A 45766-nucleotide genomic window follows, 5' to 3' on the forward strand; every position below is an offset into this window, starting at 1 on the left:
CGACTCCCAGCTTGCTTTGCTTGTAGAATTTCCTGATGAAATTCTCTTTGCTGGGGCCCCGACCCCAGCTTGCTTAGCTTGTAAAATCACTTTCGTGATTTTTTGTGTTGGGGCCCCGACTCCCAGCTTGCCTTGCTTGTAGAATTTCTTTATGAATTTCTCTTTGCTGGGGCCCCGCCCGCAAGGGTTACTAGAACTGAGAAAAGCTTGATTAAAGCGCCTTTTCAGTTCAGTTAGCTACTGCGAATTTGCTAAATAGTATTATTATATTATTTATGTCCCAGACTCTTAATATAAGAAAAATAACAACTCAACGAGCTGAAAATAATCAGAAAAATTATAAAAAAGACAATTTCTATATTATTTCAATAGAAATTGTCTCTTTTCACTTATCCAGGAACTTTATGTCCCGGACCCTCTATCTTTCCTAATTAGAATTTCCATATTGTTGTAATTCGTTAATATCAACGACAACATTATCCATACGTTTAGCTGTTTCTTTAAGTGCATTTCTTGCAACATGATTACTTGGATCTAATTTCAAAATTTGTTTAGCTACTTTGAAAGCTTCAGAATCTGTAATAACAGGCTCTGGAATTGCGTGTAATAATAACATTTGCAATAGACTCTTAATTTCTTTACCATTTGTTAATTGGATGGATGCTTGCGCATGGTAGTACGCAGAATCTAATGCGCCCTCAATTTCACTTAACGGATACACAAGTAATAGAAATGCTAAATCATGCAACTCAGACGTTTCTTCAAATTTAATCATATATAAAATACAAGTATAAAACATCATGCTTTCATGTTCATGTGCACATGAAATGTAGGCTTCTTCAAAATCTAGAAAGTCTGCTTTGGCCATTATCTGTCTAACTTGTTCAAATTCTCCACTTAAAACGTTTTCCTTGATGCTGTTTTGCATGACCTTGCCCACCTACTCTTTCGCTTTACTATAATAACCTATTTTATCACAATCATTTGTCATTTTCATTTTATAAATTACTTAATTATAAAATTTATTTTGCGCATTTCAATGATTATTATATTACCGCTGATTAACCTACATTTTAGTCAAATGCATTTGCTTTAAATGACGTTTGTGTAACTTCTTGTATCGCTTCATCAGTAGTTCCACCAACTGACAATTTGACTGCTGCAGTGAAACTACCTTCTACAATTGGTGCATCCATTTTCTTAATATGATGTGGTCCATCGTACATTTCAATTGCTAAATCGATATTCATTTCAGATGATCCTAAATCATAGAAACATAGTGCATCATCTTCTAGGTTATTGATAATATTTTGAATGTCATCAAATGAGGTACCTATACCGCCATCGACACCACCGTATGCGATAATGTTTACATCCTTGGCCATCTGATTAAGTAAAGATTTAGTGCCTTTCGCAATATCTGCACTATGGCTAATAATTATGATTGATGTCATTTGATATCATCTCCAATCAAAGCGCTTAAGATATACACCATACTTTGAGCACCGGGGTCAACATAACCTATTGAATCTTTTTTAAAGTATGCTGCACGTCCTTTTGTAGCTTCAATAGCTTTCGTATCAGTCGCAAATTGTTGCAATACTTCAAATGTTAATGTTTCTTCATTCTCTAAAGCTTCACGTGCACGATCTACAACATCAAACATAGTTTTCTCATTACGTTGCACTTTACCTCTTTGCGCAATCGCATTTGCAAATTCAGTAACGACAACTTTTAAATTATCATTGTCAATATCATCTTTAACGACATTAGACACTTTAACAAAGCTAAATCCGTATAATGGACCAGATGCACCGCCAATATTTGACATTAATGCCATACCTGTTGTTTTAAACAGCGATGCCATACTACTATCATCTAGTTTATCTTTCAAACTTTTGAAGCCGCGTAACATATTAACACCATGATCACCGTCACCAATTGCTCTATCCAAATCTGTTAATACTGTTTCTTTTTCTGAAAAAGTTGTCTCCAAATCTAACAAACGTTGTTTCATTTCTTTAACATCCATTTTTATCACCTCAGTTGAAAGTAGTGTTTCTTTTAAAAGTAACGTGACGCTGTAGGCGCTTGTAAGGCTTTTAATAGCGTTTCATCGCTAGGTAATATAGTAATTGAGAAACCTTGCATATCTAGTGAAGTCATGTAGTCACCAACAAACCATTGTGCGACTTCTCGGTTCTGTTCCTCTAAATAACGTGCGCTAAATTTAGTCACGATATTCAATTCAGATAATGGTGTACCTCCCATGCCATTAATCATAACGATTAATGATTGCGCTTGGCTTTCTTTGAGTAATCGACCCAATAATCGTTCAACGATACCATCTATTTCTTCATATTGAATGCGTTCAATACCTTTTTCGCCATGAATACCTATGCCAATTTCAATATCATTGTCATCAATATCGAAGCCATATTGTCCTGTCGTCGGAACCATTGGTGGTGTAAGCGCCATACCAATACTTTTAATTTGAGAAGCAACTGCTTCACCTTTCTCTTTAATATCCTTTAATGTCATACCTTGTTCAGCTAAATAGCCTACATATTTATGCACAAATACTGTACCGGCAACACCACGTCTTTGTGTTGCTTCAGATACTGAAATGTCATCTTTAACAATAATCATTTCTACTTGAATGCCTTCCATTTCAGCCATCTCTTGCGCCATTTCAAAGTTCATTACATCCCCGGCATAATTTTTCACAACCAATAGCACACCATCACCTGTATCGACAGCCTTGATTGCTTCTAATACTTTATCTGGTGTCGGTGAGGTGAAGACTTCCCCGCACACTGCTGCATCAAGCATTCCTTGTGCGACATACCCTGCATGAGCGGGTTCATGACCACTACCGCCACCTGAAACAATCGCCACACCTTGAGATTTCTTATGACGTCGTACGACAATCGTTTCTGCGATGCTGTCGATATCATCATTTGCTATTACTAAACCATCCAACATGTCTTTTAAAAAGTGCTCTTTTTGTTTAATTAGCTTTTTCATATACAATTTCCTCCCTTGGCTATCATCTCAATTATAAATCAAGCACAATGTATGCGCTAACATTTACATGCATGTCGTTATATTTTTCATTTTTTTACAAAAAAATGGGAATGGACTAGATTTCGTCGTTATGCTAGAAAATCTATCCACTCCCGTGAGCATCACTCGTATCGATGAAAAATTTAGTATTGAACTACTTAGATACGAGATATTATATAGTGTCACTTTCGCTTTATTAAATACGTTTTGATTTATACATTAAGTAAATGAAATATGGTGCGCCGATAATAGCAACTACAATACCAGCAGGTACGCCTGTTGGTTCGAGAATAATTTTACCAATCGTATCTGATAGAACAAGTAAGAAAGCACCTACAACAATTGAAATTGGTAAAAAGAGTTGATGGCGTGGTCCAATAATTGATTTTGCAATATGTGGCCCCATTAAACCAATAAATGCAATCGCACCTGCAACTGCAACAGCAATTGATGATAATACAACTGCAATAAAGAATAGAACGATACGCTCGCGTTCAATCTTCACGCCAAGCCCTTTGGCAATATGCTCATGTGTATGAATTAAATTAAGCACATTAGATTTGTATAACAGAAATGGAATGATGATGATAAGCCATGGAATCGTTGCAATCACAAATGTCCAATCATCGCCCCAAATATTACCAGCAAACCAAGTCGCTATAAATTCTGACTGATCTTCGTTAAATTTTGACATAAGTGTAATAGAACCACCATATAAAGCTGTCTGCATCCCTACACCAATTAACACCATACTTGAAGGTGTAATGCCATCTCTTTGATTCACACTAAATAAAAAGATAATAATAGCAGTTGCTACGCCACCAGCAATACTTATTAGCGGTAATACATATACAAAATTATCTGGATTAATATGACCAATTGAAATAAATAAAGCAATTGCAAAACCACCGCCAGCATTAATACCTAAAATACCTGGTTCGGCAATTGGATTCTTAGTGACACTTTGAATAATAGCACCACTTAAGCTAAGCGCTGCGCCTGCTAAAATCGTAATTAACATTCTAGGAAATCTAAATTCCATTAAAATTAATTGATCATAATATTCACCTTGACCAATAAGCGTCTTTAAAAATCGATCTACGGGTATCTTATACTCTCCAGAAGACACACTCCATGTACATGCTGCTAATAATAGTATTGAAAAGATCATTAACGTAATGATTTGTTTACGTCTTAATTTTGGATGAATCATATTGTGCGTCCCCCTCTTTTAACTAAATATAAGAAGTAAGGTACGCCAATAAACGAAATAATAGCGCCCACTGGTGCTTCACCTAACATACGTGCAATGGTATCGGCTAATATCATGAGCAAACCGCCTGACAACGCAGTTAATGGTAATACCTTGGCGTAATCAGTACCCACTAAAAATCTAACAATATGAGGTACCATTAATCCGACAAAGGCAATTTGTCCTACCATCGACACGGCAACACCAGCTAAAATCATCGTTAAGAATAGACTCACACCACGAATCATCGTGATATTCTGTCCTAATCCTTTCGCAAGGGTTTCACCTAAATTTAAAATCGTTAGTTGCTTACTCATGGCTATAATGATTATGATAGCAATAATAATTACTGGGCCACTCCACATAAGTTGCTTCCAAGTCGTACCTGAAACACCACCGGCAGTCCAGAATGTTAGTGTTTGGTTTAGTTTAAATGTTAACGCAATACCCTGACTTAAAGCCGTCAATAATGCACTTACAGCAGCACCGGCTAAAATAATTCTCATAGGGTTAAACCCATCTCGTCTAGATCGCCCTATCGTTAAGACGATAAAGCCACCTAGCATTGCGCCTAAAAACCCTGCAAACATAAGCATTAAAAATGGCGCCGCGGGATAAATGGCAAACGTTAATGCCAACGCAAATGAAGCACCTGAATTCAAACCAATTAGACTCGGATCAGCGAGCCCATTTTTTGTTACACCTTGAATCACAGCGCCTGCAACTGACAGTGCCATACCTACTAATACCGCACCTAAATCACGCGGTATACGTATCTCACTAATAATGTTATGTTGTTGGTTTTTAGGATTATAGTGAAAAATAGCATCCATAATAGTTGAAAAACTAATTTTTGCTTCGCCTATCAAGATAGATACGAGCAATGCGCCTATTAACAACACAAAGACTAAAATCATATAGCCAATAAAACCGATGTTTACTTTCTTATCTTTCTCCATCATGATAAATTCCCTTTTCTTAGTTTATCTATATATTATGAATAATTACGTTGGAATAAGTCATATGTGACTAATAATGGTTTCCCTGTACGTGGGTCTGTACTAAGCACGACATCAATATTGAATACTTGTTCTAGAATATCTTTTGTTAGCACGTCTTCCGTAGGGCCACAAGCAATGATATCACCTTTCTTCATTGCAATAAGATGATCAGAAAAACGAATAGCTTGATTAATGTCATGTAAGACCATGACGATTGTGCAACCTTGTTCTTTATTTAATTGTTGTACTAATTCTAATATTTCTAATTGATGTGAGATATCTAAATATGTCGTAGGCTCATCTAAGAAAATGATGTCTGTTTTTTGAGCAAGTGCCATCGCAATCCAAACACGTTGGCGTTGACCACCACTTAAATCATTAATAGAGCGATGTCTAAATTCAGAAGTTCCAGTAACAGTCAAAGCCCAATCAATTTCTTTCTTATCTTCAGCAGATAGTCGTCCAAATCCTTTTTGATGTGGGAAACGACCATAAGATACAAGTTCTCCAACTGTAAGACCATCTGCTACTTCAGGTGTTTGTGGTAATATCGCAATTTTTTTAGCAATCTCTTTTGTAGACTGTGTATGAATATTTTCACCATCTAATTGAATGTCACCATTTTTTATTGTTAGTAAGCGCGATAACGCTTTTAATAATGTAGATTTACCGCAACCATTAGGGCCAATAATTGACGTAACTTTGCCATCTGGTATTTCTACATCTAAATTGTTAATAATCGTATGATCCCCATAACCTATTTCCACTTGTTGTGCTTTTAAACGATTCATGCTTTCCCTACTTTCATAATAAATAGCTTTGGATATGATTGAAATAGTCAATTGATAATAATTATCATAGTCAATAGATGTATTATAACATCTTTGCAAACAACTGACTATTTGTAATTAATGCATAAAAGGTTAGGCATTTTATTGATTGGCAGAGTCATTTAACCTTTACCAATCAATGAAAACACCTAACCTCATTTATTTATTATTATCAATTATTCATCAATTAAAAATCCATTGCCATATACATCTCTCACGTCATGGACAACTAAAAAGGCATGATTATCAATCTTACGTATCATTTTCTTTGCTTTAGATACTTGTGTTTTCGCAACAACAACATAAAGGACGTCTTTTTCTTCACGACTATAATAGCCTCGCCCATCTAAGATGGTAAGGCCACGCCCTACTTGTTCATCTATTGCCTTCGCTACTTGGTCTGGCTTACTTGAAATAATTGTCATTGCTTTTTTAGTATTTAAACCTTCAATCACATATTCCATCACTTTTGTACCTATATACAGTGAAATAACTGTGACTAATGCCATTTGTAAAGGTAGTACCGTTAACGATATAAGTACAACAATTAAATCGAAAAATAACAAGGCATATGCCGTACTGACATCTAAATATTTATTAGCAATTTGAGCTAGTATCGTTGTTCCTGCAGTGGTACCACCGGCAAGAACTATAATACCAATACCTAATCCAACACAAGAACCACCAAAAACGGCATTAATGATGACATTCCCTGTTTCAACATGCCACTGCTCAGTTAAACTCAAGAAAACGGAGATCAATACAGTTGCTATTATAGTCAATACCATACTTTTCTTACTTAAAAATTTATATCCAACTATGATGAGTAGTGCATTAGCTACAAAGTTTGTAATGGCTGGAGAAATGTGAAACGCATAATATAGAACAATGGCTATACCTGTTACCCCACCTTCTCCTAAATTACCTGAGATAATGAACGCATTTACCCCAGCTGAAAATATGAAAGAGCCTAGTATGACCAAAAGTAAATCTTTAATATTTTTATTCACATATACCAACCCCTTTAATTGTAATATCACTAAAAATGTTAGCACATTCACTAGCAAAGCTACAATATTCATTTTGAAAAGGGATTAAAAGCATGAATGTTTAACCATATCATTGTCTTGTCTCTCGCTTGAATTCTCATTATAAATAAAGAGAATCATAAATAAATATAAATTTTCTGAATTTTTTGTTTACTTTAACGTTTCCTTTTGCTATAATGTGTATAACTTCTTAATAAGAGAAGTTATCTCCTTTGTGTTGTTTATAGTAACAAAACAAATTTTGCTCGAAGTACTGTGACAGTACCTAGTCCTTACCGTTACAAGTACATTAATATTCATTTCCCATAAAAACCAAGTATATAGAGTGTCTCCTCACTCTACATACTTGGTTTTTATCATTTATATTCACTTAATCTTAAAATTATCAATCATTATACTGTCGATAGCTTGTCTGTCTCACCCAAAAACTAAAAAAACTGAGAAAAGCTTAATATAAGCGCATTCTCAGTTCATTTAGCTACTGTGCATAAATAACATCACGTATATGAATCATACGTATCTTAAATTTCATTAATTGGATAAGTATAAATGATATCTTCTTACCAAGCGAATAATCCAACAAACGCTGCAGTAAGTAATGACACTAAAATACCTGCTAATAACATCATTGGTACATATTTAGATACAAAATCTGATGTTTTTTTATCAACAATCCCTTTTAACGTTCCTACAATCATGCCAATCGTTGAGAAGTTGGCAAATGAAACTAAGAATGTTGAAATGACTGCTCTTCTATGTGGACTATATGAATCTACTACTTTACTAATTTCACCCATAACTACAAATTCATTCGTAACAATTTTCTTAGCCATTTGTTGCGCGACGATCCATGCTTCTCCCCATGGCAAACCAAGTAAAAGTGCAAATGGATACATAAATAAACCTAAAATTTGATTCAAGCCGAAACTGCCTTTTACACCAATCCATCCACCAACAAGACCTGTAATCAGATTTATAAAGCGATCAATTAAGTCTGCTAAAGCAACAAAGCTAATGACGAAAGCAATAATGATTAATACCAGTTTACCCGCATTCAATACAGAATCACCTAGGAATGAGAAGAATGGTTGACGTTCAACTGCTTCATCATTCTTAATGCTATAAATGATATCTTCTTGCTCTTCAACACTGACTGGATTCAAGATTGAAGAAACAATAATCGCATTGATAATATTTAAAGGTATTGCAGTTAATACAAGTTCACCAGGTATCATTTGTACATATGCCCCAACAATGGCACCAGAGATGGAACTCATTGACATCATAGCTACAGTTAATACACGCATTTCATTCATGCGTTTAAGTTGTTCATTAGATACAGCTAACGCTTCAGTATTACCTAAGAACATCATTTCAATACCGAAGAATGATTCAAATTTAGGTTGACGTGTAACCTTAGCAAGTACCCAACCAATACCACCTATAACTTTAGGTAGAATGTTGAAATACATTAAAACGTCAAACAATGGTACAACAAGTAGAATTGGGAATAGCGCACTAATCGCCATATCCATTTGTTTACCGCTAGTAAAGCTGCTAAATGCAAACCCTGTTCCAGTGTGTGCGGATTGAATTACCCATGCAATTGCTGAAGCTAATCCTTCTACAATCGTTCTCCCAATTTGGAAATAAACAAAGAACCATGCTAAAAACAAGTTTAAAACAACAAGAATTAAAATAGATTTCCATTGGATATTTTTGCGATCTCTTGAAAATAATACTGCAATTCCCAAAAATGCAAGTAACCCAATGATGTTAATCACTAAAAACATAAGGCACCTACCTGACTAAATTTTTATGACGTGATGTCATGGCATGTTTATATAACAGAACCGTACTTTAAACTCTAATTAACCCCAAAAGTTCCGTTAATAATATATTTCTCATTATACCATGAGGTAATGTTCGAGAAAATATAGATTCGTCAAATTAACATAAATGAAAAAGAGCGAGACAGACTTCGTTTTGAAATCATCACGCTCTCTACTTGCTTTACTTATCGTTGTTCATGTTGACCATCTACTTGCTATAACCCTAGATTTGATTTTAGAAAAGCTTAGTATACATGTCTGTTAAATTCAGGTAGTGATTTTGCAATACAGCATCACACTATGGTTGGTTACAGGTGTGTTTTACATGCGTTTAATCATGGTTCTTTTCAATATCATGATAAATATAATCACCAATGTATTGAGACGCTTTTCCGTTCTCTATTGAGCAGAAATCATTATAAAATGCTTCGATTTTATCTTTATATTTTACTTTATGTTGTTCAATTTGTTTTAATTCTTTAGCCAATTTAAATTCATCTGTAATGATTTCACCAGGTAGATCATTCATATAATCCATGTAGAAACCACGTAGTCCTTTATCATATTTTTCTATATCATAGGCAAAGAAAAATTGTGGACGTTTTAAGATACCAAAATCAAACATAACAGATGAATAATCAGTTATTAACGCATCAGAAATGAGGTATAATTCCGAAATATCGCTATAATTTGATACATCGATTGCAAAGTCGTCAAATCCATGTAAATCCAACGCATTAGCAATAAGATAATGCATTCTTAGTAAGATGACATAGTCATCGCCAATTTCTTTTTGGAGATTTGCCAAATTAATTTTCAAATCGAATAAGTATTGGCCTTTCTTCACAAACTCATCATCTCTCCAAGTTGGTGCATACATAATGACTTTTTTATCTGCAGGTAAATTTAAATTACGCTTAATTTGTTCAATATATTCAGTATCATTTTGACGATTAACTAAAACATCATTTCTTGGGTATCCAATTTCCCAGATACGGTCTTCGTCCATCCAAAATGCAGATTTGAAAATATTTGAAGAATATCTATTAGGTGATACCAAACGATCCCAACGTGATGCTTCAGCATAGAAATTCTTCTTATAGTTTGCAGTAGTTGTGCCAGGCATTCTAACCACTTTCATATCGTTAGCTAAACGTTTTAATGGTGTTCCATGCCAAGTCTGAATATACATTTGATTCTCTTTTTTATTTAAATATAGTGGCAATCTAGCATTTGTCACCCAATATTTTGCTTTAGCATAGGCATCATAATACGCTTTTGAGCCTTTTTTAACTTTAGTTGCATTGCCTGGAACAATGTTATTTTCAGGCTTAGAAAAGACCCATATATAATTTAAATGTGGATAATGTGTCTGCATGTATTCATAGATATACTTAGGACTATCGCTGTAGTTTTTACCGCCGAATGCTTCAAATACAATGGTATTTGGATCAACCATAGCCTCATTATCACTGAGTTGATATTTTGAACGTTCTTTCATTTTGCTATTTAACAAAATATTTTTAACTAAGCGCGTTTTATTACGCAAATCATTAACATATTTAGCATTTTCAATATTATCCATAGATAAGAATAATATTTCTAAATTGTATAATATCTTTCCATCTTTAAAGATGTCCCATTTGATTGCTTTAACAATCTTAATCAATACATCTTCAAGTGTTACATATCGAGATTTTATATCTCTAAGGGCTGGATCGAAGCCACTTTTAATTTCATTTTTCATTCTGTTGATCAAGAAATGTTTGACGCGTTTATCATTAGTTCGTCGCATTGCATCAAAGAAACTATTAACGTGATCTTCAAATTTATTTGTAAAGTCCTGATCACTTAAGGTATTACCATAAAATGGATCATAGACTTCGCCACGATAATAGAATGGGAAATTGGTAATTCTAACGAAACGCTCTGCATATTTTAAATATTCCAACACAAATGATGTATCTGCATATATACTTAATGACTCATTAAATTGAATTTGGTGTGCTTTAATGATGGCATTTTTAAACAGAATATTACATGCTGATTCTTTTCTCAAAATTGAGTTCGGACTTTTTTGATGCGTATCATATTGCATACGCACTCTGTCTTTATCTACATATTGTGGACGTTGACTTCTAAATTTATGAATAGGTGCAATCAATGTATCTAAACCATTTACGTGTTGTAGGTAGAAATCAACAGCATAGGATGCTAATTGATCATCCGCATCTAGGAATAGTACATATTGCCCATACGCTTGTTCTAAAGCTACATTACGTGCATGTGCGTGACCAGTATTTTCTTGTAACTGAATGAAGTGAACGTCTTTGTCATATGTCTTTAACGTTTCTTGTAGTCGTTCTGTTGAACGATCAGTTGAACCATCATCGACAATAATAACGTCGAAGTCTTGGTTTCTTTGACTTTTCAAGCTGTGAATACACTCACTAATATAATCTTCATTATTAAAATACGTAATAATAATCGATAATTTATTCAATATATTTCTCTCCAATTTTCTAATTATTCATCGTATGCGTCACGTCATTGATGAGGGATTGGTAGTTAATAAATGCTTGTTCTACACTGAATTTTTCACTTAATTTTACATCTTTGAAGGGAATATTTCTAGCCATTTCCATTGCATTCGCAAACCCTTCAATGTCATCTTTTTCCACAAGTATACCATTTTCGTGATTACGAATTAACTCACTTGGTCCATAGCGTACATTATACGAAATAACAGGACAACCACAATTAATGCTTTCCATAATGGATAACCCAAAGCCCTCATACCGACTTGTTAGAAGGGAGGCAATTGCCTTTGGAAACACTTCTTTAGGCGTATTCGTGTGCCCTTTAAAAATAACTTTATCTTCAAGTTGAAGCGTTCTAACTAGTTGTTTGAGCTTGTTTAAATTACCTTCTTTATCATCGCCATACACTAGAAGTTTAGATGAATACCCTTTTTTCAAATACATATCGAATGCTTTGATAATATGATCAATCTGCTTTTCTGAAGCTAATCTACCAATAAAACAAAATTGATCTTCAACAGCATTTCGATGATTTGATTGCGCTATGTCTAGAAAATGAGGTATCACCTCTATTTTATTATCATCTATATCAAATTGCGATTGAATATCACGTTTTTGGTAATCGGTTAAAACAACATATTTGTCAATCTTTTCATGATTATCAAGCGCAAGCTTATACGAATGACGAACGTTATGATCTTGTAAATGGTTACTATGAAACATTAATATACGCTTAATATTATTTTCACACTCAATCAATGGTCTGTCGAGTAAGCGTGCATCATTAAATACGATACTTCCATCTGCTAAAACATGATTGTAATAATACGTAAATAAAGCTTTTTCTTTTTTGAAGATGCGCGTTTCACCTTGCTTAGTGAAATGTTGTATATCAATCAATTGATTCTTTTGATCGTTCATAAAATGTTTCTTTAAATACATGTTACCCTTTTTATCGTAATATTCTTCCGATGTTTTGATAGCTGTTACGTCGTCAAAATAATCAATTTTATGCAGTCTACCGTTCAAAGTAAATGATTTGCGTTTAGCTATCTTTTGCGTATTAGGATTTATTGTATCTTCAAACTTGACCACCTGTCTTTCCGTATAATATCTACGAAACAATACGTATGTCTGATCTTTATAATACTTTACGCTATCTCCTTCTTGAACAGCTTCCAATCCGCGTATCTTAACCTTCGTTTGGATAGGTAACTTTCGAAATAATTTAGGTTCAACGGGCTCCTCTAATAATTTATAATTCGCCAACCAGTCATATATGTTTTCAATGACTGTGTTGTCAGTAATTAACTTTTTATTTCTAAAAATGCGATATACATTTTTATAATTAGCGTTATAATTCGTCGTTAAAATCGTAGACGTTTGTCCCAATTGTGTTTCTAAAAATTGTATTCTATGCAATAAAGATTTTGTTCTTCCACCATGTGTAGGCGGCAAAGTAGATGTTATTGTATATAGCATAGTCATTCTCCAATCTCATATCTTAATGGTGTAAATGTTTATATGTCGCTTAATTAGTGTCGATTATTCCACAATCGCCTTCATAACTCAAAGCATATCTATTATTTCATGTTTACTTATTTAAAAAAGTAGCTGGAACTATTATCAGTCCCAACTACACACACCGCGCATTATTCAGTTAGGTTTTGCGTTGTAACAAATTGATGATATTTGTCATGGTTACGCATTAATTCAATATGCGTACCTTCTCCTGTCACTTTACCTTGATCTAAGAAAATGATTTTTCCCGCTTTTTTAATAGTTGAAAGACGGTGGGCAATAACTATCGTTGTTCTGCCTTCCATGAGAACTTCTAATGCCTCTTGGATTTTTTGTTCACTCTCACTATCTAAATTTGCAGTCGCTTCGTCTAATAATAAAATATCAGGATTCTTCACGAAACTACGTGCAATATCAATACGTTGTCTTTGGCCACCCGATAATTTCAGTCCTCGTTCTCCTACTAACGTGTCATAGCCATCATCAAACTGCATGATGAAGTCATGACAATTCGCTAATTTAGCATATTTAATCAATTCTTCATCTGATACTTCTCGATTAATACCATATAGAATATTGTCACGTATTGTACCGCTCATCATAGAATTCGATTGCATGACATAACCAATCTTATTACGCCAATTTGTGATAGGTACATCATAAATACTTTGGGTGCCATACTTAATATCTCCAGATTCAATGTCATACATACGTTCAATCAGGTTGAATATTGTACTTTTACCTGAACCTGATGGCCCAACAAATGCACTGACCTCGCCTTGAGGAATACGGAAAGATACATTGCTAAGAATAGTTTTGATATCATATTTGAAATCAACATTTTCAAATGACAATTCGCCATCGTTGATTGAAATATGATCTATAGGTTGTAAATCTTCCATTGGTTCAATAGGTTCTTGCATAATTTCAAAGATCCTACTACTTGCACCCACTGCCTTTTTATAGTCTGTAACTAATGTTGAAAGATTCATTAATGGCATTGATAATTGCATCACATAAAAAATCATTGCAATGAGTGCACCCGCTGTAATAGCACCAGTTGCTATTCTTATCGCACCGAAACCTAAGATAACTGCAATCATTAGTAACATAATTACACTTGAAATAGGTTGAATCACTGCAGTAATTTTAGCTTGACGCAGACCCAAATTATAAATTTCACGTAAGTTACTATGCGCATTGTTTAACTCTTGTTTCTCTGTATTCGATACTTTAACTAATCGCATTTCAGTTAACACACGTCCTAATAACCCACTAAAGTTCGCAATTTCAGTTTGTGTATTCATTGATATCTTTTGCATTTTACGTCCTAGTGGAATCATGATCGCCATAAATATCGGAATAGCAATAAATGTTAATAATGTCATTTGCCAATCCATAATAAATAGCATGACGATTGACCCAATGAGCGTTATAACTGCTGGTAGTAATTGTGGCAATTTCTGTGAAATAAATTCATTAATAACCTTTGTATCGTCTGTCAAACGACTCATTAGCTGTCCGCTTTCATTCTTATCAAAAAATGGCATCTTTAATTTAATGATATGTCCCCATAATATGGATCGAATATCATAAATCATTTTTTCACCAATTTTACTTAGTAAATAAATACCTATACCACTTAATAGTGCATTGGCAATAAATATACCTGCAAATAATAGAACGATATTCCAATTAATACTACTTGTAGAGAATTTATCAACCAGCCGTCCGGTAAATAGCGGAATTAACAGACCACTAATACTCCCTAGCGAAGAAATTATGATAGCCGCGATAATTAGTCCATATGGCCACGACAAACGTTTAAATAAGAAAAATAATGGATTTTGTCCTTTCATAAATTAGCCCTCTTTTAATATTCATTTTAAAAATTTAATTATCTCATTTTCCAAGTATAAAGCTTTAGCAAAAAAATTCATATAAACATACTTATATGATAAAATATTTTAGTTGAAATTTTGAAAAAGGAAAGATAAGAATGAAACGACGCTTTACAATGATATTGGTTGCATTGTTAACCATTGCTATTATAGCACCTAAAACATATGCTTCCGAATATGAGCCAACACCTACCGAAATTGCTAGACAATATGGTTACCCAAATGTAACAGATGCCTATCAACCTGAGGGTAGTATTAATGTTAGTCAAACCGGGCAAATTTTATATGACTATCAATCTAACCAAAAATGGTACCCTGCTTCAATGACGAAGTTAATGACCATGTATTTAACACTCGAAGCCATCAATAAAGGGGAACTTTCTTTAAATGACAAAGTACATATTACGGATCAGCATTATCGTATGTCAACATTACCGGAATTAAGTAATACGAAATTATATCCTGGTGAAACTTATACCATTAGTGAGTTACTTCAAATTACAGTCTCTAACTCTAGTAATGCTGCTGCTTTAATTTTAGCTGATGAAGTTTCTGGAAATGTCAATGATTTTACAGATTTAATGAATAAGAAAGCCAAAGCGCTAGGTATGTCAAATACGCATTTCGTTAACCCAACAGGTGCCGAAAATTCACAATTAAAAGATTTTGCACCATCAAAATATAAAGATCAAGACAATTCCACTTCTACTGCAAAGGACTTCGCAATCCTAGATCATCATGTCATTAAAGAAACACCGAAAATACTACACTTCACTAAGCAACTTGCTCCAACACAACACGGTGTTACATACTATACATTTAACCATTCATTAGAAGGTGCCGATATGAGTTTGCCCGGTACTGACGGATTAAAAACAGGTTCAAGTGATGTTGCAGATTATAACCATACGATAACAACTAAACGTAAGCAATTCCGTATCAACCAAGTTATTATGGGCGCTGGAGATTACGTTAATTTAGGCGGTGAAAAACAGCGTAACATGATGGGTAATGCAATGATGAACCGTTCTTTTGATCAATATCGTTATAAAAACGTGCTTTCTAAAGGTACGCATAAAATAAACGGTAAAACATACTATGTCAAAGAAAATTTATACGATGTAGTGCCTAAAGACATGAATCAAAAAGATTACAAATTCATTATTAAAGATGGTAAGGTTCATCTTGATTATGATCGTCAATTTCTTACAAAGGACGATGGACCACCTAAAGTTGACGTAACGAAACCTTTATTACACAAAGCAAATACTATTGCTCAAACGACTTGGAAAGAACATCCAATTGTCACTTTTATAGCATTAGCGTTATTAGCAATTGCATGTATACTTATTGTACGTTCAATTATTCATTTATTATTTAAACGCAAATAGCATCAATTAAACGCATTTAGTTTGAGACAATGTCTCAGACTCAAGTGATACTCAAATCGATAACATAGCGCTGTTATACGACGCCTAGTGGAAATAAACTATATCTACTTTAAAATGACGCACAGAACAGAAATTAAAATACATTCATTGTCCGCTTCTAGCATGTTTTAAGCGCGATTTCAAATCAGATAGCTACTTCCAAATGATAAAGGAGGTTGAGACATTTTATCTTGTCTCAACCTCCTTTTAATAGGATTAAATCTCATATTCTTAATTATTTAGCATCTTTGCCATATAATTCTTGTTTAATTTTAGTTGTTGAAATACCTTCCGTACGTTTTAAGTATACAACTTCACATTTGTCTTTTAAGAAGTCAAATTCGCCTTCCCAGTCATGTCCCATTACAAAGACATCTACTTCAAAACGATCTACGTCAGTTTCTTTTTGTCCCCAATCATTCTCAGGAATGACTAAGTCAACATAACGAATTGATTCCAACATCATTTTGCGTTGCTCATAATCATAATATGATTTTTTATTCTTAATTTGATTGAATTCATCTGAAGATAAAGCGACAATTAAATAATCGCCCATTTCACGCGCTCTTCTTAATAATTCAATATGACCATAATGTAATAAGTCATAAGTGCCGTAAGTAATAACTCTTCTCATATAACGCTATCTCCTTAACATAATTTTTAACATTTTTTCATAACTTTAATTTAGCATAAATAAAATTTACATACCATTAATTATATAAGACATATTACACTATAGCTTTAAAAGGCGTTTGAGAGACTGTTTACTATTAAATGCAAATTTCTTAGGCATGACCTGTGCTTTGAATCGGAAATATCCAGGTCGTCCAATACCGACATCAATAAGTGTTTGACGCCACTTCTCATAAGTATCGCGCGTCCAATGCGTTGCAGCTTGCTCAACAGCTTGGATAATTCTAAACAACGCATCTCCAGAGTAATTGGTATGTTGCATATCCTTAATATAATGCGTAACTTTATCAATAAAGTTAGGTGTTACTCTACTATATTTTAATAAATAAGCTTGAATAAGATAACTCACGATTACATCATCCATTCGATAACTATAGTAGGCTTTCTCATTTGTTAAAAGGAGTATCTCCATAACCCTTTGACGTACGCGTCTGGCATCTTCAATATAGGAGATAAACGTATCACCACGCTTATCAGTGACTGAACCTTCTTGCTCATTATATCCATATATTATCAGCGGTAATAATTGTATATCACGTGCAGTTAAATAAGCACGTGTAATAAAGGTATGTTCTTCACAGAACACAACATCTTCATCAAAGCGCAACGCACTAAATTTAGAATTGAATAGTTTTCCACCTGGCCCAATAGATTGCAAGATTTCAGGTGCTTGTGCTAATGATACTAATGCTTCACGATTCATTTCTTCATGTGTAGGTACAATTTTCCAGTCTCCATGAACGCCTCTTCCAATTTGCCCTATAACGATATCGACTTCTTGATTACGCTCATAATAATCAATCATTTTATCAAGTCTTCCCGGTAGAAACTGATCGTCTGCGTCTAAAAACATAAATGCTTCCACGTCATCAGACATTGCAGCTAATCCAAAGTTTCTACTTGCAGCTGCACCTTGATTATCTTGATTGTAAATCATGATATTTTTAACTTCTTTTTGCAATTGCGTAAGTTCATGCCTTGAATGATCTGTAGAGCCGTCATTCACACAAATAATCTCAACTTCATGCGTTGTATCAATCGATTTGATTGCCCTACGTATTGTATTTTCTGCATTATATACAGGAATTATGATAGCTATTTTCATTTTTCCACCATCTTTTCAATAAATTCTGTAACACGTTGAACGCTTGCTTCACTATTATATTTATGCCAATGTTTAAATAATGGTTCAAACAGCGCGACATCATTTTTAATTTTTACAATCAATTCTTCCTCAGTCGTTGCTTTATATCGTTGAGGAATGGCTTTATAAAATTGGTTTAAGCCACGAATTTTATCATATTTTTCTTCGTCATACACATAAAACAATGTCGGTTTATCTAGCAAACTTGCCTCAATAGGTAATGAACTATAATCGCTAATAATGATATCCGCCATAATCATCAATTCCTGAGTTGTCGCTACAGATTGACGTTGCGAAATTGATGGATGTAGTTGATTAATCAATGTGTACTCAGGCAAAGCTTGCTCAAATCGTTCAACATCTATGTGTCTATTATTTTCTGAACCTTCACGATACGTTGGAACATAGACAACTAACGTTTTATGAATATTATAAAGTTTTTTCAAACGTTCTTGCTCGGCCTTAAGATTGAATTTTAAATAGTGGGTTAAACGAGGTAAACCAAGTGGCAACATTTGTGATTCAGTAGCACCAAATGAGGCCTTAAAACATTCCCCCATCTCTTTTCCACCAACAAGATAATAATCTGTTGCATGATATACACGCTGGTATTGCTTAACCATTGTGTTGTTAGTTAAATCAACTTGATGATCGGTTAAACCGAAATTTTTTAGGGCACCTGATGCATGCCACGTTTGAATAATCGTTTGTGAGTGTTTCTTAGAATAACCACCTAGCATTAAATAATACGTATCAATGACAATGACTTTTGAACGACTCAACGCTCTGATATGTTTGACGATATGTTTATTTCCTGCAGGTATAAAAGTAATATGGTTAAGATGTTCTAGCCTATATTGTTCTTCAACCTTCGCAATCACAGTGATATTGTAACCCTTACTATCTAAGTCATTAATAATTGGCATGACATCTTCAGGGAACGTCATTAGAACAGTGATACGTTGTTTGTCTACGGATTTTCCTTTAAAAATGAAGTTCAATAATGCAATCATCAACATATATACTTTTTTTATAATTAGTCGCATACGTTTACCTCTCATATTTTCAATATAAAAATTATAAATCAAAACTACCCGATGTACTGAATATACAAAATCCTTGATAAACGCTTCTACATTTATCAAGGACTTTAAAATTATAAGAAATCTGCGAAATGATCACGATATCTACGATGTAAAATTGAACCTAATACGAAGAATATTAAAATAACGATAACGTTATATAGTAATAATTTCCAATGTTCAATAAAGTACCATTCGTGGAATAATATTGCAGCACGATATGATTCTGCCAAGAAATAGACTGGATTAAATTTAATGATTTCACCAATTGTTCCACCAATACCTGAATCTTTAGGCACCCATAGTATTGGAGACATATAGAATAGAATTCTTAGCAAGGCCTGCATAATCATTTGCGTATCACGTACAATAATGCCAAGCGTCGATGTGAATAATGCAACTGACGCCGTAAAGAAGAATGTAAGTGGTACGTAAATCAATAATTGTACAATATGAATCGAAGGGTAAATACCATTAACGATACAAATGCCAATGATAATTAACAATAATCCTATATGACCATAAAATCGGCTGGTTACCGTATACGTCGGTATAATAGAGAGCGGGAAGTTCATCTTTGCTACTTGATTAAATTTCATCGCTACCGATTTCGTTCCTTCTAAAATACCTTGATTGACGAAGAACCACATACTAATCCCTACTAGCAACCAATAAATAAAAGGTATACCGTGAACAGGCTGGTTACTTCTGATTCCCATACCAAATACGAACCAATAAACCATGATTTGTAATGCTGGATTCAGTAATTCCCATGCTACGCCAAGATAGTTATTCGTATTCGTTATTTTAATTTGAAATTGTGCAAGTCTTTGCACTAAGTAAAAATTCTTGATGTGTTCTTTAAAAACAGATCCTACTGCCGACATTGAAATTAACCACGCTTTCAATTAAATATATACAATGTATTAACGTATTTATTAATGATTCGGATAACTACATTATATATAACATTTTCTCAAAAGTTTAATATAATTATTACGTACGCATCATATTATTATATATTGTAAAGTAGATTACTATAAAATAAGATCATAACTATGGACTTCATTTTATAAAAAAAGTAAAATCTACTTATTGTTTACAAAAAGTTATACAAAATCTCTTATACACTTTACACTAGGTTAATAAATTTAACAACTATTGTATGATGTATTATAATCTATATAAGTATTGATAAGGAAGGAATTATCATGAGCGTATCTGTAAATATCAAAAATGTGACAAAAGAATATCGCATTTATCGCAATAATAAAGAACGCATTAAAGATGCCTTAATCCCTAAAAATAAAAATAATACATTTTTCGCTTTAGATGATGTCTCTATCACAGCACACGAAGGTGATGTCATCGGTTTAGTCGGCATCAACGGCTCAGGTAAATCTACATTAAGTAATATGATTGGTGGCTCAATCTCACCTACTTCAGGCAATATTGAACGCAACGGTGAAGTGAGTGTCATCGCAATCAATGCAGGCCTTAACGGTCGTTTGACTGGTGTGGAAAATATCGAATTTAAAATGTTATGTATGGGGTTCAAAAGAAAAGAAATTAAACAACTTATGCCTCAAGTAATAGAATTTAGTGAATTAGGCGAATTTATTCATCAACCTGTTAAAAATTATTCAAGTGGTATGCGTGCTAAATTAGGATTCTCAATTAACGTTACAATCAACCCTGATATTTTAGTTATTGATGAAGCATTATCCGTTGGGGACCAAACTTTCACACAAAAATGCTTAGACAAAATTTATGAATTCAAAGAAGCCAACAAAACGATATTCTTCGTTAGTCATAACATCCGTCAAGTTCGAGAGTTCTGTACTAAAATTGCTTGGATTGAAGGCGGAAAGCTCAAAGAGTACGGAGAATTAGAAGAGGTACTTCCTAAATATGAGCAATTCTTAAAAGACTTCAAGAAAAAATCAAAAGCCGATCAAAAAGCATTCAGAAAAGGTTTAGATGAAAAACGATTTATTGTTAAATAGCGATCATCAAGATAAAAATATGAAGAGGCTGGGACAAAATAAAATGTCTCAGCCTCTTCGTATTTTTGGCAGTAGCTGGTTGAACTGAGAAGGCGCTTGAATCAAACTTTTCTCAGTTCTAGTCATCCTTGCCAACAGGGGTCCGGCAAATAAAATGTTATTAAGAAATTCTCTTTGCTAAGCAAGCTAGAAGCGGGACAATGACTTCAAAAGTATTCTGCCCCACTCCTTATTTATTCTTCTTCATTCGTCGCTGTACTTTAAAAACTTTATACATAAATTTAGGAATACTACGCATACGCCCAATACGCTTCCAATCGATTAATAAGCGATATACCCATTCTATATTCAATTGAATAAATAGTTTAGGCGCTCTCTTCTTCGTGCCACTGTAAATTTCAAGTGAGCCACCTACACCCATCATTACAGTACTTTTAAAGGTATGTCGATGCTTTTGAATCCACTCTTCTTGTTTTGGAAAGCCCATCCCAACGAAAATATAATCCGGATTAAAACGTTGTATTCGTTTGATGACTGTCTCATCATTTAAGTCTATATAGCCATGATGATAATCAAATTGGACTTGCGGATATTTCTGCTGTAAATTATTGTGTGCCAGTGTGACTACTTCATGTTTAGCACCAAGTAAATATACCTTTTGATAATTCGTATGCGCAATCTTTAAACAATGTTCCATCAATTCGATACCTGGCACACGTCTTTTTAACGGCGTCCCTAATCGATTCGATGCCTTAATAACACCCGTACCATCTGGAACAACGTAATCCGCACTATTAATTAGCTGTCTATATGTACTATGCTCTGACGCATAATCAACGATTTCTGGATTAGCTGTCACGATAAACAAATTATCCTCAGTGTCTTGCGTGAAAAATGTTTTGACATGTTCAATCATATCTAGCATCGTTACATTGTCGAATTGAACACCTAAAATATCCACTTTAGTCGCTGTTATCTCTTTTTGATCATGCATTTAAGTAATCTCCTTACTGTCTAAACCATTTCATATGCATATAGTATATGAAAATAGAAACATAATAAATAATTATTTTTTCTTCTCAACACGTTTTCAACTGATATTCATGTTCTCTCTAAAAGATACATCTAAAGTCTAAACGCTAAATCATTAAATTTACTTTATAATCAATACTATAATCTTATACTTCACGAGGTCAATTATGGTCTATTTAGAACAATTTTTTACTACAACTATCAATTTAAATATATATTTAATCCTTATTATAGCAATGATCTATATAATGATTCATCAAAATAGACATCGCTCATTTAATCAGTATTTAGACGTTTATTTAAACTATATTCCTGTACTTACACATGAATTTGGTCATGTATTATTTAATAAAATCAGTGGCGGACGCGCAAAAGATTTGGTTATCGTTACCCGTCCATCTGAACGATTGCAAACGATGCAACAAGGTTATGCTATTACGCAATCCAAAGGGCGTATTGGACAATTCATTACAACACTAGGCGGCTATATCATGCCTCCATTGATGCTCTTAATCGGTCTAAGTGCTGCTTATTATGGTCATCCAAGTCTATTCTTAAGCGCTTATATCATTATTTTTATTTATTTTTTCATTCTAACATCACGCAAACTATCACCAATGATTGTATTAATCATATTCATCGCACTTTTATACTTTTTAGTGCAACACGACAATCAATTGCTATTTTATTATTTAGTCATTTTTATGTATCATCTGATTCTTGGCGTGTTATTAGGCGAAGTTTTACAATCAAGTTGGACAATATTTAAACTAACATTTCAACGCCCCATCCCGAGTTGGGATGGGCGTACCTTAACAGAAATCACACGTATACCCACGTTCATTTTCAGTACCTTATGGATAGCGTTTAACACGTTAGCAATATACGTTATGCTCATCTTCACACTTTAATTCAATTTAAACAAATCTCCACTAAAGCGGTATAACTGACCAATTTAGTGGAGATTCTATTATCTAATTAAACATGTTCTGCAAATATATTCATTGCGTTGTCATAGCTTAGTATCGTTACAATATCATTTCGTTTCACTATCATGACTTTATTCGTTTCATCTTTAGTTACTATTTCAACATCATTTCCTATTGAAATATCTTTGCTTGAAAGATAGACCAGGAGTTCAGTCTTATCACGTACACGTTTAATCGTCACTTTATCACCAGGCGCGAATGCTAATAAAGATATTGTAAATTTCTCTTCGAAATGTTGATTTCTTGGGATAATGCCACCATGTGGACATGTTTCAGGATAATCAAGTATCTTATCCAAACGTTCTACAAACAAATCTGAAATGCGATGTTCTAATATTTCCGCTTCTTGATGTACCTCTTCCCAAGTATATTGTAAAACCTCTATTAAAAATAACTCCAACAGACGGTGACGCTTAATGATATCTAACGTATGTTTCACCCCCTCATCTGAGAGCTTTACACCTTTATAGTGTTTCGTTTCAACATAACCAGCTTTTTCCAAACGTCCAACCATTTCACTAACTGAAGGAGGCTTTATATTTAAATACTGAGATAACTTTTTATTTGAGACAAAGGATGTATCTCCATCATTAGCTAATATTGCTTTCAGATAATCCTCTTTTTCTTCAGTTAACATCATTTCACCTCACCCATGCATTCACTTTATTGTATCATGAATTGCTAATGAATGTTATTCACGCTTATTTAAACAATCTGAAATTTTTAAATGCGATCCTGGACATACATTATATAATGATGCTACTTTGCACATTCCTAGTAGCTGACTGAACTGGGAAAAGACTTAAATCAAGCTTGTATCCCTTCTAGCCATCCTTGTGAGTGAGCCTTAGCAAAGAGAATTTCATCAAGACATTCCATAAGCTAAGCAATGTGGGAGTGACCACGAATTTATAAAGCATTCCGTCCCACTCCCACATCGCTATATCTTCAACAACCATGATTAAATTAGTCGGTTAAACTATCAACGATAACCATTTCATCATAGTTAATTGCTTCCCTTAACTTTAATGCTGTACTTTCAGTAATGTCGCCATCATCAGTTAAACTAGATAAAACACGACGTTGTTCTCTCAAAGCATTTAATTTAATCTTCGTAATTGAATCTTCTGCTCGTGTATTAAAGAAATTAGATGGCGATAAGTTATCGATTCTCATAAGATATCCGTCACAAATCATACCAACTTCTAATTTATTATCTTCATTCGCTTCATCTACTAAACGACTGACTACATTATAGTGAACAATCTTATTTATTTTAGATAGTTCCAATAAGTTATCCGTCACACTTAACGATGATGCGGCATTCGTACGCGTTCTTATACGACGTTTTAAAAGTAAAGCTCTTGCGCCAACAATCATTCGACGTATAAGTGAAGCTTGACGATATACTTGAGTTCGTTCAGCGTAACGCATATAGTTTTCTAATACGCTCGCTGTAATTTCACCATCATCGGCAAGTTGTTCTAACGTTTTCGTTTCAACTTTAAATGCTAAACTTTGTAATCGTTCAAGTTCTTTAGAGTTCTCGTCATCCTTTTCAACAGATTTCAAGAACGTTAATTTATCGTGATATTCTTTAATCACATTGCCATAGCGGTAACTTGTTTCAAACGATGAATGATGATTCAAGTAATCAATGACATGCTCAAGAATATAAATTCTTGCTTCTTTAAAATTCATACTTCCAATCTTCGCTTTAGGTGCACTCGCTGTTACAAACGGCAATACTACTTGTGCAACCACTAGACTGATAATAACCATACCTGAGGAAATAAATAGTAAATCATTACGATATGAGAATGCATGATGATCTGCTAAAAAATAAGGCAGTGTTAATGCGATTGCCAATGAAATGGTTCCATGAACACCACATAGCGTCATGATAAGGGCATACATACTTCGTTTAGGTGGTTTTTCTTTTTTCTTGTCTTCCCCTTCTTCATTCATTAATTTTTGGAAAGGACTGACAGATAAATAGAATAATGGATATAGCACATACACCCAAATAAATCTAAATAGATAGACTGCTAACGCAACCAAGGCCGTGATCACAACTAAGAACAATAAATTGTGTGGTTCTGTTTTTACAATATTCCCAATAACTTCTGGAACTAAAAATCCTAATATTGAAAAAACAAAACCATTCAATGCGTACCCTAGAATATTCCAAGTGTGGTTATAACTCATTTGAAGTCGTGTGCGTGTCTGAGCGATACGATCACGTTCAAAACCATGTACTAAACCCGCAACAACAGCGGCAATAATTCCTGACGCATGAAACATTTCAGCTACAAGATATGTAACAAATGGTGTCAATAATTGTAAGAATGTAAACATATTAATGTTCTCTATGCCACGTCTGGTAAGCGTTAAACGGAATCTAACGAGTGCAATACCAATAAGTAAACCAATAATTGCACCACCGATTGACGCAATCAGAAATTGTTGCACCGCTTCAAATAATGAAAATGTACCAGTAATTAGAACACCTACTGCAATTTTAAATGAAATGATACCTGCTGCATCATTAAGTAATGATTCACCTTCAAGTATAGTCATAGCACCTTTAGGTAGAACCTTACCTTTTGTAATTGCTTGCACAGCCACAGCATCCGTTGGACATAATATTGCAGCTACAGCAAATGCGGCACCTATAGGAAGTGTCGGCCAAATCCAATGAATAAACAGGCCTACACCAATTACAGTGGTAATAACGAGTCCTAATGCCATTAACATAACCGGTTTAATATAGCGACGTAAATGAGCTCTGGAAACGTTAACACCTTCCACAAACAGTAACGGTGCAATCGTTGCTACCATAAAGAGTTCAGAATCAAAGTTGAATTCTACAGGTACAGGTGTTAAAAAGAGGAGCATTCCTAAAGCAATTTGAATGAATGCCAGAGGCACTTTGGGTATAAAAGTATGAACAAAGGAGCTTATAATCACTACGGCTAGAAATATGAGAATCGTTTCAAATATTTCCAAACTTCCACCCCATTTTATACTTCATATTTAATTGGAGAAATAAGACTTGCCTAATATAAAAAATACGCTTTATGTCTATTTATATCTTTATAAGATACATCTTAAACTCACAATCGGTTAGTTATAATTTTACCATTAAAGTTACACTGAATTAACTAACTTGCATTCATTTTTAATCCATTTTTATTAAATTGATAACATTACAATCTACTTCTAACCATTCATTTGTTTGATCACTTATAACAATCACCTTTATAACAACTAAGACTTTCATTGAGATTTTAATAAAATTTTTACTATCCCCTAACATTGAATTAAACATTCATTACTATGCTTTAGTTAGAAATGTTCAAACTGAAATCATTTCGTTTTAAACAATCGGGTGCTTCAATTGAAAACCATTTAGGAGGATTATACATGACTATTTCAAAAAGACTTACTGCGACAGTATTAGGCATTTTACTCTTACTTATGTTGATTGCAACAGTCGCAGATCAACCGATATCAAATGCATTGATGAATCAAAATGATCTATTTGGCACACTCTTTCAAAATTATGGGTTATTCCCGCCTACGTTAGTACTCATTATTTCTGTGATTATATTAAATTATTATGTATTCACAACATTTAATCATCGATTTGCTAAGTTAATCATCTTCGTTATGACTTCTATATTCACACTAATTAAAACGAACGCACTAGTATCAGAAACTGTTCAATACATATTATCAACATCAAATAATATAAAGCACCATAAGCCTATGGGTATGGCAAATAATGAAGGAAATGCAGGTACCGCTTTACCCTTAGGTTTGAGTATGTTTATATCACTAATCATTTTATTAATCATCGCATTTGTTTGTTATTATTTTTGGTTAAAAAACACAAATACTGCTGAATTAACTAGATTATTTAAAGTGTCACTTATCAGCTTTATCGTACTATTTATCGGCTTAGAACTTGTTGGCAATATGAAAGAATTATGGGGACGTGTCAGACCATATGAACTTAGCGACAAAGGGGCACATTTTACCAATTGGCTTACCATAAATGGCAATACAGGGCATAGTTCATTCCCATCAGGGCATACGGGTAATGGTGCCTTTCTCATGTTTCTAGCTTTCTATTTCCATAAGCTTCGCTCACGAAAAATCATGTTCGCAATTGGTCTATTTTATAGTGTATTAATGGCATTAAGCCGAATTCGAATCGGTGCGCATTTTACTAGCGATGTAACCATGAGTTTAATCATTATGTTTGGTCTTATGGTGATGGCAGACGTTCTTCTTCATAAGATAACTTCAAATACTAATCAGCAATAATGTGGCATGTATGACGGATGTATCATCATCGATTCAATTGCTACGTTCTAAATTAGAAATAACTACAGTTGACGTATATTTTATCTTTACTACAATTTTAACCGTACGATATTTCTATTTTAAGGAGTTAAAATCATGAATACATTTTCAGAGAAAGAGAAACTGACATTATTATCAGATATTGTAGAGATTAATACGGTGAATGATAATGAAATGGAAGTTGCTACTTATTTAAAAGACTTATTTGAAGCACATCATATTAAGGCAGAAATTGATACGGTAGAAGGTCAACGTGCAAACTTAATTGCTACAATCGGTAGTGGAAGCCCTGTGGTAGCAATTTCAGGCCACATGGATATTGTATCAGAAGGCGATCACAATGATTGGGACTATCCCCCATTTCAATTGACCGAAAAAGAAAACCGACTATATGGCCGTGGTACTTCAGATATGAAATCTGGGTTAATGGCTTTAGCGATTGCAATGATTGAATTGAAAGAAAACCATCAACTACCTCATGGTACGATAAAATTCATGGCAACTGCGGGTGAAGAAAGAGAACAATTTGGTTCAGCACAACTATATCAAAAAGGTTATATGAATGACGTTGATGCTTTGATTATTGCTGAACCATCTGAAACAAACATCGTTTATGCTCATAAAGGATCAATGGATTATAAAATCACTTCTAAAGGTAAAGCTGCTCACAGTTCTGTACCTGTTATCGGATATAATGCGATTAAACCATTAATTGACTTTATTCAAGATATCGATACTGAATATGAACGTATTTCTAAAACTTTAAAAAGCGAAAAACTAGATTTTTCACATCTTATTGAGCGCATTCAAACACAATTAACACAAGACAACCACATAGATGCGGATGAGGTTGAACGTGTGATTTCTGGACTTGTTATTAGCAATACCATTTTACATGGTGGGAACCAAGTGAATTCAGTTCCTGACATTGCCACTGCTGAATTTAATATTAGAACGATTCCAGAATATGATAATAAAAAAGTTAAAGCCCTATTTAAAACTTACTTAGAAGAAGTCAATAAACAAGGGGGTCAACTTGAAGAAGATTTATATTTAGACTTAGATCCAGTATTAACAACAGGAGATAATCCATTAATTAAGATTGGACAACGTGTGGCTAAGCAGATATTTGGCGAAGACATTGTTGCTTCACCAACAGTCGGTGTCACAGACGCTTCTAATTTGTTACGAGATAAAGATGAACACTTTTCTTTCCTAATGTTTGGACCCGGAACAGTGCCACATCAAATTAACGAGTATGTAGAAAAAGAAAAATACCTTCGTTTTATCGACTACTACAAGGAATTACTCATAACTTATTTAAAAGAAGAGTCCGGGACATAAATAATATGATGATGCTATTTTGCAAATTCGCAGTAGCTGACTGAACTGAAAAGGCGCTTTAATCAAGCTTTTCTCAGTTTTAGTCATCCTTGCGGGGGTGGGCGGGGCCCCAACACAAAAAATCACGAAAGTGATTTTACAAGCTAAGCAAGCTGGGAGTAGACGACGAATTTAAAAGAATTCTGTCCCACTCCCAACTCATATTTACAACGAGAAAATCTATAATCAAAAGCATAAGTTAGCATCGTACGACGTCACACATTCAAAAAAAGGGGGGGATTTTATGAAAATTTCATGGATCTTTTGGTGGATAGTAAGCGGCATTGAAGTACTAAGTTTTTTAGGATTTGCGCTTTTACTTTGGTTTAGAACAGTAGATGCTACAGGGGTCATACAAACGACTGAAATAAAATGGATTAATATTGCAGTACTAGGATTTGCGTACTTATTCCCTTTCCTAGTACAAATCATATGGCTAGTGATTAATCTTATTTACTCAAAAAAACAACAAACAACCATATAAATGATTTATTCAGCAGGTATTACTTTGCACTTCACCTATATCATTGTTATTTCTTTATGTTTATTTAAATCTATTAATGACATTAATTTATATATCAACCTAAAAAATGAGATTGAACATTCAAACCAGTCGTCTTTACGATGACGTGTTTATGTTCAATCTCATTCATTTAATCAATCTCTAGTTTCTTTTCTAGCTTCTGATAAGCTTTCAATATTCTCTTCTTGTTGCTTTTCTTTTTCTTTCTGTCGTTGCTTTTGAACGTCATAATAAATTTTCTCTCGACGTTCCTCTCGAATTCGAGCACGATTTTTAAGTTCCTCTGTTGAATTGTATTCTTTAGAGCTCAATAAAATTGAAGAGCGTTTTGGTGCATCATCTTTACGGTACATGTATGCGCCTGTACGGTATGCTGCTCTCGCAACTAAATGCATACCAACTGGTGATGTTAAGTTGATAAAAACAATCGATAATAACAATCTTACACTAAAGAAACTCTGTTGATTCGTAAAGTAAATTAACACGCCTACTAATGTTAATAAGACAGATAACGTCGAACTTTTAGTAGATGCATGACTTCGTAGAAAGACATCTTGAAATTTAACAATTCCAATCGCACTAATCACAGCAATAATACTACCAAGAAATATAAGGAGCGCGGCAATCAACTCAATGATTTCGTTTATTTGTACCATTGAATACACGACCTCCCCCTATAAATCTAGAAATAGATACAGAACTTACAAATGAAATAATGGCAACAAGCATAATAGAATCAAGGAATGACACAGTGTTATAAATCACACTAACCACACCTATAATACACATAATAACAGCACTGGAAGCATCAAATGCTACAACCCTATCTGCTGTTGTAGGTCCTTTGATTAAACGGAATAAGCCAATTATGAACGCTATGCCAAACAATACTAATGCACTTGTAATGAAGAAATTCGTGAGCGTTTCAATCATTGTGTCACCTCCGTAATCAAGTTTTCATATTGTTTTATACTTTTAAGTAGGCTTTCTTTTTCTTTTTCAGAAACATCAATACTGTGTATAAAGAATTTATTCGTTGTCTTTGAAATTCGAATCACTGTCGATCCAGGCGTAATAATAATTAAAATTGTCAAAAAGGTTATGGCCCAATCATTTTTTAATTTCGTTTCATACGTTAATAAGCCCGGATTCATATGATTCGTTTTGAATAAAATGTACTTAATAATACTAATACTAGAAGTAATTAATTGATATAAATAGACGCCGAGAAACTTGATAGCTACCCATATCTTTTTAGGATAAAAAGCTTGTCCAAAGAAACGATGCAGTATATAAATTACTATTAAACCAATGATGAAGCCAGATACGAAGGTAGAGAATTGAAATGAGTCTTCATCTTGAAACAGTACCCATAAAAATGCGATTAATATGTTCAATACAATTTGTCTCATTTATTCCCCTCCTTCAAATGTGTGTTAACAATGCTATGGAAGTAATTATCATCCAAATTCAATTTTGTAGCATTTTCAGTAGCATGCATCACGACTGGTGCTGCAATACCCATTGCAAGTACTACTGCGACTAAGACGCCCAGAATTGTTTTACGATGTTTAGGTAGCGGGTTGAAATCAACCTGTTCACCATCATTATCTCCAAAATACATAATAAATAGAATTCTAAATAAGCTATACATAGCTAATAAACTTGTGATAATCATTAATGCTAAGCCAATGTAATTACCATTTTCAATTGCACCTTGGAAGATTAACACTTTTCCTGGGAAACCACTAAATGGTGGAACGCCTCCAATCGCAAATATCATAACAACAAATGCAACACCAAAGAACGGTTCCTTCTTAGCTAGCCCACATAAGTATTTATATTCACGGTAACCAGACATATACACTAAGCTACCTATAATAAAGAACAACATCGTTTTAACGATAATGTCATTGGCTAGATAGAAGATGGCACCATGGACACCTGCAAACGTATTTGAACCTAGACCTAAAATGACAAAACCTATTGATAATATAACCTGATATGAAGCGACTTTCTTAATATCACGATATGCGATAACGCCGAATGCGCCTATAAGCATTGTGATACAAGACATAAATACTAGCAATGGATGTGTCACGCCTGTATGTTGGTCAAATAGAAGTGTAAAGAAACGAATCAGTGCGTAAGCACCTACTTTCGTCATTAATGCTGCAAATAAAGCTGCAAGTTCAGTGTTAAGTACTGCATAGGCTTTAGGTAACCACATGAAGAGTACCAGTGCGGCTTTCGAACCAAATGCCACAATAAAGACAATTGAAATAATAATAATCGCTTTATTGTCATGAATTTGATCTAAGCGTAATGCGACTTGTGAGAAGTTTAATGTTCCAACTGTCTTATATAACAAGCCAATACCTAGTAAGAAAAACCATGAACCTATGATATTTAAGACAACATAAATAATGGCCGCTCTTAATTGTTCGACAGATTGACCTAATGTTACGAGCACGAATGAAGCGAGTAACATAATTTCAAACATAACATATAAGTTGAATAAATCAGATGTTAAGAATGAGCCAATAACACCCGTTGTTAAGAACAAAATAAATGTAGGCAAGTAGTATCGATTAACACGATCCTCGCCACGTCCAAATCCATAAGACATGATCAGTGTCACAACAAATGATGCAACAGTGACCATAACTAAACTTAAAGCATCACCTAAAAATTGAATACCAAAAGGTGCTGCCCAACCACCAAAATCAAGGGTGATAGGTTTATGCTGTAGCACATAGATTAATAAATAAAGTGAAATAATTGTATTAATAGACATTGTTCCAATGTACAAAATTTTAGATAACATGTTTTTTTCTTTCGTAAAAACAAGCACCAATGCACATAACAATGGTAATAGGATAGGAAGAACTAATAAATTACTGTTCATTGTCATCCTCCTCTCCTCTTAATACATCAATATTAGATTCCTTAGTAACACGGTATGTTCGATAAACAAGCACTAATAGAAATGCAGTCATCGCAAAGCCAATAACAATTGCAGTAAGTACAATCGCTTGTAATAACGGGTCCACATAATTGGTATTAGGACCATGAATTAACGGTTCTGTCATCTTATTACTATAATGACCCATACTCATAATGATTAGGTTCCCGGCATGTGTATAAATCGAAATACCTATAACAATTCGAATTAAGTTGAGTGATAGTATCATGTACGTTCCTATAAACACTAAAAATCCTATCACAAGTAATAATATTAAATTCATGATTTACCACCACTCAAAGCCAACATAATTGTCTCAATGACACCAACAACCGTTAACAATATGCCTAATTCAAATAATGTAATTGTTGTTACATGCAATTCACCTAATAAAGGTAAATGGATGTATGCTTCACTTTGATATAGGAACGCTTTACCAAAGAACACTGGCACAATTGCAGTAAGTGCCGAAATGATAGCACCAACAATCATCAATTTTTTAAAATCGATTGGAAGACTTTCTAAAACTTCATCTACATCAAAAGCTAAGAACATTAGGATAAAGGCCGAGCTAAAGATTAGACCACCTATAAAACCGCCACCCGGATTATTATGTCCCGCAAAGAAAACATAAAACCCAAAGGTTAATAATATAAAGACAACGATTTTAGTAACGGTTCTTAACACAACATCATTTTCTTTCATCTTGGCCCCTCCTATCTTTGTAATGTAATAATGTATAAATACCTAAACCAGCTATGATTAAAACAATACCTTCAAACATTGTATCCAATGTTCTGAAATCACCTAAGATTGCATTTACGATATTTTTACCGCCAGTTAATTCATAGGCATTCATATAATATTTAGAAATTGACTCAAAACCATCACCTTGTTGGGCAATAAATATCAGTGTCACGACGGCTCCAGCCATAATAAATGACACGATAATTTTGACAGTTTCCTTTTTCATATTCGCAGTTGTTCGTGCGATGTTTGGCAATCTTGAGAAACTGACAATAAAGAGAATTGTCGTAATTGTTTCTACTACTAATTGCGTTAATGCTAAATCTGGTGCTCTCATTAATAAGAAGAACAATGCCACACTATAACCGATGATGCCATTTAAAATAACCATCGTTAAACGTTGACGAATAAACACTAACGCGATACCAACAATACTGATCATAATGCCTAAAATAACTTCCAATGGGCCAAATTCTGAAACTTCTATTTGATGTAGCTTTGGCAAGCCGACTTGGAATATACCGTAAGCAATTAATATAGAGAAAATGAGTACTGTAATAATGTTATAGTGGTTTAATCTGTTGTTCATTAAACCTCGGATCATTTGACCAGAATAACGCTCGAAACCTCGATACACATTACGATAAGAAGTTGTTATCGATGCATACTTAATCACTTGATGCGTTATCGCTTTCCAGTTCACTTTTAACGCTAAAATGAGACCAACTATAATAACAATCACACTAAAAATGAGTGGTAAGTTAATGCCATGCCATTGAGATACGTGCGGTGCTATTGCATCAACGTTGCTACCTAAATTGGTAACATTACGAAGTGCTGGCAATACTAAACGCTCAGTGAAAACGTTAGGGATAAAGAAAATAACAGGTATCATAACCATTAAAATGATTGCTGGCAAACTAAACAACCATGGTTCGTGAATGTGTTTCTTAGGCACTTTCTTTTCATCAAATTCTCCCCAAAAAGTTTCTTTAAGCATGTAAACTGCATAGACAAAAGTAAAGATACTCGCGATACCACCAATTGCTACCACAATAATCGTTAACGTTAAACCAAATTGTTGTAATTCGATTGCGCTAACTAGAGAATCAAAGAACATCTCTTTACTCAAGAAACCATTTAATAACGGTACACCTGCCATTGATAACGCAGCGAGTGTCATGACTAAGTTCATTTTCGGGAAGTATTTTCGCATACCACTTAAGCGACGAATATCTCGTGTACCAGCTTCATGGTCAATAATTCCGACACCCATAAATAAAGCACACTTAAATATAGCGTGATTCATTAAATGGAATAAACCTGCGAATAATATGAGTGTGTAGGTTTCTGCCATTACACCTGATGGATGTTGTGCAATGCCTCCACCTAGACCAACCATCGACATAATCATCCCTAATTGACTAATAGTTGAATACGCTAAGATACCTTTTAAATCATATTGTCTCAAGGCTGTTACAGAGCCGAATATCATCGTAATCAATCCAACAAACGTAACAATATAAATATAACTATCACTTAAGCCTAAAATAGGCGTGAATCTAAATAGTAAAAAGATACCAGCTTTAACCATTGTAGCCGAGTGCAAATAAGCACTTACAGGCGTTGGAGCAGCCATGGCTTTAGGTAGCCAAATATGAAATGGAAATTGTGCTGATTTAGTAAAAGCCCCAATTAACAACATTATCATCATTGGTATAAATAGAGCATGTTCGCTAATGCTATGACTTTGTGTAAGTAATTCTGAAATCGTATTTGTACCAGTAATGATATATAGCATAATAAAACCTGTTAATAAGGCTAAACCACCTAATACGGTAATGATAAATGACTGAATTGCGCCTAATTGACTTTCAGCATTGCTATACCAGTAGGAAATTAATAGAAATGACGATACACTCGTTAATTCCCAAAATACATACATTAAAATAGTGTTGTTTGAAACGACAATACCTAACATACTAAACATGAATAATAATAAATATAAGAAGAAACGTGGCAAGTTATCTCTATTAGCAGATAAATATTGAGTAGCATAGAAAAATACTGCCACCCCTATAATGGAGATAATTAATCCGAACATTAATCCCAGGCCGTCTAATCTGAGGTCAAGATTAACATCAATAGCGGGCATCCATGGAATCTTAAATTCTACAAATTTTCCATTTAAAACACTGGGAATTTGGGTCAAGAAATACCCTGAAGCTAAAATAGGTGCTAACAATGCAATATATCCCGCAAACCGTCTCAATGGTTTAATAAACAACGTCATTAGGACGATTAGCATAATAACGATTAGTCCACCTAGTAAGTATACTAAGCTCATCAAAAGCCTCCTTTTCAATAAAAATTAAATTATAAATTTAAAGCGATAATTGTATGAAGTTCATCATCGGCAGACAACCCGATAAATTTAACCGTTTCTTGTGTTGTCTGATGACCTAAATATTTTTGTATGATTGCAATAGAAATACCCGATTGGTAAGCATGATAAGCAAACGTTTTACGCAAAGTTGTCAAACCAATATGACACAACCCTAATTCTTCAGCCGCATGATGAATGATTCGGTAAGCTTGTTGTCTAGAAAGTTCCTTATGTGTTCTTATTGATTGGAATAATAATTGATTGTCCATAAGGTTATTATATTCAATAAACCGCTTAATCTCTCCACGCAAGTCATTCGGCAACAAGATTTTAATTGCAGGTGCACATGATTGAATCCAAGAAGATTTAATGTCATCTTGATCATCCATTTTGACGTCGTTTACTTTTAAATTTAATAAATCTGTTAAACGTATACCCGTATGTATTGCTAATTTAAATAAAAGATAATCTCTATCTGATTTACGTTTTAATACATCATACATCTTTTTTATATCATCTTTATTTCTGATTGGTTCAACTTGATTCATCTATCCACCTCATAAAAGTTTCTTATTTAATGATAAACCATATTTTAGTAACATGAAACGTTTTTGCTCAAATTTCTTTAAAATAATGTGTCTCTTTTTTGAATTGATTTCGATATATAGAGTGAAAGGAGGTGACAAACACATGAATGAAATTTCACAATTATCTATTGTTTGTACGCATATCACTCACGATGCAAGTGGCAAAGCAAAAGAAACGAAACGTCGTTTTACAAACTTAAATACAAGAGCCACAGATTCAGAAATCAGATCTTTTGTTAATATCATCGCACATCTGATTAATGAACCATTCGACAAAATTGAAGTCGTTAAAACTCAAGATTTAGCTTAATTCAAATCTAAAAATAATTAAGGAGGTATATAATATGACAAAAACTTTAGAACTTGCTTTTAAAACAAATTTAAATAAAACTGCTAAATTGCAATTCCCGAAAGTTAACGTTGTTGTATCAGAGGCTGATGCTAAAGATGCCATGGATAATATTATTAAGCTTAATATTTTACAACCTACAGCCGGTACACCGATTAAAGCGACATCTGCTAAATTAATAGATGTTACGAGTACTGTCATTTTCGAAACAAAATAACCTATCACGATCGTGTTATGTCATTGATTTCGAAACAAAGCGATTATTACGCGTCCACATCGAAAATTGGCAGTAATGAATTGAATTGAGAAGGTACTTCAATGGTACTGTTCTCAGTTCTAGTCATCCTTGCGAGCGGACCGTAACATCAAACATGCGCCTATAAGCAAGACAAATTGGAGAGTAACAATGAATTCGACTTGAATTCTGTTACTCTCCTTTTTTAAACTTCAATTCAAAGTCCTACATATATAATGATGTGCATCGCGACAATTCCGCTACTGTATTTTGAAAATAATATTTTAAATGCGTATAATAATGATGTGTTAATTATAAAAAATGTAGGAGGTCAATTGTGGCATTTTTATTTATACTTGGTATCGTGGCTGGTATGATGGTTCCAATACAAACCTCAATTAATGCTCGTCTAGGACGTTTCACTGAATCAACTTTCTATGCGTCTACCATTTCATTTTTTATAGGTAGTTTATTTTTATTTATATTAAATGTAATTTTTAACCCTAAATTATTTGATGCTTCATTTTATAGTGGCCACACAATAGACTATCATTGGTGGGTTGGTGGTCTGTTAGGCGTTTGTTTCTTAACAGGAAACTTATTATTACTTCCCCGTATAGGTGCAGCATTAACAGTAGTTATGACCGTAGCTGGTCAAATCATCATGGGGGTCTTCATTGATACTTTCGGTTTACTTGGCGCGAGTAATCATCCCTTCACACTTTTAAAAGCAGTAGGCATTTTAATCTTACTCTTCGGTATTTTATTGATGAATGAGATACCTAAAAATAAACTTGAAGAAAAAACAAATCTTATGTTTTATGTATGGCTAATTATCGGATTTATATTTGGCTTTGCACCGCCATTACAAACAACCATTAATAGTGGTTTAGCTCAACAAATGCATAATTCATTGTTTGCGTCACTTGTATCATTTAGCGTTGGCACATTCGCGTTATTCATTCTAACGTTAATATTTAACCGAAGCCTTAAAATTAAAGTCTCACAACCAGATATAGGTAAAATCAAGCCTATTCATTTCATTGGTGGTGTATTAGGCGTTATTTTTGTCACTTCAAACATTATTCTAATGCCATTTTTAGGCGCAGCGTTAACTACAATTGTTGCCATGTTGGGACAAATGCTCATGGGCGTATTGATCGATCACTTCGGCTTAGGTGTTCCCAAAAATTCAATAACATTGCGCAAATTCAGTGGATTAATCGCTATTGCCATTGGGATTGTTTTATTACGTCTCTTTTAATTTGTATAACAGAATATTGATATATTTATTCAAAATGTCTTCTTTTCTTAATTGTTGAGAAGACATTTTTTTAATTTAATAATATTGGGAGTGGGACAGAATTCTTTTTAAATTCGTTGTCCCACCCCCGCAAGGGTGACTAGAACTGAGAAAAGCTTGATTTAAGCGCCTTTTCAGTTCAGTCAGCTACTGCGAATTTGCAAAATAGCTTCATTAGATTATTTTTGTCACAACCTCATCACCATAGTATAATCATTGTATAACAACTTTATAGAGGTGATTTTACTGAAGACATTTTTTACCCCATTAAAACTTTTAGTGACTGCACTTATCCTCCTGATTATCTCCTTCGGCTATTATATTTATTCAAAAATACCTAACGAACCAGACACTTCAAAAATAGAAACGCTCACTGCCAAACCTCAATATTCCCTTTCTTTTATTGGTGAACAGCAATCTCAAGAAAGCTTTACTTTATATTTCAATCCTTCTCTAGGCAATGTTGCCTCTTTATTTGTTAAAAATGGTGAAACCATTCATTCTGATGCTCCTTTGATAGACTATTATAACCCTATTCTCGAGAAAATGATTGTCTCTAAAAAGAAAGCTCTAGCTTCTCTTCTCAACCAATCCCCGAAACCACCAGGCGGACAACACATAGCGCTAAACACACAAATACTTGAACTTCAAAATCGGCTACAAACACGTATTCATTCCCCTATTCATGGCAAAGTAACCGTCTTAGATCCACATCCTTCTAAATTAAATACAAAAATAATGCAAATTAATAGCGAAAAACATATTATTCGTGCTAATATAACTGAATCCCAATTAGATCAAATTAAAATAAACCAAGAGGTAAATGTTACAACAAAGCACGCTAAATTATTCACTGGTAAAATTTTATCTATTTCTCAAATTCCTCACAAAGTGGAAAAAGGAGAATCCATTTATCAAGTAAATATTTCCACCCAAGATCATTACCCACTTGGTCGTCATTTCGATATTGATGTTGGAAGTTCTAAAATAGAACTACCTACAAATTCAATATTTGAAAATGATTATGTTTTAATTACACAAAATAACAAAATTATTAAAAGAAGAATAGAATATACTAAGAGCCCCAAAAATGGGTATATTATGGTATCCAAAGGATTAAACTTTGGGGATAAAGTTATCGTACACCCTTCATCCTCACTTCTATCCTATTAACCATAAGTTTTTCACAATAAGCTATTCGGAATAAATTTTATTATATAGAGCGAAATAATAATTGTTCTTAATTAATTGATTTTTATCAATTGCTTTGAAATTCAAACAAAGAATATAATAATCAAAATATTGTTTTATTAAGTACTTTTTTGTTTACTTCTTAATTCCATTTAGTTATAATTAACTAAATAATATAGCATTAAATTAATTTAATAAAATTTTTTTAATTTAAATTATTTAAGTATTTTTAACTATTATAGGACGTTATATATAATTTAACGGGCAAAATAGAAAAGCACACATAAATTGGGGAGGTTTCAAAATGGCAATTTCAAAAATCAATGATTGCTTCGAGTTATTAGCAATGATCACATACGCAGATAAATTAAAAAATATCATCAAAAAAGAATTTTCAATTAGTTTTGAAGAGTTCGCCGTTTTAACATACATTAGTCAAAGTAAAGAAGATGAATATTATTTAAAAGATATTATTAATCACTTAAATTACAAACAACCACAAGTAGTTAAAGCAGTGAAAAATTTATCTCAAGAAGATTACTTTGATAAAAAACGTAATGAACATGATGAAAGAACTGTATTAATCCTTGTTAATAGTACACAACGTAAAAAAATTGATTCATTATTAAATAAAGTAAATACACGTATTGAAGAAGCTAACAAAGAAACTGATTTATAATTTCTTTGTGGCTTTTCTAATTCTATTTGTTTTCGATATACATTTAAAAATCTGGAATTGTATTTCCAGAGAAATACAGTCTGGGACATAAATTATATAGTAATGCTAATTATCAAATTCGCAGTAGCTGACTGAACTGAGAAGGCGCTTAAATCGAGCTTTTCTCAGTTCTAGTCATCCTTGCGGGGGTGGGCGGGGCCCCAACACAAAAAATCACGAAAGTGATTTTACAAGCTAAGCAAGGTTGGGGTTGGGCCCCCAGCAAAGAGAATTTCATCAAGAAATTCTACAAGCTAAGCAAGCTGGGAGTGGACGACGAATTCAAAAGAATTCTATCCCGCTCCCTTATTTATATACTTTTATATTGTTAGCTCGATGCCGATTTTAAGCTAATACATTTAATATAAAACGTGCTGAATACATTCAAAACAATGATAAAAAGACAATTTCTAAATGATTTCAATAGAAATTGTCTTTCTCAAATAACTAAATTTAATGATTTACTTCTACTATCTGCTCAACATTTTCTAAAAAGTTCAAATATAAGACTAGAAACTTATCTTCTTCTTCTACATAGGGTGCATGTCCTGATTCTTCAAATAAAACTTTTTCAACATTTTGGAATCGTTCTTCGATTTTATAATGTTCCTTGTCATTTATAATTGGATCATAACGTCCATTTACAATGAGTGTAGGTACTTTAACGTAATGTGTATACCCTTGATTTACATATGCTGTATTTAAAAGCGCCCTACTAGCTATGGCACTATCCTCAGAATTCTGTTTACTATATAATCGTTGTCGTTGAATCCATTTCATCGCTGATTCTTTTTCTTTATAAATATAAGGGAATAGTAACAGTAGCGCTTCAGATTTATTAAACCCTGCAATTTCATCTTGGTGCTCAATCATTAATTTCGTAAAACCATGAACGATATCTTCAGCTTTAGAGGAGATAATGGTTAAAGATAATACATGTTTTTCATGCTTTTCAGTAAATTCTCTAGCAATAATACCTCCCATATCATGACCTAATATATGTGCTTTCTTTAAGTTTAATTTATTGATTAGTACATATAAATCTTCGACATGATCTTCTAAATCATATGAATCAGGACGTGATGATTTACCATGTCCTCGAACATCGTATGCAATCACTCTATAGTTCTCTTGTAGTTGTTTGTTTAATAAATCAAACGCTGCAGAATTACCATCTAAGCCATGTATTAAGATAACGGGGCTGCCATGTCCTTCATCTTGATAAGCTAATTTTGTTTGGTTTAACGTTTCGATTTTTTTCATGTTGGCACCTCCCTTAATTGTTACTATACCCACTTCTTTAAAAGTTACGCTATGAATGTTCTTAACTTTATTTCATAAATTATTATATAAAATGAATATTTAAACAAAAAAACAACCACCTCAAAAATACAGGTGATTGTCTATGTGTTAAGAACTAAACCCTAGTTCTCGATGATAATTTAATTGTGTAAAAAATAATGAGTACAACTATTAAAATCCAAATAACTAAAGAAAAGATTTGTGCAATCTCAGGTTTTGTGATTACAGCATCAACCGTCTTTTGACAAAATAACAAGCCAATAGCTGTGTACTCCATCTTTTTAAAGAAAATACCTATTAAACTTAATATAATACCTATAAAAAAGACAACTTGATGACTATAAATAGTGATTGGAACGATTCCCCAGTTTAAATTAAACGCACGCATAATAATTAAGATTAATGCAATAATGGCGACTGTATATCCTAATATCATTTCAAAACGGTTACTATAGAGAAATTTCTTCTTATCAATCCGTATATTGATAAAAATCGTTAACGGAAAAATAATAATGCAATAGAAAATTGAAATAGCTGTCGCCGCCTGGAATGGCACGTATTGTTTATCATAAAGATACGAAATTAAAATAAAATTCATAATAAAGAAAATAACAGGATTCGTTTGTAACCCAAATAAATTCCGTTGAATAATCAAAATAATTTGTGCTGGAGATTTACCTCTATAATCTAGATAATCTTGATCTTTTGATTCAGATTTCTTCAAATCTGTACGCAAATTTTCTTTAATATCATCGATTAAATTAGGTGCCATCCCTTTATGACTAAAGTAATCATTTATATTCTCAAGTAACACTTTATCATTGGTTCTCATAGGTTACTCCTTTGCTATAGTTTCGTTAGATTGACACGAATAGTTAATGGTTCAATTTAAAATTTTATCATACATTGACGTTATTTTCTGTTTAACCATAAAAAATAGGAGCAAGACGTCATTTAAAAGTTAGCATTTGACGTCGTACTCCTAGTGATTCATTGATAACATATATAGAATTTTAATTATTTAGCAAGATCAATACGATATAATTTGATGTTTTTATCTTGTGGTGAGTTTGAGCCAAATTGATAGCTTGTGTTACCTTTTTGGATATAACCAAAGTTACCACTTACTTTGTTATATTGAACACGCGCAATCGCATTTTGTCCTAAGCTTTTTTTCACTTGGTTATACGTTGGGCCATTGGCATCATTATAAGTCATAGAAATTCTTGTAACATGGCCTTGGTTCTTCTTACCTACTGCAGTTACAACCAGTAAACCTTTATTAGTGCGATATTCATAATATCCTTCATTGTTACTTGGATTTTTAGAATAAATCGGTGTACCGTATTTGTTTGTAACATTTTTGATTGATTCGCCAAGCGTAATATTTTCTAGAGATTTTTGACCTTGTGTTAATTGTTGAACTGTTTGAATTGTATTGCCGCTAGCTGCTTCAGCATGATTAACGCTTACTCCTGTCATTACTAGTCCTGAGACTAAAAATGCCGCTACTAATTTTTTCATAAGCACTCTCTCCTTTATCTTGTTTCTCGTCTTGTGCTTATTCATAGTATACCCTAATTGTTACTTAAATAACAGTATTATTACAAAAATATTACAAATTAAGTTATTTTATGTAACAAAAAGGATTGAGCGGGTTCTTGAAACCCGTCATTAGTGCTCAGGCATAAATTTCTTAATAAATGGTGTTACATCTTCAACAAATTTCTCTTTTTCTTCTTCAAAAGGATATAGACTTGATTGTGCATAAACATCAAACTGCGCCTCTTTTATTAAATCGGCTACTTCTTTAGATTCAAGTGTTGTAATACGCTCACCATGTTCACCTGCAATGATTAACGTTGGTTTCGTCACACGTTCAAATACATTTGATATTGCTGCTTCTTTAAAGACATCTTCAACCGCTTGCGTTTCTTCTTTAGTAGAAATAGCATTAGTATCTTCAACATGTTTTAAAAATTTATTCACTTTTCTTGGTTTATGATAACGACGCTTTTCTAAGAATTTGTTTTGTTTTTCATCGTCCCAGTTACGAATTTTATGAGAATACTTTCTAAATAAACGTTCTTCAGGCAACTCGCCTTCAATAGATGTTGGTGTCACCATAATGAGTGATGATACATAATTAGGATAGCGTTCTGCTAAATCAGCAATAATCGCCGCCCCCATCTCATGTCCTACAAATGCTGCTTCGTCTATATACAAGTAATCCAATAATTGTATAATATCATCTGCAAATTCATTAAATTTAATCTCTCTTGGTTTATCTGAATAGCCATGTCCTCTTAAATCAAGTAAGACAACTTGAAAAGACTTTGCCAAATCTTTTGCTAAATTTTGAAATATAGAAGCATTTTCATATGCAGTATGTACTAAGACGACAGGGTAACCCTCACCCATAGTATCGTAATGTAGAGATAAACCACCTTTTCTAGTAAATAAATCCATCTTATGCATCTCCTCCTTGTTTGATTTGAATTGGTAATATTGATAATAATTCTTCACTCGTTGTAATAATAAAATCAACTTCTTCTTCTAAAGGTTCTAATTCAGCGTCATCATGTTTAAACCACACACTTACCATGCCCATCGCACGTGCTGGTGCTACATCATTTAAAGCATCATCACCGACATACATAATTTCTTCTGGTTGAACATCTAATTGATGAATCATATCTTCAAATATTTTAGGATGGGGTTTACGAAATCCTACTGTTTCAGAAGTTGATAAATAATTAATCACGTGCCCTAAACCTAATGAATGTAAACGAAACTGTTTAATTTTAGATTTACCATTTGCAATCACACCTAAAACATAATCGCTTTGCGATAATTTCTCTAAAGTATATAACGTGTCATAATAAGGGAAGACATAGCGATAGAAATGCATTTCAAAATCATTAAACAGATCTTTCCACGTTAAACGATCGATATGAAACTGCTTAATAATTGCCTTATATAAATCGGGTTTATCATTATCTTCATCATCATCTAATTCAATAAATTTCTGTTTAAAATCCGCTAATTGAACGTGTACGAAATAATCATGAAATCGTTCGTATTGTTCCTCAATGAATTTATCACGAGATTTTGTTCTATCTAATAATGTACCTTCTAAATCAAACACAACTGCTTTTATATGACTTAAGTCCATTGTCAATTCCCTCTTAACTCTATAATTATTCTCATTTTATCAAAAAGTCTTCTTTAAGATAATAACGCAACATAGGTATGCTGTGATCAAATGTATATTTAAGCATGTCTAGATTGTTTAAGCAAAATGTAAAACAATGTTGGAATACCAATTAAAGCCAATATAATACTAGCAGGTATCTGTACAGGATGAATTAACGTACTGCCTACCCAATCTGCAATTAACATCATTGTAGCACCGATTAAACAATTTAATACCATGTGAATTCCTAACGTAAATCGCCAATAATAGCGTCTTACCAATTGAGGTACAACCATACCGATGAAACCAATAATTCCCGTATAAGCCACTGCAACTGCCGTTATTATAGACGCTAAAGTAAGTACGATAAACATCACTTGTTGCACATTTAAACCTAATGATTGACTCTTCAACTCACCTAATTGTAATAACTTAATCCCCGGTATCATAGTAAATAAAATGATGATAACAGGTATAGCTATTAGTCCTATGTAAATGACTTCTCTCGTTTCTGCCGCCGCGAATCCCCCGAAGAAGTAATTTGCGATTTGATTCATCTTACTAGGTTTAATTAACACAAGAATATACAAGAATGCATTAAAAAGTGCGCCAATCATCAATCCAGTAATAATAAGAATCTTCACCGGATAACCACGAGATATAGTTGCTGCAATCATCAATACAATTAATAGTGTGATAATACTGATGCCAATTGAAAAGATAGGTACCCAAATAAAAGATAATCCTAAAAAAATGGCCAAACCTGAGCCAAACGTTGCACCACTAGCCAATCCTAATGTAAAACTATCCGCTAATGGGTTATTCAACACAGTCTGAAACATATGGCCTGCTAAGGTTAGTATTGCACCCGTTAACATAGCTTCAATAATTCGTGGCAATCTAACTTTCAGCAATATCATTTGATTAAATGAATCTGCTAAATTACCCATATCCCATAATAAATAGAGTGTTATCACACCAATTAAACAGATGATCCAACCTAGCATTGTGAAATAAATATTCCTTGTCATTTTATCAACTCATCAACTATCTTTCTATAATTTCTTCTATTATAACTGATGATATAAAAGAATGGGACTGGAACAGAATTCTTTTAAAATTCGTCGTCCACTCCCAGCTTG

General features: G+C 33.5%; 44 protein-coding genes. 11 read left to right on the plus strand and 33 right to left on the minus strand.

The window, feature by feature from the left end:
• Positions 1–427: 427 nt before the first annotated feature.
• From HMPREF3239_RS01440 to HMPREF3239_RS01495, 12 genes are all read right to left on the minus strand, one after another.
• The gene (locus HMPREF3239_RS01440; protein ID WP_053030666.1) at positions 428–928 is read right to left on the minus strand and encodes a hypothetical protein; all 501 of its coding nucleotides are present in this window, start codon (positions 926–928) and stop codon (positions 428–430) included.
• A 145-nt stretch (positions 929–1073) separates the two neighbouring features.
• Complete coding sequence (dhaM, locus tag HMPREF3239_RS01445) at positions 1074–1454, minus strand: dihydroxyacetone kinase phosphoryl donor subunit DhaM (RefSeq protein ID WP_070854503.1); 381 nt, start codon at positions 1452–1454, stop codon at positions 1074–1076.
• The gene (dhaL, locus tag HMPREF3239_RS01450; RefSeq protein ID WP_070854504.1) at positions 1451–2032 is read right to left on the minus strand and encodes a dihydroxyacetone kinase subunit DhaL; all 582 of its coding nucleotides are present in this window, start codon (positions 2030–2032) and stop codon (positions 1451–1453) included. Before dhaL ends, dhaM begins: the two co-directional genes overlap by 4 nt.
• 32 nt (positions 2033–2064) lie before the next feature.
• Positions 2065–3027, minus strand: coding sequence for a dihydroxyacetone kinase subunit DhaK (gene dhaK / locus HMPREF3239_RS01455; RefSeq protein ID WP_070854505.1), 963 nt, complete (start codon positions 3025–3027; stop codon positions 2065–2067).
• A 235-nt stretch (positions 3028–3262) separates the two neighbouring features.
• Positions 3263–4279, minus strand: coding sequence for a FecCD family ABC transporter permease (locus tag HMPREF3239_RS01460; protein ID WP_070854506.1), 1017 nt, complete (start codon positions 4277–4279; stop codon positions 3263–3265).
• Positions 4276–5235, minus strand: a complete 960-nt coding sequence (locus HMPREF3239_RS01465; RefSeq protein WP_371106752.1) for a FecCD family ABC transporter permease — start codon at positions 5233–5235, stop codon at positions 4276–4278. Before HMPREF3239_RS01465 ends, HMPREF3239_RS01460 begins: the two co-directional genes overlap by 4 nt.
• 77 nt (positions 5236–5312) lie before the next feature.
• Positions 5313–6110 (minus strand): ABC transporter ATP-binding protein, encoded by a 798-nt coding sequence (locus tag HMPREF3239_RS01470; RefSeq protein WP_070854507.1) that lies wholly within the window; start codon positions 6108–6110, stop codon positions 5313–5315.
• Positions 6111–6325: 215 nt separating this feature from the next.
• A complete protein-coding gene (locus tag HMPREF3239_RS01475; protein ID WP_053030679.1) occupies positions 6326–7159 on the minus strand; it encodes a YitT family protein in 834 nt (277 codons plus the stop codon).
• Between the two features lie 599 nt (positions 7160–7758).
• The gene (locus HMPREF3239_RS01480; RefSeq protein WP_070854508.1) at positions 7759–8991 is read right to left on the minus strand and encodes a NupC/NupG family nucleoside CNT transporter; all 1233 of its coding nucleotides are present in this window, start codon (positions 8989–8991) and stop codon (positions 7759–7761) included.
• Positions 8992–9361: 370 nt separating this feature from the next.
• Positions 9362–11533, minus strand: a complete 2172-nt coding sequence (locus HMPREF3239_RS01485) for a bifunctional glycosyltransferase/CDP-glycerol:glycerophosphate glycerophosphotransferase (RefSeq protein WP_083324736.1) — start codon at positions 11531–11533, stop codon at positions 9362–9364.
• Positions 11534–11552: 19 nt separating this feature from the next.
• On the minus strand, positions 11553–13052 hold the full coding sequence (locus HMPREF3239_RS01490; protein WP_070854509.1) for a glycosyltransferase: 1500 nt from the start codon (positions 13050–13052) through the stop codon (positions 11553–11555).
• Positions 13053–13222: 170 nt separating this feature from the next.
• The gene (locus tag HMPREF3239_RS01495; protein ID WP_070854510.1) at positions 13223–14950 is read right to left on the minus strand and encodes an ABC transporter ATP-binding protein; all 1728 of its coding nucleotides are present in this window, start codon (positions 14948–14950) and stop codon (positions 13223–13225) included.
• Between the two features lie 140 nt (positions 14951–15090).
• On the opposite strand from HMPREF3239_RS01495, the gene pbp4 reads away from it, so the two are divergent.
• Positions 15091–16383, plus strand: coding sequence for a penicillin-binding protein PBP4 (gene pbp4, locus HMPREF3239_RS01500; RefSeq protein ID WP_016930899.1), 1293 nt, complete (start codon positions 15091–15093; stop codon positions 16381–16383).
• A gap of 274 nt (positions 16384–16657) precedes the next feature.
• Here the strand turns inward: pbp4 and tagD are convergent, their stop codons facing one another.
• From tagD to HMPREF3239_RS01520, 4 genes are all read right to left on the minus strand, one after another.
• On the minus strand, positions 16658–17056 hold the full coding sequence (gene tagD / locus HMPREF3239_RS01505; RefSeq protein ID WP_016930898.1) for a glycerol-3-phosphate cytidylyltransferase: 399 nt from the start codon (positions 17054–17056) through the stop codon (positions 16658–16660).
• 99 nt (positions 17057–17155) lie between these two features.
• Positions 17156–18220 carry a glycosyltransferase family 2 protein gene (locus tag HMPREF3239_RS01510; protein ID WP_053019632.1) on the minus strand — a complete coding sequence of 355 codons (1065 nt, stop codon included), beginning with the start codon at positions 18218–18220 and terminating at the stop codon, positions 17156–17158.
• Positions 18217–19305, minus strand: coding sequence for a teichoic acid glycerol-phosphate primase TarB (gene tarB / locus HMPREF3239_RS01515; protein ID WP_049426489.1), 1089 nt, complete (start codon positions 19303–19305; stop codon positions 18217–18219). The genes HMPREF3239_RS01510 and tarB overlap by 4 nt, the downstream gene beginning before the upstream one ends.
• A gap of 110 nt (positions 19306–19415) precedes the next feature.
• On the minus strand, positions 19416–20228 hold the full coding sequence (locus tag HMPREF3239_RS01520; RefSeq protein ID WP_049426488.1) for an ABC transporter permease: 813 nt from the start codon (positions 20226–20228) through the stop codon (positions 19416–19418).
• Between the two features lie 324 nt (positions 20229–20552).
• On the opposite strand from HMPREF3239_RS01520, the gene tagH reads away from it, so the two are divergent.
• Entirely contained in the window at positions 20553–21347 is a 795-nt protein-coding gene (gene tagH / locus HMPREF3239_RS01525; RefSeq protein WP_049426487.1) for a teichoic acids export ABC transporter ATP-binding subunit TagH, read from the plus strand.
• A 229-nt stretch (positions 21348–21576) separates the two neighbouring features.
• On the opposite strand, the gene tarA is transcribed toward tagH, so the two are convergent.
• On the minus strand, positions 21577–22341 hold the full coding sequence (tarA, locus tag HMPREF3239_RS01530; RefSeq protein WP_049426486.1) for an N-acetylglucosaminyldiphosphoundecaprenol N-acetyl-beta-D-mannosaminyltransferase TarA: 765 nt from the start codon (positions 22339–22341) through the stop codon (positions 21577–21579).
• A 205-nt stretch (positions 22342–22546) separates the two neighbouring features.
• Here tarA and HMPREF3239_RS01535 point away from each other — a divergent pair, with 205 nt between their 5' ends.
• Positions 22547–23290 (plus strand): M50 family metallopeptidase, encoded by a 744-nt coding sequence (locus tag HMPREF3239_RS01535; protein ID WP_070854511.1) that lies wholly within the window; start codon positions 22547–22549, stop codon positions 23288–23290.
• Between the two features lie 67 nt (positions 23291–23357).
• On the opposite strand, the gene HMPREF3239_RS01540 is transcribed toward HMPREF3239_RS01535, so the two are convergent.
• Together HMPREF3239_RS01540 and HMPREF3239_RS01545 are read right to left on the minus strand one after the other, a co-directional pair.
• Positions 23358–24005: a metal-dependent transcriptional regulator gene (locus HMPREF3239_RS01540; RefSeq protein WP_070854539.1), complete on the minus strand. Its 648-nt coding sequence runs from the start codon at positions 24003–24005 to the stop codon at positions 23358–23360.
• A 329-nt stretch (positions 24006–24334) separates the two neighbouring features.
• Positions 24335–26377 (minus strand): cation:proton antiporter, encoded by a 2043-nt coding sequence (locus tag HMPREF3239_RS01545; RefSeq protein WP_053030699.1) that lies wholly within the window; start codon positions 26375–26377, stop codon positions 24335–24337.
• A gap of 417 nt (positions 26378–26794) precedes the next feature.
• Between HMPREF3239_RS01545 and HMPREF3239_RS01550 the strand changes: the two genes are divergently transcribed.
• The 3 genes from HMPREF3239_RS01550 (at position 26795) to HMPREF3239_RS01560 (ending at position 29606) form a co-directional block, all read left to right on the plus strand.
• On the plus strand, positions 26795–27700 hold the full coding sequence (locus HMPREF3239_RS01550) for a phosphatase PAP2 family protein (protein ID WP_070854512.1): 906 nt from the start codon (positions 26795–26797) through the stop codon (positions 27698–27700).
• Positions 27701–27835: 135 nt separating this feature from the next.
• Positions 27836–29083, plus strand: coding sequence for an ArgE/DapE family deacylase (locus HMPREF3239_RS01555; RefSeq protein WP_070854513.1), 1248 nt, complete (start codon positions 27836–27838; stop codon positions 29081–29083).
• Between the two features lie 283 nt (positions 29084–29366).
• Positions 29367–29606: a DUF3923 family protein gene (locus HMPREF3239_RS01560; protein WP_070854514.1), complete on the plus strand. Its 240-nt coding sequence runs from the start codon at positions 29367–29369 to the stop codon at positions 29604–29606.
• Positions 29607–29779: 173 nt separating this feature from the next.
• Here the strand turns inward: HMPREF3239_RS01560 and HMPREF3239_RS01565 are convergent, their stop codons facing one another.
• The 8 genes from HMPREF3239_RS01565 to HMPREF3239_RS01600 are packed head-to-tail and all read right to left on the minus strand — an operon-like array spanning position 29780 to position 36291.
• On the minus strand, positions 29780–30301 hold the full coding sequence (locus HMPREF3239_RS01565; protein ID WP_053030709.1) for a Na+/H+ antiporter subunit G: 522 nt from the start codon (positions 30299–30301) through the stop codon (positions 29780–29782).
• The gene (gene mnhF2 / locus HMPREF3239_RS01570; protein WP_053030711.1) at positions 30276–30578 is read right to left on the minus strand and encodes a Na+/H+ antiporter Mnh2 subunit F; all 303 of its coding nucleotides are present in this window, start codon (positions 30576–30578) and stop codon (positions 30276–30278) included. Before mnhF2 ends, HMPREF3239_RS01565 begins: the two co-directional genes overlap by 26 nt.
• On the minus strand, positions 30575–31057 hold the full coding sequence (mnhE2, locus tag HMPREF3239_RS01575) for a Na+/H+ antiporter Mnh2 subunit E (RefSeq protein WP_053030713.1): 483 nt from the start codon (positions 31055–31057) through the stop codon (positions 30575–30577). The genes mnhF2 and mnhE2 overlap by 4 nt, the downstream gene beginning before the upstream one ends.
• A complete protein-coding gene (gene mnhD2 / locus HMPREF3239_RS01580) occupies positions 31054–32553 on the minus strand; it encodes a Na+/H+ antiporter Mnh2 subunit D (RefSeq protein ID WP_070854515.1) in 1500 nt (499 codons plus the stop codon). Before mnhD2 ends, mnhE2 begins: the two co-directional genes overlap by 4 nt.
• Positions 32543–32893, minus strand: coding sequence for a Na+/H+ antiporter Mnh2 subunit C (mnhC2, locus tag HMPREF3239_RS01585; protein WP_053030717.1), 351 nt, complete (start codon positions 32891–32893; stop codon positions 32543–32545). The genes mnhD2 and mnhC2 overlap by 11 nt, the downstream gene beginning before the upstream one ends.
• A complete protein-coding gene (mnhB2, locus tag HMPREF3239_RS01590) occupies positions 32890–33315 on the minus strand; it encodes a Na+/H+ antiporter Mnh2 subunit B (protein WP_053030719.1) in 426 nt (141 codons plus the stop codon). Before mnhB2 ends, mnhC2 begins: the two co-directional genes overlap by 4 nt.
• A complete protein-coding gene (locus HMPREF3239_RS01595) occupies positions 33302–35704 on the minus strand; it encodes a DUF4040 family protein (protein WP_070854516.1) in 2403 nt (800 codons plus the stop codon). Before HMPREF3239_RS01595 ends, mnhB2 begins: the two co-directional genes overlap by 14 nt.
• Before the next feature lie 29 nt (positions 35705–35733).
• Positions 35734–36291, minus strand: coding sequence for a tyrosine-type recombinase/integrase (locus HMPREF3239_RS01600; RefSeq protein WP_053030723.1), 558 nt, complete (start codon positions 36289–36291; stop codon positions 35734–35736).
• Positions 36292–36433: 142 nt separating this feature from the next.
• Between HMPREF3239_RS01600 and HMPREF3239_RS01605 the strand changes: the two genes are divergently transcribed.
• The 5 genes from HMPREF3239_RS01605 (at position 36434) to sarA (ending at position 40087) form a co-directional block, all read left to right on the plus strand.
• Positions 36434–36640, plus strand: coding sequence for a sigS mRNA-stabilizing protein SroA (locus HMPREF3239_RS01605; RefSeq protein ID WP_070854517.1), 207 nt, complete (start codon positions 36434–36436; stop codon positions 36638–36640).
• A gap of 34 nt (positions 36641–36674) precedes the next feature.
• Entirely contained in the window at positions 36675–36896 is a 222-nt protein-coding gene (locus HMPREF3239_RS01610; RefSeq protein ID WP_070854518.1) for a DUF2922 domain-containing protein, read from the plus strand.
• A 355-nt stretch (positions 36897–37251) separates the two neighbouring features.
• Positions 37252–38178, plus strand: a complete 927-nt coding sequence (locus HMPREF3239_RS01615; RefSeq protein ID WP_070854519.1) for a DMT family transporter — start codon at positions 37252–37254, stop codon at positions 38176–38178.
• 255 nt (positions 38179–38433) lie between these two features.
• Complete coding sequence (locus tag HMPREF3239_RS01620) at positions 38434–39390, plus strand: efflux RND transporter periplasmic adaptor subunit (protein WP_256323725.1); 957 nt, start codon at positions 38434–38436, stop codon at positions 39388–39390.
• A gap of 322 nt (positions 39391–39712) precedes the next feature.
• Positions 39713–40087, plus strand: a complete 375-nt coding sequence (gene sarA, locus HMPREF3239_RS01625) for a global transcriptional regulator SarA (protein WP_053030732.1) — start codon at positions 39713–39715, stop codon at positions 40085–40087.
• Positions 40088–40579: 492 nt separating this feature from the next.
• On the opposite strand, the gene HMPREF3239_RS01630 is transcribed toward sarA, so the two are convergent.
• From HMPREF3239_RS01630 to HMPREF3239_RS01655, 6 genes are all read right to left on the minus strand, one after another.
• Positions 40580–41389 carry an alpha/beta fold hydrolase gene (locus HMPREF3239_RS01630; RefSeq protein WP_053030734.1) on the minus strand — a complete coding sequence of 270 codons (810 nt, stop codon included), beginning with the start codon at positions 41387–41389 and terminating at the stop codon, positions 40580–40582.
• Between the two features lie 154 nt (positions 41390–41543).
• Positions 41544–42260 carry a hypothetical protein gene (locus HMPREF3239_RS01635; RefSeq protein ID WP_053030736.1) on the minus strand — a complete coding sequence of 239 codons (717 nt, stop codon included), beginning with the start codon at positions 42258–42260 and terminating at the stop codon, positions 41544–41546.
• 185 nt (positions 42261–42445) lie between these two features.
• Entirely contained in the window at positions 42446–42952 is a 507-nt protein-coding gene (locus HMPREF3239_RS01640; protein ID WP_070854520.1) for an SA0570 family protein, read from the minus strand.
• A 150-nt stretch (positions 42953–43102) separates the two neighbouring features.
• On the minus strand, positions 43103–43897 hold the full coding sequence (locus HMPREF3239_RS01645; protein WP_053030740.1) for an alpha/beta fold hydrolase: 795 nt from the start codon (positions 43895–43897) through the stop codon (positions 43103–43105).
• Position 43898: 1 nt separating this feature from the next.
• The gene (locus HMPREF3239_RS01650) at positions 43899–44603 is read right to left on the minus strand and encodes an HAD family hydrolase (protein WP_070854521.1); all 705 of its coding nucleotides are present in this window, start codon (positions 44601–44603) and stop codon (positions 43899–43901) included.
• 98 nt (positions 44604–44701) lie between these two features.
• Positions 44702–45631: a FecCD family ABC transporter permease gene (locus HMPREF3239_RS01655; protein WP_371106753.1), complete on the minus strand. Its 930-nt coding sequence runs from the start codon at positions 45629–45631 to the stop codon at positions 44702–44704.
• Positions 45632–45766 lie beyond the last annotated feature (135 nt).

The sequence above is a fragment of the Staphylococcus sp. HMSC34C02 genome (assembly GCF_001838705.1).
In the GTDB taxonomy this organism is placed as follows: domain Bacteria; phylum Bacillota; class Bacilli; order Staphylococcales; family Staphylococcaceae; genus Staphylococcus; species Staphylococcus borealis.

Bases quoted from the DNA above. Each gene is read 5' to 3' on its own strand.
- HMPREF3239_RS01440 (WP_053030666.1), bottom strand. From the start codon at position 928: ATGCAAAACAGCATCAAGGAAAACGTTTTAAGTGGAGAATTTGAACAA.
- dhaM (WP_070854503.1), bottom strand. From the start codon at position 1,454: ATGACATCAATCATAATTATTAGCCATAGTGCAGATATTGCGAAAGGC.
- dhaL (WP_070854504.1), bottom strand. From the start codon at position 2,032: ATGGATGTTAAAGAAATGAAACAACGTTTGTTAGATTTGGAGACAACT.
- dhaK (WP_070854505.1), bottom strand. From the start codon at position 3,027: ATGAAAAAGCTAATTAAACAAAAAGAGCACTTTTTAAAAGACATGTTG.
- HMPREF3239_RS01460 (WP_070854506.1), bottom strand. From the start codon at position 4,279: ATGATTCATCCAAAATTAAGACGTAAACAAATCATTACGTTAATGATC.
- HMPREF3239_RS01465 (WP_371106752.1), bottom strand. From the start codon at position 5,235: ATGATTTTAGTCTTTGTGTTGTTAATAGGCGCATTGCTCGTATCTATC.
- HMPREF3239_RS01470 (WP_070854507.1), bottom strand. From the start codon at position 6,110: ATGAATCGTTTAAAAGCACAACAAGTGGAAATAGGTTATGGGGATCAT.
- HMPREF3239_RS01480 (WP_070854508.1), bottom strand. From the start codon at position 8,991: ATGTTTTTAGTGATTAACATCATTGGGTTACTTGCATTTTTGGGAATT.
- HMPREF3239_RS01490 (WP_070854509.1), bottom strand. From the start codon at position 13,052: ATGCTATATACAATAACATCTACTTTGCCGCCTACACATGGTGGAAGA.
- HMPREF3239_RS01495 (WP_070854510.1), bottom strand. From the start codon at position 14,950: ATGAAAGGACAAAATCCATTATTTTTCTTATTTAAACGTTTGTCGTGG.
- pbp4 (WP_016930899.1), top strand. From the start codon at position 15,091: ATGAAACGACGCTTTACAATGATATTGGTTGCATTGTTAACCATTGCT.
- tagD (WP_016930898.1), bottom strand. From the start codon at position 17,056: ATGAGAAGAGTTATTACTTACGGCACTTATGACTTATTACATTATGGT.
- HMPREF3239_RS01510 (WP_053019632.1), bottom strand. From the start codon at position 18,220: ATGAAAATAGCTATCATAATTCCTGTATATAATGCAGAAAATACAATA.
- tarB (WP_049426489.1), bottom strand. From the start codon at position 19,305: ATGCGACTAATTATAAAAAAAGTATATATGTTGATGATTGCATTATTG.
- HMPREF3239_RS01520 (WP_049426488.1), bottom strand. From the start codon at position 20,228: ATGTCGGCAGTAGGATCTGTTTTTAAAGAACACATCAAGAATTTTTAC.
- tagH (WP_049426487.1), top strand. From the start codon at position 20,553: ATGAGCGTATCTGTAAATATCAAAAATGTGACAAAAGAATATCGCATT.
- tarA (WP_049426486.1), bottom strand. From the start codon at position 22,341: ATGCATGATCAAAAAGAGATAACAGCGACTAAAGTGGATATTTTAGGT.
- HMPREF3239_RS01535 (WP_070854511.1), top strand. From the start codon at position 22,547: ATGGTCTATTTAGAACAATTTTTTACTACAACTATCAATTTAAATATA.
- HMPREF3239_RS01540 (WP_070854539.1), bottom strand. From the start codon at position 24,005: ATGTTAACTGAAGAAAAAGAGGATTATCTGAAAGCAATATTAGCTAAT.
- HMPREF3239_RS01550 (WP_070854512.1), top strand. From the start codon at position 26,795: ATGACTATTTCAAAAAGACTTACTGCGACAGTATTAGGCATTTTACTC.
- HMPREF3239_RS01555 (WP_070854513.1), top strand. From the start codon at position 27,836: ATGAATACATTTTCAGAGAAAGAGAAACTGACATTATTATCAGATATT.
- HMPREF3239_RS01560 (WP_070854514.1), top strand. From the start codon at position 29,367: ATGAAAATTTCATGGATCTTTTGGTGGATAGTAAGCGGCATTGAAGTA.
- HMPREF3239_RS01565 (WP_053030709.1), bottom strand. From the start codon at position 30,301: ATGGTACAAATAAACGAAATCATTGAGTTGATTGCCGCGCTCCTTATA.
- mnhF2 (WP_053030711.1), bottom strand. From the start codon at position 30,578: ATGATTGAAACGCTCACGAATTTCTTCATTACAAGTGCATTAGTATTG.
- mnhE2 (WP_053030713.1), bottom strand. From the start codon at position 31,057: ATGAGACAAATTGTATTGAACATATTAATCGCATTTTTATGGGTACTG.
- mnhD2 (WP_070854515.1), bottom strand. From the start codon at position 32,553: ATGAACAGTAATTTATTAGTTCTTCCTATCCTATTACCATTGTTATGT.
- mnhC2 (WP_053030717.1), bottom strand. From the start codon at position 32,893: ATGAATTTAATATTATTACTTGTGATAGGATTTTTAGTGTTTATAGGA.
- mnhB2 (WP_053030719.1), bottom strand. From the start codon at position 33,315: ATGAAAGAAAATGATGTTGTGTTAAGAACCGTTACTAAAATCGTTGTC.
- HMPREF3239_RS01595 (WP_070854516.1), bottom strand. From the start codon at position 35,704: ATGAGCTTAGTATACTTACTAGGTGGACTAATCGTTATTATGCTAATC.
- HMPREF3239_RS01600 (WP_053030723.1), bottom strand. From the start codon at position 36,291: ATGAATCAAGTTGAACCAATCAGAAATAAAGATGATATAAAAAAGATG.
- HMPREF3239_RS01605 (WP_070854517.1), top strand. From the start codon at position 36,434: ATGAATGAAATTTCACAATTATCTATTGTTTGTACGCATATCACTCAC.
- HMPREF3239_RS01610 (WP_070854518.1), top strand. From the start codon at position 36,675: ATGACAAAAACTTTAGAACTTGCTTTTAAAACAAATTTAAATAAAACT.
- sarA (WP_053030732.1), top strand. From the start codon at position 39,713: ATGGCAATTTCAAAAATCAATGATTGCTTCGAGTTATTAGCAATGATC.
- HMPREF3239_RS01630 (WP_053030734.1), bottom strand. From the start codon at position 41,389: ATGAAAAAAATCGAAACGTTAAACCAAACAAAATTAGCTTATCAAGAT.
- HMPREF3239_RS01635 (WP_053030736.1), bottom strand. From the start codon at position 42,260: ATGAGAACCAATGATAAAGTGTTACTTGAGAATATAAATGATTACTTT.
- HMPREF3239_RS01640 (WP_070854520.1), bottom strand. From the start codon at position 42,952: ATGAAAAAATTAGTAGCGGCATTTTTAGTCTCAGGACTAGTAATGACA.
- HMPREF3239_RS01645 (WP_053030740.1), bottom strand. From the start codon at position 43,897: ATGGATTTATTTACTAGAAAAGGTGGTTTATCTCTACATTACGATACT.
- HMPREF3239_RS01650 (WP_070854521.1), bottom strand. From the start codon at position 44,603: ATGGACTTAAGTCATATAAAAGCAGTTGTGTTTGATTTAGAAGGTACA.
- HMPREF3239_RS01655 (WP_371106753.1), bottom strand. From the start codon at position 45,631: ATGCTAGGTTGGATCATCTGTTTAATTGGTGTGATAACACTCTATTTA.